Raw genomic sequence first — 57,671 nt, 5'->3', positions numbered from 1 at the left:
TGAAAAGTTTAATAGATGCCGGTCATACACGTATTGGATATTGTATTGGAAGAAGTAATAGCGTTAATAGCCAAAGACGAAAGAAGGCGTACGAAGATTCGCTTCAACAGAGTATCGTAACATCGTTAGAGACCTGGAAATTTGAGGGATGTTTTACAGTGGAAGATGGACGCAATGTAATTAGAGAATGGGCTCATATGTCAGTAAAACCGACGGCGTTCCTTGTATCTTGTAACCATATTGCAGCGGGGATGGTTACAGAAGCAAAAAAACAAGGATTTCGTATTCCAGAGGATATTACGATTATCGGGTGTGATGATCAAGAGGTGGCAGATATATTGGGTATAACGACGATTTCGCATTCTAGTAAAAACGTTGGAGTGAAAGCGTTTGAATTATTATATGAAAAGATTAATGAAGAGAAATTAGATGTGAAGCATATAGAGTTATTACCAGAGTTAGTAGATAGAGAAACGACATAATTGAGAAGGTGTGAAAATCGCTTTTCAAAATTTCGTTTGGTATAATTATGGACAATCTATGAGGGCTAAAAGGGGTTTTGATATGAGATCAAAAGTAGTAAAAGTAATTCTACTCATTACAATTGCATCTTTCTGTTTATTTGCATATGGCTTTGTTTCAGGTGTAAATGATGTATTAAATCCGAAAGCTTCAAATTTAATTAAAAAGACCGATGTAGTGGCAAAAGAGAAAAAGAAAACGGGAACGTTACAAATCGTTAGTTTAGGTGATTCATTAACGCGTGGCGTTGGTGATAAAGAAGGAATTGGCTATGTTGGGCGAATGAAAGAGGATTTACAAAAAGATTATAAGCAAAAAATTGCATTAACAAATTTAGCAGTTAGTGGTGCAAAAATGCCCGATTTATTAAAACAAATTGAAAGTAGTGGCGCTCAATATTCAATTAAGCAAGCAGATGTAATCGTGTTAACGATCGGCGGGAATGATTTGTTCCCAGGCTGGGAATCGCTCGGGAAAATAGATTTAGAGACGTATCGTCCTGATACAGAAACGTTTCAAAATGAAGCAAAGAAAATTATAGAAGAAATTCGTAAATTAAATGCAAATAGTCCGATTTTTTGGCTTGGTTTATACAATCCTTTTGAAGATGTAGAAGATTTAAAAGGGTCTTCAAACATTGTTGTGGACTGGAATGCATCTTTAGAGAAGTTAGCGCTAAACGATAAAAATGTGTATATTACACCGACATTTGATTTATTCCAAAACCGCGGGAAAGATTTATTATACTCTGATCATTTTCATCCGAATGAAGTAGGTTATACGTATATGGCAGAACGTTTAGTTCAAAATGTTGTAAGTAAATTAAAACTAGAACAAGGAGGGGTAAAATGACGACGATACTTTCCGTACGAGACTTGAAGAAGGTAATTGGAAAGAAGACTCTTGTAGAGAATATTTCCTTTGATGTAAAGCAAGGAGAAGTATTCGGGTTCCTAGGACCAAACGGTGCTGGAAAGACGACTACCATTCGAATGTTAGTCGGATTGATTAAGGCGACAGAAGGTAAGATTTCTATCGGTGGTTATTCGATTGAGGAAAATTTCAGAGAAGCGATGCGTCAAATTGGGAGTATCGTTGAAAACCCAGAGTTGTATACATATTTAACAGGATGGGAAAATTTAAAGCAATTTGCTCGTATGTTAGGTGATATATCAGATGAACGTATTATTGAAATTGCTGAAATGGTTCATTTAGATGAAAGAATTCATGACAAGGTAAAAACGTACTCACTTGGTATGAAACAACGCCTTGGAATTGCACAGGCGCTCCTTGGGAATCCTAAATTGCTTATATTAGATGAGCCAACGAATGGTTTAGATCCAGCAGGGATTAGAGAACTTAGGGAATTTATACATAAGCTTGTGAAAGAAGAAAATATGAGCGTGTTTATTTCAAGTCACTTGCTAAGTGAAGTGCAAATGATATGCGATCGCGTTGCTATTATTCATAAAGGAAAGATGATAACAGTTGCCAAGGTTGAAGAATTAATTAAAACAGCAAGTGATCGTGTAGAATGGATTGTTACACCAATTTCTAAGGCGAAAGATATGCTAGAAGCGGCCGAGGAAATAAGAGAAGTGAGTGTAAAAGGCGAGCGATTACTATGCCGCATGGATATTGCATCTATAAGTAGTTGGAATAAAAAATTTGTAGAAAATGAAATAGATGTACATAGCGTTAAGGAGCTTGTATTTACGCTAGAAGATTTATTTATTGAACTCACAAGGGGTGAGCAGCATGCGTGAATTTGCGAATCTAGTTTTAAATGAATCAGAAAAGATTTACCGTAAGAAACGTATTTTTGTTGTCATGCTTATTTTAGCAATCTTGATCCCGCTTTTTGTGTACGCGCAGTATCGTGAAATAGAAACGACACAAAAAAGACTCGGTACAACTGATTGGAAGGTTTCATTGCAACAGCAAATTGTTGATTCTCAGAACCGATTGAACAATTCTAGGTTGCCAGAAGAATGGCGTGATTGGTTAAAGGTAAGAGTTGAGCAACAACAATATTATTTAGATCATAATATTAACCCGATGGCACCGGGTGCACCGACTTTTGTCAGAGCATTTATTGAACAAGGAATTACATTGTTTATTCCGCTTCTCGTAATGATTGTCGCTATTGATATCGTTTCAGGAGAACGAAGTGATGGGACAATGAAGATGTTACTTACGCGGCCGATTCGGCGCTGGAAAATACTCCTTAGTAAATACGTGACGATGTTATTTTTCATTTCGCTCATACTGTTTCTTGTAGGTTTGTTTGCTTACATATTATCAGGGCTTGTATTCGGATACTCGGGATGGAATTTACCTGTTTTAACAGGATTCGTCATTGATAAGGAAACGTTAAATACGAACTTTGTGCATCTGATTCCGCAGTGGCAATACATCTTAATGGCGTATGGACTAGCCTGGTTTGTTGCTATCGTTGTCGGAACTATATCATTTATGGTCTCTGTTTTAATTCGTAATACACCAGCTGGTATGGGCGTTATGCTAGCTGCATTAATTGCAGGCGGTATCTTAAGCTCGTTCGCAACATCTTGGGAAGGTGCGAAATATATTTTTAGCGTGAATTTATCATTAACGGATTATTTATCAGGAAAATTACCTGCATTACAAGGCTTATCAATGGGATTTTCTTTGATGAATTTAACTGTTTGGGCAGTTGTTTCCCTTATTATTTCGTTCTTAGTATTTACAAAACAGGATATGTTGAATTAATTAGACAGGAAGTGACAGTATGGAAAATGTTTTAAAGAATGATTGGGGACCATTATTGGCACCAGAATTTGAGAAAGAGTATTATCGTACTCTATCCAGTTTTTTGACAGAAGAGTACAGCACGCATGTTGTTTATCCGAAGGTAGAAGATATTTTTAACGCTCTTCAGTATACAAGTTATGAAAATACAAAGGTTGTTATTTTAGGACAAGATCCATATCATGGACCGAATCAAGCGCATGGTTTAAGTTTTTCTGTACAACCTGATGTTAAAACACCACCATCATTGTTAAATATGTATAAAGAACTTCGAGATGAATATGGTTATGAAATCCCGAATAACGGTTATTTAGTAAAATGGGCGGAACAAGGAGTATTACTACTAAATACCGTATTAACAGTTCGTCAAGGCGAAGCAAATTCTCATAAGGGAAAAGGATGGGAGCACTTCACAGATCGTGTGATTGAACTGTTGAACGAACGTGCAAAGCCAGTTGTTTTCATATTGTGGGGGCGCCATGCGCAGGCGAAGAAGAAGTTAATTACGAATCCGAATCATCATATTATCGAATCTGTACATCCAAGCCCATTATCGGCAAGACGTGGTTTCTTTGGTAGTAAGCCATACTCTAAAGTAAATACGATTTTAGCTAATATGGGAGAAAGAGAAATTGATTGGGAAATTCCAAATTTATAAATAGAAAAGGTAGTTAACAGTCGTTAACTACCTTTTTATTATTGTTGTTCGTTCTTTAATTTTGCATCTAGTACAAAAGTACCAAATGGGATAACTGATGAAACAAATGCTCCAAGTGCCCATAAAATTGATTTACGGTGTACGATTGTTACTTGAATTACTGCAAAGATGAATAGAATAAACAGAACACCATGAGCCATGCCTGTAATTTTAACAGCTGTTGCAAATCCTGCGAAATATTTCAATGGCATTGCTACAAATAATAGTAATAGGAAAGAAATACCCTCAACTAGTCCAATTGCTCTTAATCGTCCGATTGGTGTAGATAACATAAAGTAGCCTCCTTTAACGTATGCTTGTATATAGTAAATTTGTATTCTTTTTCAAAATAAAATAGTCTATTTTGTTTCATTATATACAAAAAGAAAGTTTACACTACGAGAATAGTGCAAAGTTCAAAATATAGTCACAAAAGCATGAGAATTTAAATAAAAACCTATTTGAAGTATTTGACTTCAAATAGGTTTTGTGAATGAAAATATTAAACAAGTACATCCGTTTTTAAAACGAATTTCTCTACAACTTTTGCGACACCATCATTCATATTTGTATCTGTTACGTAGTTTGCAATTTCTTTAATATCATCAGGTGCATTGCCCATTGCAACACCAAGACCAGCAAATTCAATCATTGCTTGGTCGTTATAGCTATCGCCCATTGCGATAACTTCTTCACGCTTAATGCCAAGCTTTTGAATCAGTTTGTTTAAGCTCGTTCCTTTTGTAACACCGGCTTCAGTAAATTCTAAGAAGAATGGTTTCGAACGCATCACGCTTAATTGGCCTTCTAGTTGTTGTTGAAGTTTCTTTTCAACTTCAACAAGGCGTTCAGCTTCTTTATTCATTAATACTTTTACTACAGGCTCTTTAACTGCGGCTTTAAAGTCATCTACTACAACAATTGGCATACCAGTAATATCGCCCTCAATTTCAGTATAAGGATTATTTTCTTCCGTTACGATATCATCGCCCATATAAGTATGAATCCATACATCTTCAGTTTTACTAATTTCAAATAGGTTGTGAACGATTTCAGGAGATAGTGTACTACTAAAGATTTCTTCGTTTGTTTTACAGTTAATAATTTTTGCGCCATTAAAAGATAGAATGAAACTGCCGTATTCTTCTAAGCGAAGTTCTTTGGCTACATTGCGCATACCAAACGTTGGACGTCCAGAAGCAAGTACAACCTTTACCCCTTGCTCTTGTGCAGTCATTAACGCTTCTTTCGTACGAGGTGAAATAGTATGGTCATCACGTAATAAAGTATCATCTAAATCTAAAACAATCATTTTATAAGTCATATAGAAAATTCCTTTCTTTAATTGAAATCAAAATACATGTTCATGAAGATGTTGAGGAATAATAGTAAGACATCAAACCTCTTTGAAAAGAAGTAGATAAATCATTATGAGTGTGTTGCTCATAATATCGGTTAATAATCATTGGGGATGGATAAAGCCCCAATGATTCAAGTTTGATTTTATCGTAACAACTCTAAAGGTAGAGTGCAATAATGGAAGTTTTCCAATTTACGATATTTGTTTTGCTGTGGAACGAGAAAATAGTATTTCTAGCAAAATGGCCATTACAGATCCAAGAACGAGACCGTTACTTAAAAACGATGCTAGAAATGGTGGAAGTGTGGAATATGCTCCTGCTGGAACAAACATAACTCCGACTCCTGTGAAGATTGAAAGACCGGCTACTTTAAATAATTGTTCCTTATCCTGGACAGTTTCGTATTCTCGAAAGGCGAGGCCAATCATGCTTGCGAATACAGGATAAATAGCGGCATAACCAACTGCAACAGGGATTGCTGCAAAGAATGAAGTAATCTTTGGGAATATACTAACGACAATAATAAAGCTTGACCCTAATATAAAAGGGAGACGTTTATAAATATTAGTCGTTGCAATAAAACCTGCTGATCCAGAAATAGCGACAGGTCCAATAGCTGAAAACAGGCCGCCTAGCAATTGGTTGATTCCTGTTATAATGCCGGCTTGTTTAAAACGATCTGATGCAGCATTTTCTTCATATTTAGAGACAACCTTTTGTACAACGCGAATACTTGCTAACATATTTGTTAGAAGTAAGAGTGTAACAAATATGACCGTAATTACCATGTTCCATTCAACACGAGGCATGCCGAAAACAAATAAGGACGGAAAACGAATTATGTCTGTCACTGGTGTTATTGGATTAGATAATCCGAAGCATGCGAATAATATCCAGCCGCATATGATACTGAAAAGAACGGAATATTGTCCAATAATAGGTAGCTTCATGATGAAAAAGGATAGTAAAATAACAATGAGTGAAAGAATAAATACGTTAGGTTGTACTTCTGTATGTTTTCCATCAAGGCCAAACATTCCCTTTAAGAAGGAGCCACTGAGTTGCGCGACAAGAAGAAATAAATACGTTCCAATGACTGTCGGTGTAAAATAGCGAACGAGTTTATCAATAAGTCCAAAAACGCTAAGAATAATACAAATAATACCGCTTAATAAGAAAGCATATTGAAGAACTTTAAGTGTCTCATTGCTTGATCCAAATAATACGACGCCTAAACTTGCGTAAAGGGAGAAAATTCCCCACCAAAGGCCAGCAGGACCTTCTTGAATAGGAAGTTTATGCCCAAATATAGCTTGCAAGAGACCAGCAAAGCCTAGAACAAATAATGTTCTTTGTACGAATGCAATGGCTTCAGCGCCATCAAGACCATAACTAGTTGCGACACTAATTGGTACAATAAGGCTTCCAGCTAAAATAAATAGTGCCCATTGTAAGGCGGAAAGAAATGTCTTCATTATATCAACCTCTTTCATAGATTCCGTATCTAGTATATACGTATTTTATTTCCACTGGCAAAGATTGTAGATAGAGAAAAGAGTTGAAACACGGTATGAATGCACGTAAGCAATTATGGATAGCAGTTATATGTATGACTTTTGTTGTAATTCTAGGAACGATAGGATTTATGACAATTGAAGAGATTAGTTTGTTTCAAGCATTTTGGATGACGATGATTACTGTATTGACTGTTGGATACGGAGATGCTGTTCCTGTAACGCAAGCAGGGAAAGTATTTGCGCTCCTTATTATTCCTGTTGGTGTAGGTATTGTTACGTATGCAATTGGGGTAGTGGCAGCTATGATTATTGAAGGGAATTTATTTCATGCAGTACGGAGGAAGAAGATGGATAAACAAATAGCGCAGTTGAAAAATCATATTATAGTATGTGGTTGCGGTAGAGTGGGGCTTCAAGTTGTACATGAATTGCAAGAAAAGAACATTCCATTTGTCGTTGTTGATAAAGATGAAAGTATATTGGAGCAGGAAAAGCTTTTATTTGTACATGGAGATGCAACGGAAGATCAAGTATTACATAATGCCGGAATTTTAAAAGCAGCTGGTTTAGTTGCTATTGTTGCAAATGATGCCGAAAATGTATTTATTACATTAACAGCAAGAGGATTAAACGATACGATTAAAATTGTGGCGAGATCTGAAAAGCCAGAAACTGAAGAGAAATTAAGGCGTGCTGGTGCAAATAAGGTTATTAATCCATCTAGTATGGCAGGTATTCATATAGCAAAAGGTATTGCAAATCCATTAACCGTTCATTATATTGATACAGTGTTGTATGGAGTAGAACAGTCATTTGTCATTGAAGAAATTCTAGTTGGCAAAGATTCAATACTAGTCGGTAAATCGTTACTAGAGAGTAATGTAAGGAATCAGTTTGATGTAACGATATTAGCGATTTTAAGAAATGGGAATATTATACATAATCCAACAGGGCAGGAAAAACTACAAGAACATGATATGATAATAGTATTTGGTTCAGTAGAGAAACTGGGACAATTTGAGAAAGAATTACAAAGTACGAGGTGATAAGGAATGCAAATATCTAGTGACAAGATTTTAAATAAAATGGCGAATGAAATTGCGAAGGCAAAAAGTAGCGAAGGACAAAAGTCAAAAGAACATTTATTAGTTGTGCGTGCTTTATGCGATTTACTATTAGATGAACAGGTTGAATCTTCTACGTATAGGGAGCCGCAAATTCAATCGCAAGTAATTGGATCACAGCCTATAACAACAGTTCAACCAGTTATACCAGTTTCTGGAGAACCTGTGTATATAAAAGAAGAAGGTGCAAATGGTAATTCTTTATTTGATTTTTAAGAATTAAATCGTTTGGCTTATATGAAAAAATTGCTTATGATAAAGGTAAAAAAGGGGAATTAAGATGAAAATTTTCTTTTTACTAGGTTGTATTGCAGCGGGGCTATCTGTTGCGTTAGGGGCCTTTGGAGCACACGGTTTAGAAAATAAAATTTCTGCGAAAATGTTAGAAGTTTGGAAAACAGGCGTTACATATCAGATGTTTCATGCAGGTGGATTATTCGTAGTTGCTTTATTGATGGATAAGGTTCAATCATCACTTTTAACTACTGCTGGTTGGCTAATGGTAGCTGGGATTATTATGTTCTCAGGTAGTTTGTATGCATTAAGTACGACAGGCATTAAGTTCTTTGGCCCAATTACACCTCTTGGTGGTGTAGCGTTTATTGTGGCGTGGATTCTAGTAGGGACTGCAGTTGTAAAAGGATTATAAAAAACAAAAGCTGGCATTTGCCAGCTTTTTTTATGGTCTTGGAGTATAAGTTGCTTGTTGACTAGGTAAATACGTAATTTCTTCTGGAAATTCTACGTAATCTAAGTAGATCATTAATAGTAAATAGCGTTTTCCTGATTGCGGTTCACTAATAACGATATGGTCACGGCCGGCTGCTTCAATAATACCTGTATAAGATTGTGTACCAAGGGAACTGCCACGTTCATAAGTCATTACAACTGTAGCTTGCTTACCTTTGTTTAAACGAAGGATATTTTCAATATAGGATTGCTCTAGAGGTAACATGCCTTGAGAAATTGCATATTGAGCTTGCGCAGCTTGAGCTGTTTGTTGTTGCATTGCTTGCTGTTGTTGTTGAGTCATTTGTTGTGGTTGGACATAAGTTCCAGATGGTTGATAAAAACCTGTTCCATAGTACGGATTTTGTTGCTGTGCCATTCAAAAATCCCTCCTCATTTTCATCTCTTAATATACGCTAGGACAGTCTTCACCAGATGGTTGGAAGAAGCAGTGCTTTTTGAAGCGACCAGAGTTTTGTTGGTTATACCAAGTTGGTGGACAAGGACCTTCAGGTCTAAAGAACCATAAGGCAAAGTTAGCGGGCCAAAAACGTTGTCCTTGAATAGTTCGCCTTGCTAAGGCGATATCTTGTTCACGGGCTCTTTGATAAAAATATCCTTTTTGTGTTGCCTCAAAACCACCAGGATTTTGATACACCATTTGACGTAAATTACGAATACTTTTAAAGTCTAAACAATTTCCGCGGACACGATTTACCCCAACGTTTCCGACCATTAACATTCCTTGTTGCCCTTCTCCTTCGGCTTCAGCACGCATCAGTCTAGCTAACAACTTTACATCTGCTTCGTTATAAGCAATAACACCCATTATGTGTCACCTCTCTTTTTGTAATACCTTTTGGAAAGAGGTTTATTTCTAGATGAAGTGTGGAACAATTACTAGTTCATACGTATGAGAAAAAGGACTCAGATATGACAACCAAACGAAGTTTTACATTGAGAGAGGAAAATAAAAAAAGCTAGCGTGAGCTAGCTTTTCATCATTAAAATACTTTAGACCATAAGTTTGAGAAGAAATCTCCAATAGAGCGCATTGTTAGCACAAACCAATTTGCTTTTTCAACTTCCTCTGTTGTTTTTGCAGTAACTTTCATACTTTTACTACCGTCTAAGAAACCATATTTATCAGTTGATGCTAAAGTAATTGAGCCTACTTTAGCATCTTTCTTAACAGGAGCAACTAAATGTCCATCTTCAGCAAGAGATTTATCTAATTCAGTCCCAATTTTATAAGGATCTTTGCTACCTTTTTTCGCAATTACTGTTATTTCTTTTTCAGGTGCAACCGTTACTTGATCTTCTTTCCCTTTTACTACAGAGATTGTGTTATTTTTATCAACCTTGAGCTTTTGTTTTTCGAAGTTATTAAATCCATATTCGATTAATTCACGAGATTCTGTGAAGCGCTCGTCCATTGATTTCGTTTTAATAATAACCGAGATAAGACGTAAATCACCGCGTTTCGCAGTAATAGTAAATCCATATCCAGCTGTATCAGAACTTCCTGTTTTTAAACCATCAGTACCTTCATAAGCGAAGGCAGCTCCTGGTAACATCCAGTTCCAGTTTTCCATACGAATTGGTTTTGGATGATTGTCTGGGAAGTTTCTAAATCTTTGTTTTGTATCCTCTAGCATTTCTGGATACTTTGTAATCATTACTTTTGAAAGTATACCCATATCGCGAGCTGACATAGAGTTTTCTGCATTTGGATCAGTACCCTCGGGATGTTTCCCTTTTAAGTCAGCGTTATTTAAACCAGTAGCGTTTACAAATTTATATTTCTTTAACCCTAGTTTTTTTGCATGTTCATTTGCAAGATTTAAGAAGTTTTTCTCACTTCCTGCAAGTAGCTCTGCTAAAGCAATACTAGACCCGTTTGCAGAGAAGATAACAATAGAATGATATAATTCTTTTACAGTATATTGACGTCCTTTCTCAAATGGTACGTTAGAGAATTCATTATTACGTGAGACTTCATAAGCGTAATCGGAAATATTTACTTTCGTATCCCAAGTAATTTTTCCTTCTTTAATTGCTTCTAAAACAGCGTAAACAACAATTAATTTTGACATACTAGCAATAGCTAGCAGTTCGTCTGGGTTTTGTTCATGCAGTATTTTCCCTGTATCTGCATCAAATAGAAGTGCAGCAGCAGCTTCTATTTGTATTTTTTCTTCCGCATGGGATGTTGTTACTCCTAAGGAAGAAATTGACAATAGAAGCGCTAGTAAAATAGACAAGATTTTCTTCATATAAATTATCACCTTCGCATCGTTATTAGCATATAGCTCGTACCATTTTAGCATGAATTTGGATATAGAAAAGTTACAATTTTGTAAGGAATTTGTCGGTTTTTGTTCGAATTTGCGGGAAAAAGGAGTTTTTTGAGGAGAAATATAGAGGGAAATAAAAAAAGGAACGAATTTCGTCCCTTTTTCAATATTATATGTGTAAAAATTTCTCTACTTTTTCGTCTGGTAAGATGTTTCCAACGAAGAATGTTCCGAATTCACCATAACGAGCACTTACTTCATCAAATCGCATTTCATATATAAGTTTCTTAAATTGAAGAACATCGTCAGCGAATAATGTTACGCCCCACTCGAAATCATCGAATCCAACAGATCCTGAAATAACTTGGCGTACTTTCCCTGCGTATTGGCGACCAATCTTGCTGTGACTGTACATCATTTTTTTACGCTCTTCCATAGGAAGCATGTACCAGTTGTCATCACCTTGGCGACGCTTATCCATTGGATAGAAGCAAATATGATTTGCTTTCGGTAATTCAGGATATAAGCGAGCTAAAATTTGTGGATTTTGATATGGATCCTCATCAGCTGGAAGGTAGTTGCTTAGTTCAACAACAGATACGTAAGAATATGCAGGAACCATATATTCAGCTAATGTTGTTTTATTCAATTCTGTCTCAATTTCATTTAACTCTTCCATTGTTGGACGTAAAATCATAAGCATAATATCAGCTTTTTGACCAACAACTGTATACATTGCGTGACTACCTTTTTTCGCAGTAGCTACTTCGTTCCATTTTTCAACGACATTTAAAAATTCAGACACTGCTTGTCCGCGTTCGTCGCTAGATAATGTTTTCCATGCAGCCCAATCAATAGAACGTAAATCATGTAAACAATACCAGCCATCTAACGTTGTTGTTGCTTCACTCATTCTATTCACCTCAGTTAATGATAGTTTTACACGTTAACTATAGCATATATAGTTTTAAAATCATCTATATAAAACCTTGGCGCATAAAATTGTCACATTTAAGTGTTTAAGCGAGGTGAATTTAACGGCTGAATTTTATGAAAATATAATCATTTTTATTTTATCTATTTTTTGGGAGCTATAAGTTTAAAATATAGAAGAAAAGCAGTATTCTTAAAGATAGAGTTTTTTAACATATGTAGGAGGGTTTATTCGTGAGCAACTTATTTACAACAGTAAAAGAAAAAGTTCAAGGAAAAGGCATTTCTATCGTACTTCCTGAAGGAACTGATGAAAGAATTTTAGGCGCTGCAGAGCGTTTAGCAAAAGAAGAGTTAGTAAAACCAATCTTAGTTGGTAATAAGGAAGAAATTAGCGCAAAAGCTGCTAGCATGAATTTAACATTAGCAGGCGTTGATATTTACGACCCAGCTACATACGAAGAAATGGATGCAATGGTAGCATCTTTCGTTGAACGCCGTAAAGGTAAAGCAACTGAAGAAGACGCTCGCAAAATCCTTAAAGACGAAAACTACTTCGGTACAATGCTTGTATACATGGGCAAAGCACACGGTTTAGTAAGTGGTGCAGCTCACTCTACAGCTGATACAGTTCGTCCGGCACTTCAAATTATTAAAACAAAACCAGGCGTTACAAAAACTTCTGGCGTATTCATCATGGTACGTGAAGAAGAGAAATATGTATTCGCTGATTGCGCAATTAACATTGCACCAAACAGCCAAGATTTAGCTGAAATCGGTATCGAAAGTGCGAAAACTGCTGAGTTATTCGGCATTGATCCACGTGTTGCTATGTTAAGCTTCTCTACAAAAGGTTCTGCGAAATCTCCAGAAACAGAAAAAGTTGTAGAAGCAACTCGCATTGCAAAAGAAATGGCTCCTGAGTTAACTTTAGATGGAGAATTCCAATTCGATGCTGCATTCGTACCATCTGTAGCTGAGAAAAAAGCTCCAGGTTCTACAATTAAAGGTGATGCTAACGTATTCGTATTCCCAAGCTTAGAAGCTGGTAATATCGGCTACAAAATCGCTCAACGTTTAGGTAACTTCGAAGCAGTAGGACCAATCTTACAAGGTTTAAACATGCCTGTAAATGATCTGTCTCGTGGATGTAACGAAGAAGAAGTGTACAAGTTAGCTTTAATTACAGCAGCTCAAGCACTTTAATTCTAAAATGAATTGGTATGGAAAATGACCACCCTTAAGGTGGTCATTTTTATTTTTCTAAGCCAAGTGCTTTATTATTACGATCAATAATACGTTGTAAATTCGTCTCATATAAAGGAATCTCATCTATTGTTAATTGAGATGGTGTTAACTTTGGAGCGAATTGCTGCAATGTTTTTAAAAGACGCATCATTAAATCTTGTACTGTAATGGTTTCGCCAAGTAATTCTGAGAGTGAGGCCATCGTACTTGGTACAATTTCAGGGTACGTAAAGCGTGTTTCTTTTCCTTGAATTGCTAGGTTGTAGAAATCACGAACGAGTGCGGCACGCTCAGAGCCACTTCCGGTAGCACAGAGATAAATTTGGACAGCGACACCGCCGCGAATACGACGTTGTGAAATACCAGCGAATTTTTGATCGCGAATACTTAAGTCATAACTACCAGGACAGTAAGAGCCAACAATTTCTTTTGCCTCGATAGTAACGTTGTAATCCTTTAACATCTCCTTAATTAAATGCCACATCGTATCGTATCCAAGATCAATATCGATACCTTTTTCTGTTTCTTGGAATAAAAGTGATACGTTTAAAACACCTTCATCAAGCACGACTGCAAGCCCGCCAGAATTACGAACAATAACATTGAAGTTGTGTTGTTTTAAAAAAGAAATACCTTCTTCTAAATGCGGAAGGCGTGAATCTTGAATGCCAAGGACAATTGTATTGTGATGAACCCAAGAACGCATTGTTGCGGCTGACTTGCCATTTCCAATGCTTGTGCATAATGTGTCATCCATTGCGAATGACTGAAGTGCATGGAATGTTGGTCCCAAACTAGACTGATCTACAATGCGCCACTCTGGCTGAGATAAAATGGAACGGGAATTGCTCATATAACTAACCCCTTATCTTTAAAATGACAATCTCTATTATAGCAAAAAATGAAGAATGGAGTTTTCTCACATATAAAGGGGGAGCTTAAAGGTGAAATAATAAAAAGGATGCATTACATGCATCCTTTTTATTCTGCAATTTTTTCTAAATTACCGTTTCGGTCCATTCGGAAAGATGTTTGAGAACGTTCTTCGTCATCCATGACTGCCAATTTACGAGCTCGGTTCATAATGTTCATAAGTGTTTCGTAATCTTCTTGTACAGTATGAGATTGCTTTTCTAACTTTTCTAGTTTCTTTTCTAGTTCCTCATTCCGAAGGATTTGTGCTTTAATTTCTTGTTTCAATCTCGTATTCTCGTTTTCAAGAGCTGTCACTTTTATATTTGAAGATCCGACTGTTTGTAAAAAATAAATAACATCTTGCATTGTCATAGAGCTTCTTGCAGCAGGAGCAGTAGATTCTTGATATGGAATAGCTTCTTTATATTGTACGATTGATTCCTCTTGTACTAATTCTTCATAATCAGTTATCGAATCTGAAGCTGGTGGTGTATAAAGTAAACGTTTTTTCGCTTGTTCACCGCTTGCAGCACGCATTTTATCTTTACGATGTTTTTTTGCTAGTTGAAGAGCTTGTTCATAGCTATAGCGAACGACAGCATTCCAGCGGAAACCACAAGCAGCAGATGTACGATTTAACTGATCTCCTACTTCCTCAAATGCATTTAATTGCGTACTTCCTTCTCGAACATGACGAAGTACCGTTTCAGCAAGTAATAAATCATCCTCATCTGTCCAAGCATCTTGTCTTACTTTCATAGATTCAACTCCCTTTCTTTTTATGAACTTCCTATTTTTATAATGGGCAAAAAAATAAACTTTTATACAAAGCTTTTAAAAATATGGTAGATTTCGATGAAAGGTAAAAATTTTCCCATGAATGGTGAGCGCTTCTGTAGGAGAGCATATAAATAAGTAGCATTATGTAGAGAATAGGCTTTGTAGGGAAACTTGCAACGAGCTTCAAAGAGCGGTAAAATACCATTTAGTGTTTATTTTTAAACGAACTTGAGAAAAGTTTAAAATAGAGGAAGTGTTATATAATGGGAAACGAATTTCGCGTGTGCGATGACTGTCAGGCAACGAACGTTAAAACGTTAGTTCCGAAGTTAAAAAAAGTAGATTCATGTGCAACGATTGAAGTTGGATGTCAGTCTTACTGTGGTCCTGGTCGTAAAAAATCATTCGCATTTGTAAATAACCGTCCAGTTGCGGCTCCAACAGAAGATGAGTTAATCGTAAAAATTGAAGCAAAGTTAAATAAGTAAGAAAAAGAAGAGTGAAAAGATTACTCTTCTTTTTTTATGCCCATAAGAGGAAAGATTTATTCTGCGAAAGTACTCTTGTGTGGACGAACGTTTTCTAAAGGATGGATATAACTTTTGTATTAAAGTTCCAATTTATATAAATTTATATTTCAAAATAATGGTTGACAGTCTTTTAAAGCGATAGGTAGAATAGAAGTGTCTGATTCTGAGAATCATTATCAGGAAAATAACAATTCACCTAATTTTTTTATTACTATTTGAGAATAAATTTCATTTTAATAAATATATGTTGTTGGTTAGGATGGTTGAGGGATGGAAGCGAGCGCAAGCAGTATAGAACAGCAAGAAGAGAATGTTAAAGAGATTAAGAGCAGACCGCTCATCGCTTCTATTATTTTAGTAGCGGGTACAGTTTTGTTAGCTTTAAGCATGGCAGTTTCTATTTCTTTTGGGGCTGCAGATATTAGTTTAAAGACTGTATGGCAAGCTGTATTTCAGTTTGATGGATCTATTACGCATCATAACGTAATTCAAGAGCTTCGCATGCCTAGAGCAATAGGGGGCGTAGTTGCAGGTGCCTTTTTAGCGGTATCAGGAGCAATTATGCAAGGCATGACGCGAAATCCACTTGCTTCACCATCGTTAATGGGAATTACAGATGGGGCTGTATTTGGAATTGCAATTATGTATGCATTTTTCCCTAATTCACCTTATTTAATGTTTGTTATCGCATCTTTTATTGGAGCTGCGTTTGGTGCAAGCATTGTATATGGAATTGGGTCTTCTTCACCAGGTGGATTAACACCTGTGAAATTAGCTTTAGCAGGTGCAGCTATTAGTGCTTTATTAGGGGCAATTTCATCTGGAATCGCATTGTATTTTAATCTTGCCCAAGAGGTGAGCATGTGGAATGCAGGCGGAGTTGCTGGAGTGAAATGGCAAAGTATTAATATGTTAGTGCCAATTGGCCTTGTTTGTCTTTTTATCGCAATTATGATGTCGAGATATATTACAATTTTGAGCTTCGGTGAAGAAATTGCAATTGGACTTGGTCAAAATACGACATTAATTAAATTTATCGGAACAGTACTTGTTCTTGTTTTAACGGGTTCCGCAGTTTCCATGGCAGGATCAGTAGGGTTTGTTGGTCTTGTAATCCCGCATATGACTCGTTTCCTTGTAGGCTCGGACTATAGATGGGTTATTCCATGTTCTGCGGTCTTAGGCGGGCTGTTAATTGAATGTGCAGATATGTTATCTCGCGTTATTAACCCGCCATTTGAAACGCCAATTGGAGCAATTACAGCGCTAATTGGGGTTCCATTCTTCCTCTACTTAGCACGTAATGAAGGGAGAGGAAAGATGTGAGGACGAGTGTCTTAACAAAAAAGAACATTTCTATATTAACGATTTTAGTAGGACTAATCGTTTCTATATTTCTTATTAGTTTAAATACAGGAACTTTTAAAATACCCCCAATGGACGTATTAAAGTCATTGGTTGGACTAGGGGCTGAAGATCAGTCTGTTATTTTATTTGAATTCCGTATGCCGCGTATGGTAATTGCTATACTAGTCGGATCTGCTTTAGCTATGTCAGGTGCGATTTTACAAGGTTTATCACGAAATCCACTTGCTGATCCAGGTATTATAGGGATTAATGCTGGAGCGGGATTAACAGTTGTTATATTCGTCTACTTCTTCTTCGGGAAAGTAGGGACTGGTACATTTTTATCTGTATTCATTCTTCCATTTTTCGCACTAGTTGGAGCGATATTAGCAGCGGTAATTATTTATTTATTAGCATGGAAAGACGGCGTTTCATCGACTCGATTAATACTAGTCGGTATTGCCGTTGCAGCTGGATTTGGAGCTGTTAGTTTAATTTTCTCTATGAAGATGACATCTAACGATTTTCGTTTTGCTACGATTTGGCTGGCGGGAAGTCTATGGGGTACAGATTGGAAATTCGTATTAAGTGTACTTCCATGGATGGTTATTTTCTTACCGCTTGCTATAAGTAAAGCACACATATTAAATGTAATGAACCTAGGCGATTCTACAGCAGTTGGCCTTGGTGTAAATGTAGAAAAAGAAAGACGTAAATTATTATTTATTGCAGTTTGTTTAGCGGGTGCATCTGTTGCTGTTGCCGGTGGAATTGGCTTTATCGGTTTAATGGCCCCGCATTTAGCAAGGCGCCTTGTTGGTGGCAAACATCAAATCATGTTGCCCACAGCTGCGCTAATAGGAACGTTTTTACTTTTATTCGCAGACGTAATTTCAAGAAGTGTACTAACAACTTCAGAAATACCAGTCGGTCTTGTTATTTCTGTAATTGGTGCACCGTATTTCATTTATTTACTTATGAGGACAAAATAAAGGGAGGCTTTTCGTATGGCAACTTTAGCGGTTGATGCGGTATCTGTTGGCTATAATGAAGGTTTAATTATTGATGGATTAACAGTTGAAATTCCGGAAGGGAAAATTACAACAATTATTGGGCCAAATGGTTGTGGGAAGTCCACATTATTAAAAACGGCGTCTCGTATTTTGAAGGCAAAACAAGGTACTGTTTATCTTGACGGAAAAGCAATTGAGAAACAGCCAACGAAAGAAATTGCAAAGAAAATGGCGATTTTACCACAAACTGCAGAAGTACCAACGGGTCTTACTGTATTTGAGCTTGTGTCATACGGAAGATTCCCTCATCAAAAAGGGTTTGGCACGTTGAAAGAAGAGGATTATCGCTACATTAACTGGGCACTTGAAGTGACAGGAATGAAAGAATTTGCGAATCGTCCAGCAGAAGCGCTATCTGGTGGTCAACGTCAACGTGTTTGGATTGCAATGGCTCTTGCACAAGGAACAGAATTACTTGTATTGGATGAACCAACAACGTACTTAGATATGGCTCATCAATTAGAAGTATTAAACTTATTGAAAAAGTTAAATGAAGAAGAAGGTAGAACGATTGTTATGGTTATCCATGACTTAAACCACGCTTCTCGTTTCTCAGATCATATGATTGCATTAAAAGCAGGTAAGTTAATGAAACAAGGAACACCAGATGAAGTTATGACAAGTGAAACACTTCGTAACGTATTTGAGATTGAAGCTCAAATCGTTCCATGTCCAGTAAACTGTAAGCCAATTTGCTTAACATATGATTTAGCGATGATTAGTAATCAATTGCGTAAAAAAGCTTAAGTAGAACCCCCTCGTGAAGAGGGGGGACTTCTAATGGACGTTGAGCTTCTTATATAAGAATGGGAAGTTGAACGCCCGTTAGAATGGGGTATTAACAACAATTAATAAAAATATATTGATTAATTGTTATCTTCGTTTCTTATAGTTCATTGCAACTTATAAGATAAATACAGCTAGAAGGAGTGGGAACATGAAGAATTTTAAAATGGCACTATTAGCAATGGTATTAGTTGTGACTTCTGTACTATTTGCTGCTTGTTCTAACAAAGAAGAAGAAAAGAAAGCAGATGCAAAGACTGAAGAGCGCACTGTAAAACATGCAAAAGGGGAAATTAAAATTCCTGCAAACCCAAAGAAAATTGCTGACCTTAGTGGTTCAACAGAAGAATTATTAATTTTCGGTATGAAACCGGTTATTACTGCTAATACATCTCAAGAAAAAATTGATGCACATATTGAAAAGAAACTAAAAGACGTTAAACCAGTTGGTTCTGCTTGGGGCGATAAAATTAACATCGAAGCAGTAGCTGCTGCAAAACCAGATTTAATTCTTGTAAATAATCGTCAAGAAAAGATTTATGATCAATTATCTAAAATTGCACCAACAGTTATGTTAAACACTCCATTAGATCAATGGCGTCCAAAATTCGAAGAAGTAGGTCAAATCTTCGGTAAAGAAAAAGAAACAAAAGAATGGTTCAAAAAGTATGATGAAAAAGCAAGCAAATTACATGACAAAATCGTCGCTAAAACTGGTGAAGCAACATTCATGAAAATGGCTGCGTATCCAAATGCTTTCCGCGTATACGGTGACTACGGTTACGGTAGCGTAATCTTTAATGATTTAAAACTACCAGCAGTTAAAGGTACACCAACTGATAAACCACTAGTACAAGTACAAAAAGAAGCTTTAATCGATTACAACCCAGATTACTTATTCGTATTTACAACTGGTGACGGTTCTCAGCGCTTAAAAGAATTCCAAGAAGAATCAATTTGGAAAAACATGAACGCTGTTAAAAACAACCACGTATTCACAATTAAAAATGAAGACTTAAACAAAGGTTACTTCCCATTAGGGAAAGATATGATCTTAGACGAAGTTGCTGAATTCGTTTTAGGTAAATAATGTATAAAGGAAATCACTTTTACTTCGGTAAAGGTGATTTTTTCTTTTTATAAAGGTAATTAATACAGTCTTTCATTTCTTTCTGTTTCTCATTTCGTTTATAATATAAAGTAAGAATGTAGTAAAGAAAGGGGGATGTCGGAAAGTGGTATATTTAAACGACAAACTCAGCGAAACAAAAGTGTTTAAAGACCCAGTACATAAATATGTGCACGTGCGTGATCGTGTTATTTGGGATTTAATCGGAACGAAAGAATTTCAACGCTTGCGCCGTATTAAGCAGCTTGGAACGACATTTTTTACATTTCACGGTGCAGAGCATAGTCGCTTTACTCATTCGTTAGGTGTATACGAAATTATTCGTCGTATGATTGATGATGTGTTTGATGGCAGACCAAATTGGAATGCTGAAGATAGATTGTTATGTTTATGTGCGGCATTACTTCATGATGTCGGTCACGGCCCATTTTCTCACTCGTTTGAAAAAGTATTTTCATTAGATCATGAGAAATTTACGCAAAAGATTATTGTTGGCAATACGGAGATTAATGATGTATTAAGTCGTGTTGATAAGGAGTTTCCACAAAAGGTAGCAGATGTAATTGCAAAAACGTCTACTAATAAATTAGCAATTAGTATGATTTCGAGCCAAATTGATGCGGATCGTATGGATTATTTATTAAGAGATGCTTATTTTACAGGCGTAAAGTATGGAAACTTCGATATGGAACGTATACTGCGTGTAATGCGCCCGTATGGGGATCAAGTAGTCATTAAAAATAGTGGTATGCATGCTGTTGAGCATTACATTATGAGTCGTTATCAAATGTATTGGCAAGTATATTTCCATCCGGTAACGCGAAGTGCAGAAGTTATTTTAACGAAGATTTTACACCGTGCTAAATCATTGCACGAGAAGTATTATACATTTAAAAATCATCCTGTTCATTTCTATTCTTTATTTGAAGAAGAAGTAACAGTAGAGGATTATTTAAAGTTAGACGAGAACGTTATGTATTACTACTTCCAAGTATGGCAGGAAGAAGAAGATCCAATTTTAAGCGATCTATGCCGCCGTTTTATGAATCGAAATCTATTTAAATATGTAGAGTTTACAGATAAACATGGTTTAGATAATTGGATGGAATTAAGTAGTTTATTTAAAAAGATTGGACTTGATCCGGAGTATTATTTAGTAGTTGATTCAACATCAGACTTACCGTATGACTTTTATCGTGCAGGAGAAGAAGAAGAGCGTTTGCCAATCCTACTTCTTATGCCAAACGGAGAGCTTAGAGAGCTTTCACGTGAATCGGATATTGTTGAGGCGATTACAGGTAAGAAAAGAACGGACCAAAAGCTATTCTATCCACATGATTTAATCTATGAAGATGGAAGAAAAGGAAAATATAAAGAGAGAATTATTGAGTTGTTAGAAGGAAAGAAATAAGAAGCAGCTAGTGGCTGCTTCTTATGAAAAACTTGAAATTATTTGTCGCTTAAGCGTTTTCCGCCAACTGCATAATGATTCTTAGACATTTCTTCGATGAAAACAACGATGTTTTCTTCAGGAGCACCAGTTGTTTCGCTTACTGCTGCTGTTACTTTCTCAGCAAGGGCTTTCTTTTGTTCTTCTGTGCGTCCTTCTAGCATTTTCACTGTTACGTATGGCATGTACAATCGCTCCTTTTATGTAAGTTACACTCTTATTATAGCGGATTATGGGGAAGAACAATCGAAAAAAAAATAATTTCTTTTTTTGACATATGGAAGAGGAGATGAAGTATGGATCAGTTATTTAGATATCCATTGCACGAAATTCCGTTGGTAGCAATGGCGATTATTATTGCATTATCCGTTCATGAATTTGCACATGCATATGTTGCATATAAATTTGGGGACGATACAGCAAAGAGACAAGGGCGTTTAACGTTATCACCGATGGCTCATTTAGACCCTATAGGTTTGATTGCAGTATTAATTCTTGGATTCGGTTGGGCAAGACCGGTTCCTGTTAACCCATATAACTTTAAAAGACCGCGTCTTGCAGGCATATTAGTTTCAATTGCAGGGCCGATTAGTAACTTAATTTTAAGTGCAATTGGTTTAATTATTTTGTATAGCTTAGCAGTATTTGGAGTGTTAGATGCAGTTCCAGTTGCAGTAGCTGAAACATTAGGAAAGTTTTTTGAGCTCTTTATTATGTTAAATATTGTTTTACTTGTATTTAATTTATTACCGATCCCGCCACTTGATGGGTATCGTGTAGTGGAAGATTTAGCACCAGCAAATATTCGCGCGAAAATGACACAGTATGAAAAATATGGAGCGATTGCGTTATTAATTCTCGTTATTACACCGCTTAGTAATTACACAATTCAACCTATTTTCCAGGTAGTTATTCCGCATGTATTAATGTTTTTACAAAGTATCATTGCGCCTATTTTTGGCCTTTTATAATTTTTAAGTGAGGAGGATTTTACATATGACAGAGAAAAAGAAAAAAATCGGTTTTAATATCGTGAAAAATGATTCAACAGATGGACATGGTGGATTTGGTGTTGGGGCATTAAGCCTAGAAAACATTTCACCTGTATTTGTTGATGTACTAGAGAAAACCGCATTCGTTGATATCGGTGCGATGCATGCGCGTAGTACAGTAGAAAAAGGTATTAAGTTTTTAACAAATAAAGATGAAGTTCCAAACGGAAAACCATTTTGGCTTGTTTGGGTAACGATTGAAAGAACTGCAACTGGTGCTTATTACGCAGGTGTAACAGCTTGTGAAATGACAGTAGACCGTGAAATTCGTCGCGGATATAAATCACTTCCAGAACACGTAAACAAAATGGATAAATCAATGAAGCGTCACATTATGGTTGACCATATGGATGAATCATCTAAAAAAGTACTTGGTACGTTCTTGAAAGAACATAATGAAGCGATTTGGAACGAATCTAGTGAAGAATTGCGTCGTGCATTATTAAGTGAATAAAAAATAGCTGACGGATGCCCGTCAGCTATTTTTTTTACCAAGGAAGATATTTTTTCCACCAACTTGTTTTTTTCTTTTCTTCAGTCGTTTTTTCAAATTCTTCTTTATCATCGACGTGATCCATACAATATTCAGTCGGTTCGGTACCTTTAGCGAAATACATTTTCACAGAAATAGGACAATTTTTTGTAGCAATTTTACCGTTCTCTGGGTTGATACTAACCGCTACGACGTCACCTGGTTGTTTAAATTCTTTTTTGGGCTGTCCATCTAAGCCTTTCTCCATCGTATCAGTCCATATTTTCTTCGCATATCCTTGTTCTGCTACGTTTGAAATAGATTTAGGTTGATCATATCCGACCCATACACCTGTTACGATTTGCGGAGTAAATCCGATCATCCAACTATCCGTTTCAGTAGAACCAGATTTTCCGGCATATGTTCTTGATAATTTTGATAACATCGATTGGCCAGTTACAGCAGCATAACTGCTTAGTTTCTTATTAAACATACCGGTCATCATTTCTTCCATTACAAACGCTTTGCTCTTGTCGAGAACTTGTTTACTCTCTAAATGAGCATCGTATAATATATTTCCTTCATGATCCATAATGCGGCGAATGAAAGTAGGTTTTACTTCTTTTCCACCGTTTGCGAACATGCTATAAGCGTTAACCATTTCAATTGGTTTTACGGGTGATGTGCCGAGAGCTAGAGAAGGCACATCTTTTAATGCACTTGTAATTCCAAATTGTTTTGCTGTTTTTGCGAGTGCGTCATCTCCTAAAAATAAATTCGTTTTTACAGCATATATGTTATCAGAGACTGCGAGAGCTTGTGCCATCGTTACAAAATCATCTGCATAATAATCTTTATAGTTTTTTGGTTTATACTTTGAAACGCCGTCACCTAAAGTAAATACAGTATATTCGCTTTTTAAGCGCGTAGCAGGCGTGAATCCTCGTTCTAATGCTGCATAATATAGAAATGGCTTAAATGTAGAACCAGGCTGACGAACGGCTTGTGTAGCCCTGTTAAATTGACTCGTAGTATAATCAGTTCCGCCAACAAGAGCAGCTACTTCACCTGTCGTTGGATTCATAGAGACGAGAGCAGTTTGTATGTTTGTTGTGTCAGGTATATGATCTTTTACAGCTTGCTCTGCTACAGCTTGTAGTTTAGGGTCTAGCGTTGTATAAATTCGCAAGCCACCCCGTTGTAAAGCTTGTTCGTCTAATCCAACATCACGAAGAAGCGAAGCTTGTACAGCATCTTGGAAATATGGTGCGACCTCTGCTACTTTTTTCGTATCTAATGAGGCAAAAGTTAGTGGCTCTTTCTTCGCTAAGGCTGCTTGTTGCTTCGTAATATATCCTTGTTCGACCATTTCATCTAATATGAGAGCTTGTCGTCCTTTAGCACGATCCTCTTTCAAAAAGGGAGAATAGACACTTGGCCCTTTCGGGATACCTGCGAGCATACTAGCTTCTGCTAATGTTAAATCTTTTGCTGTTTTATCGAAATATAGACGGGACGCAGCTTCGATTCCATAAGCGCCATGTCCGTAATAAATTGTATTTAAATATCCTTCTAAAATATGATTTTTATTATAGTTTACTTCAAGGCGGACAGTGTACATTGCCTCTAATAATTTCCGTTTCCACGTTTTATCATGATCTAAATACAGATTACGCGCGTATTGTTGTGTAATTGTACTAGCTCCTTGTACCTTTGCCATCGCTTTTAAATCAGCAACAATTGCACCCGCAATCCGTTTCACATCGAAGCCGTGATGTTTGTAGAATCGTTGGTCTTCGATAGATAGTGTCGCCTCTTTTACATAAGGAGAAATTTCATTGAGAGATACATTGTAACGTTTTTGAATTTCATTACTTTGTCCAATAACAGTATCATCGTTTGCGTAAAAGACGCTTGTTTGCGGGACCGCAACAGGAGGAGGTCCCATAATTTTTGCGACTATAATAATAACAAAAAAAGAAAAAACGAAGAAAAGGACGCAAGAAAACATTGCGGTGAAGAAAAGACGTTTATATTTTTTAAGTTTTGGATTCATAGTCTGATCCATCTTTTTTCAGCCCCTCATTAATACAAGCGTTATTGTATTAGTATTGAGGGTTTTCATTTATTTTAAACAATGAAATTTCGAAAATAAAAAGCTCCTTCCATTAAGAAAGGAGCTCAAAGGCACGTGCTGGCCAATCGGTAATGATGACATCTACACCATAATCAATCATAGTTTGTAAATCTTTGTATTCGTTAATTGTATATGGACGGAAAACATATCCTTGCTCTTGTGCTAATTGCACAAATTCTTTCGTTAATAGCTGGAAGTTTGGATGTAATCCACTTGCTTTTCTCTGTTTTGCTTCGGCAATTGGATCAGCAATCGGTGTATCATATAAAATTGCTCTTGGGATTTCAGGAGCAATTTCTGCTAATAATGAAACAGAGTCATGGTTAAATGATGAAAATACAATTTGATTAGAAAGATGATATTCGCGCACAAGTGCAACAGCTTTTTCCTCAATATTTGGGTAATGAATAACATCTGTCTTTAATTCAATATTTAGTTGTAAGTTCGTTGTGGAAAGCCAAATGAAAATCTCACGCAACGTTGGGATTTTTGCTTCATGGAAAGAAGGGTCTTTATAGCTACCAGCGTCCAATGATTGTAGTTCCTCTACCGTTTTTTCCGAAACAAGTCCAACGCCATTTGTTGTACGATCGACGGTTTCATCGTGAATTACGACAAGTTCACCATCTTTTGATAAGTGGACATCGAGTTCAATTCCGTGAGCGCCAATGCGTTCTGCTTCTTGGAAGGCAATCATCGTATTTTCGGGATGTGTACCTTTTACTCCGCGGTGAGCGAAAATAAGTGGTTTACTCATGTGAAATTCTCCTTATTATCTCTTTTCTTTCATTATGAAACTGCTTTAGGGAAAATACAATTGAATATGATAAACATTTACAAAAGTCTAACAGTTGCAGAAAAGTTAACGTTAACGTAAAATGTAATAATCAAGTGAAGGGAGGAATAAACATGTATAAAATTGATGAAGTAACAAAGCAAGTCGGTTTAACAAAACGTACACTTCGTTATTATGAGGAAATTGGTTTAATTCATCCCCCAGAACGTAGTGAGGGGAATATTCGTCTGTATACGGATGAGGATATTGCCAGAATTAAAAGAATTGTAGAAGCGAAAGAAGTGCTAGGAATCACACTTCAAGAAATGCAGCATTTCTTATCACTAAAAGAAAGAATGGAGCAAAGAAGAAATAGCGAGAACCCTCGTGATCGTGAAGTGATTCAAGAAATTAAAGATATGCTTGAAAAACAAGTGCAAACGTTAGACGAAAAAATGGAGCAAATGCAACGTGTAAAGGCAGAACTTGAAGATAGTTTACATCGTGCAGTAACATTTTTAGAGAGCACAAAAGGAGAGTAATCAAAATGGAGAGCAAACAAAAACTAGGGAGATTGATTACAGTGGTGGCTACCTTCCTTGCCTTTTCGGGTATAGGAGTAGTCGACCCAATTTTGCCGATTATTGCAGAGAAAATTGGTGCAACGCATTGGCAAGTTGAAATGTTATTTACTGCTTATATTTTAACGATGGCAATCATGATGTTACCAGCTGGTATATTTGCATCAAGATTTGGTGATAAACGGATGATGACAATCGGTCTTGCGATTGTGACTGTATTTGCGTTTATATGTGGTATATCGCAAACGATTGCTCAATTATCTCTTTTCCGTGCTGGATGGGGATTAGGAAATGCGATGTTTTTTGCTACAGCAATGACGCTGTTAATAGCATTAAGTAAAGAAGTTCATGAAGCAGTAGGATTATACGAAGCAGCGATTGGCTTAGGTATGGCTGGGGGGCCGTTATTGGGTGGAATATTAGGTGGACATTCTTGGCGTTATCCATTTTTCGCGACGAGTATTTTAATTTTCTTAGCATTTATTTTAGTATTCTTTTTTGTAAAAGAACCGGAGCGAAAAGTGAAGCGTAAGGCTGCTGGCGTAGGAGAATTACTTAACCTGGTGAAGTATAAACCGTTTATGCAAGGTGCGATTTCAGGAATGTTATACTACTACGGATTTTTCGTTGTGTTAGCATATTCACCACTTATTATGCATTTATCAGCTATTCAATTAGGCTTTGTATTTTGCGGATGGGGATTAGCGTTAGCTTACGGTTCTGCAATTTTAGCACATAAGCTAGAAGGGAAATATGAACCAAAAACATTATTGAAGGGTAGTTTACTTGTATTTGCGATTTTCTTAATTGCACTATTCTTTGTGAAAATTATGTGGTTACAAATTACTCTTATCGTTTTATCAGGATTAGCATCTGGCTTAAACAATGCATTATATACAAGTTATGTAATGGATATTTCACCTTATGAAAGATCTGTTACGTCAGGTGTTTATAACTTTGTTCGTTGGTTAGGGGGCGCAATTGCTCCGATTTTATCAGGAATTATCGGTCATACTGTTTCACCACAAAGCCCGTTTTTAGTAGGTGGAATTGTGGTGTTAGTTGGTTGTATTATGATCCTAATTCCAATTCGTAAACCAGTAGAAATAGAGACAAAAGCCCTTTCTTAAGAAAGGGTTTTCTTTATACATATATGTTAGAACCCTCTGACTAAAATATATTTTCGGTATTTTTGTACTTTTAACTATACATTTTGGATGTTTTGTTTTATTTTTGTTAGGGGACATTAATGATGTCCCTATTATAAATTTGCATTGAAAGGCGTGATTGTACGATGGAACTATGGTTCACTGAAAAACAAACAAAACATTTTGGGATTACGGCGCGTATTAACCGCACATTACATACGGAGCAAACAGAATTCCAAAAACTTGATATGGTTGAAACGGAAGAGTTCGGAAACATGCTTATTTTAGATGGCATGGTTATGACAACAGAAAAAGATGAGTTCGTTTATCATGAAATGGTAGCGCACGTACCTTTATTTACACATCCTAACCCTGAAAACGTATTAGTTGTTGGTGGCGGTGATGGTGGTGTTATTCGTGAAGTGTTAAAACACCCAAGTGTAAAGAAAGCAACTCTTGTTGAAATCGATGGAAAAGTAATTGAGTACTCTAAACAATACTTACCATCAATTGCAGGCGCATTAGATAATGAGCGTGTAGAAGTAAAAGTAGGAGACGGTTTCCTACATATCGCAGAAAGCGAAAATGAATACGATGTAATTATGGTAGATTCTACTGAGCCAGTAGGACCAGCAGTAAACCTATTTACAAAAGGCTTCTACGCTGGAATTTCAAAAGCGTTAAAAGAAGATGGTATTTTCGTTGCACAAACGGACAACCCTTGGTTCACACCAGAGTTAATTACGACTGTGTTTAAAGATGTAAAAGAAATTTTCCCAATTACTCGTTTATACACAGCTAATATTCCAACATACCCAAGTGGTCTTTGGACGTTCACAATTGGATCTAAAAAACATGATCCATTAGAAGTAAGTGAAGAGCGTTTCCACGAAATCGAAACGAAATACTACACAAAAGAATTACACAACGCAGCATTCGCATTACCGAAATTTGTTGGCGATTTAATTAAGTAAGAAAATCGAGCTTGAACAAATAAAGTGTGAGTAGCTCATTTAAGGTGTTTGTCCAGAAGACTTGAACATGCTAGCTACTTACACTTCTGTAGAGAAAATCGTCTTCTTGTTGTTAAAAAGAAGACCCGGTAAATCGAGAAAGAGGAGCAATTCGCTCCAAATTTGAGAAATAGTGAAAGGTTGGGATACCTTAAGTTCCACATAAGGAGGAAAAGAATATGCGTTTTGATGAAGCTTATTCAGGTAAAGTATTTATTAAAAGTCATCCAAGTTTTGAAGAGTCAAAGGTAGTTATTTATGGGATGCCTATGGATTGGACAGTAAGTTACCGTCCAGGATCTCGTTTTGGCCCTGCACGTATTCGTGAAGTATCAATCGGTCTTGAAGAATATAGTCCGTATTTAGATCGTGAATTAGAAGAGGTAAAATATTTTGATGCGGGTGATATCCCATTACCATTCGGAAACGCACAACGCAGCTTAGACATGATTGAAGAGTATGTATCAAAACTTTTAGATGCCGATAAGTTTCCACTAGGTCTCGGCGGTGAGCACCTAGTGTCTTGGCCAATTTTTAAGGCAATGGCAAAAAAATATCCGGATTTAGCAATCATCCACATGGATGCTCATACTGATTTACGTGAATCGTATGAAGGGGAGCCTTTATCCCACTCTACACCAATTCGTAAAGTGTGTGATTTAATTGGTCCGGAAAACGTATATTCTTTCGGAATTCGTTCTGGAATGAAGGAAGAATTTGAATGGGCGAAAGAAGTAGGTATGAACTTATATAAATTTGACGTATTAGAACCGTTAAAAGAAGTATTACCGAAACTTGCTGGACGCCCAGTCTATGTCACAATCGACATTGATGTATTAGACCCAGCTCACGCTCCAGGAACAGGAACGTTAGAAGCTGGCGGTATCACATCTAAAGAATTATTAGATTCCATCGTAGCAATTGCAAATTCAAATATAAATGTAGTTGGAGCAGACTTAGTAGAAGTAGCCCCAGTCTACGACCATAGTGATCAAACACCAGTCGCAGCAAGCAAATTCGTGCGGGAAATGCTGCTCGGTTGGGTAAAATAAAAGTGAAGCCGACTGTTTAGACCCGGTGACTAAGGTTCTTTCCTGCAAAAGGTGCTTTTTACCTTTTGGCAGGGAAGGTTCTTAGACGCAAGGGTCTAGGAGGCGTAACTGGATAGAAATAAAAGCGGAAGCGGCTCGCTCAGAATGTGAGGGGGATGGAGCTTCAGACGTAGAGGCTCTTTTTGCCTCAAAGGAAGAAGCGAAGCCACCGATCATTCTAGCCGCTGCAGCTAGATAAAGTAAGAGCCCTCTATATGATTAGAGGGCTCTTACTTTGTCGTTATGTGTCGGTAAGTCGATATATTTAAAAAATCGCCGATATAATTTCATTTACCGTTACGCAACACAAAAAAAGCTATTCTCAAACGATGGGAATAGCTCTTTTTCTTATGCAACCTTCTCTTCCGAAGTAACTCCACGAATTTCATCAGCAGAGCGGATCGGATATTTACGGAACACAATAGACCCGATGTATCCGACAATAGTGGTAACGATTCCACATAGTACAGCAGCAATCGTTACTTTTATAACGTCATTAAATCCGAATAGGACAAGAAGACCTGGAATTGGTGATGCTGTTCCTGGTGCATTATTAACAAGCTGGAATAGCGATGTAATAATACCGGCAAGTGCACCGCCAACGAAGTTTGTTGCATAAATTGGAATTGGATTTGCTGAAACAACATCTGCTTGTGTTAAAGGCTCGATTGCTACAGCGATTGTGTCTTTCTTTGAGCAAATTTTTAGTCGCTTAAAGAAAATAAAGTTCATCGGGGCTGAGGCTGCTACGGCAAGACTACCAATTGCCATTGGTAAACCTGTTAATCCAAGCATTGCAGTTAGTGCCATAGAACTCAGTGGAGAGGTAGAAATAACTGTTATTAATCCACCAAGCATAATACCCATAATGATAGGACTTTCTGTAGTTGCAACTGATATCATAGAACCGATTTTACCAAGTGTTGCGTTAACGAGCGGATCCATAAGCATTGCCATTCCACGTGAGATTGGTGCAGCGATAAATAGGATTGCTAAAAATTCCACACCAGCCGGTAATTTCTTTTCGAGAAATTTCACGACGAAGGCACAAACGTATCCGGCGAAAAATCCTGGTAAAATACCGAATCCACTAGTAGCGATACCAATTAAAACAGCGTATACGGGGGAAACACCGATTGCTAATGCGACTAAAATCGCTGCTGCGACACCGCTCATACTACCAGAAGCTTCTCCTACTGATTGTAAAAAGTCATTATGAAACATTTCTCCACCTATATAACGGTGAAATGCTTCAATAAGAAAACTTGCGATTGCTGCATTAGCTAAAGCGCCCATCGCCTTCATTCCGTAAGGCGCACGGTAACTGAAAAGTGTAAATAGACAAAGTACAACAAGTAATAGTGCTAAACCTTGCAAGATAGCCATTTGAAAACTGTCTCCTTTGATTTTTGTAATAAAAATTCGTATCATTCAATAATAATATAAAAGTGTATGAAACGGAAAAATTTTTTCTTGGGAACTTGCTTTAAGAAAAAATCCCTTACAATAATGTAAGGAAAGTGTAAGACTTTTAGATAGAGTATAGTATGCTCTTTTCCGTATAATACAAGTATAGATATAATACTAGTGAGAAAGAAGTGCAAACAGGAGGCGCATGTATGAAATTGGTAATTAAAGTTTTAGCTGTATTCGCCATCATTTTAGGGGGAACAGCATATTATTTAAACACAAAAACAGAAGGTGTACATGCTTTTGTAGACAACTTCTTTTCAAATAAAGAAATACAAGATTATTATGCGGTTGTAGATAAAGGTGAGAAAAAAGACGGTGAATATTTGTATACATTTAAAGGGTATACAGAGGACGGAAAGCAACAAATTATTAAAAGAATGGTAAATCGTGAATTGCATGCAGGTGCTTTTATAAAAATTTATGCAAAAGGTATGCAAGGAAAAGGATGGGCTGAAATAACGAAAGAGTCAATCCCGCAAAAAGCATTGCAAAAAATAGAAAAATCATAAAAGGAGCGAATCGTTCGCTCCTTTTTTAGTGCGTTAAAATAGTGATAGATGTATTTTCTTTGTTAGAAATGATTTTGGCACGTCCACCAATTGGAAAAGTAAAAATTGGAGTTGTATGTCCAAAATTTGCATTTGCAATGATAGGAATATGTGCAAGTTCAGGTTTTGAAGAAATCATTTCTTGAATGTCCGCTATCGTACATTCTGCTTCTTTTTGCATTCTTCCTATTACAATACCTGTTATATGTTCAAAATCAGGTTGCTGCATAAGGGAATGTAGATAGCGATCAAAAGTTTTAAGCGTTGATTTTCCTGTTAAACTGTCTTCTTCAAGGAATAAAATTTTGCCCTTTAAGTTTGGCATATATGGTGTGCCTTGTAGTAAATTAAGTGTGCTCATATTGCCACCGATAATTTCTCCTGTCGCTTCCCCCTCTTGAATTGGAACATACCCTTCATTTTTTATAAATTCTCGATTTTCCTGATCCATATACCAAGAATCATCGCTCCACGTTTCCGCCGGAATGATTTCAATAGGCTCATTAGTGGTTAAGCATTGTAAAAAGTAATCGTTTGTATACTCGAGCCCTTTCTCCATTCCAAATGAAGAGAAGTGGGGACCCGAATATGTAACAAGCCCTGTTTTTGTGTAAATTGCATTATTTAAGGCAGTAATATCAGAATAACCACAGAAAAATTTCGGGTTTTTACGAATTAGATCATAATCGAGATGTTTCAATAAACCATTGGAGTTGTATCCGCCAAGTGTCGTCAAAATAGCTTTTACATTAGGGTCTCCAAATGCTTCATGGAGGTCTTGAATGCGGGAAGAAATAGAAGAGGAAGCAAATTGATCTATCTCATCGGCATATTTTGAGAATGTAACTTGAAAGCCCATGTCAGTTAATCTTTTTGTAGCAAGTTTTCTATTTTCATTTGAAACAATACTTAAACTACAGGATGGTGAAATCACGCGTATTTCATCACCCTTTTTTAACTTTGTTGGTATCACTGAATTCACCTCTATAATTAAAAGAATATTTAGATTTAAAAAATATTTTATCACATGAAATAAAGTAGAAGTGAATTATTTTTTGAAATGGAGTTTTCCTGATTTTTCAGCAGACAGACAGCGTCTTTTTTTGATATGATAGGAAAAGTGATTTATTATAAGTAGTATTTAATATCTATAACATTTGAAAGGTGTGCAAGACGTGAAGAAACAACTTGCAGGCTTGCCGGTACACGTTCATTTCGTAACAGAAATCCGTGAAGGGGCGAGGAAGGAAACCGTTGCTTTTGAAGCAAATGGTCAATACTATGTAAAAGGTCAAGGTACATATGTAACATTCCAGGAGCCGAACGAACAAGGCGAAGTGAAAACAATTATTAAAATTCAAGATGAACAAGTTCTCATTATGCGTTCAGGTGCTATTTCTATGCGTCAGACGCATGTGAAAGGTGAATGGACAACGGGTACGTATACGAGTGAACTTGGTACGTTTGCACTGCAAACGAAAACTGATAACGTTCTTTTTAAATGGTCGGATGAAAAGAAAAAAGGACAACTCTTTTTAACGTACGCATTGCTTCTAAGTGAACAAGAAGCTGGCAGATATACAATTACAATTAATTTGAAGGAGGCAAAATAATGAATTCCTTAGAACAGGTAAAAGGATTGATTAAAGAAGAAATTCAAGCTGCTGTATTAAAGGCAGAATTAGCGACAGAAGAACAGATTCCAAACGTTGTATTAGAATCTCCAAAAGATAAAACAAATGGTGACTTCTCTACAAATATGGCAATGCAACTTGCACGCGTTGCGAAAAAAGCACCTCGTATGATTGCAGAAGAACTAGTTGCAAACTTCGATAAAGCAAAAGCTTCTATTGAAAAAATCGAAATCGCTGGTCCTGGTTTTATTAACTTCTATATGGATAATAGCTACTTAACAGATTTAATTCCAACAATCGTAAACGCTGGTGAAGCTTACGGTGAAACGAACACTGGTAAAGGTGAAAAAGTACAAGTTGAGTTCGTATCTGCGAATCCAACAGGTGACCTTCACTTAGGACATGCACGTGGTGCGGCAGTAGGTGACACTTTATGTAACGTATTAGCAAAAGCAGGATACGATGTATCTCGTGAGTACTATATTAATGATGCTGGTAACCAAATTCATAACTTAGCTCTTTCTGTTGAAGCTCGTTACATGCAAGCATTAGGTTTAGAGAAAGAAATGCCAGAAGACGGTTACCATGGTGCGGATATCATTGGAATCGGTAAACGTTTAGCTGAAGAGTTTGGTGATCGTTACGCAAAAGCTGATGAAAAAGAAAGCTATGAATTCTACCGTGAATATGGTTTGAAATATGAGTTAGCAAAACTTCAAAAAGACTTAGAGAGCTTCCGTGTTAAATTTGATGTATGGTTCTCAGAAACATCATTATACAAAAACGGAAAAATTGATGCTGCACTTGCTGTATTAAAAGAGCGTGATGAAATCTTTGAAGAAGGCGGAGCAACTTGGTTCCGTTCAATGACTTACGGTGACGACAAAAACCGTGTATTAATTAAAAATGATGGTTCTTACACATACTTAACGCCAGATATCGCTTATCACCGTGATAAATTAGAGCGTGGTTTCGATAAGTTAATCAACATTTGGGGTGCTGACCACCACGGTTACATTCCTCGTATGAAAGCTGCTATTCAAGCGCTAGGTTACGATAAAGAAACACTTGAAGTAGAAATCATCCAAATGGTACAACTGTACCAAAATGGTGAAAAAATGAAAATGAGTAAGCGTACAGGTAAAGCAGTTACACTTCGTGAGCTTATGGAAGAAGTAGGCGTGGACGCAATGAGATACTTCTTCGCGATGCGTAGCGGTGATTCTCATTTAGACTTCGATATGGACTTAGCTGTATCAAAATCTAATGAAAACCCAGTATACTATGCACAATATGCTCATGCTCGTGTATGCAGTATCCTTCGTCAAGGTGAAGAGTTAGGATTAGCTGCAGATGGAGACGTGAATTACAAACTTGTTACTTCTGAGAAAGAAGTAGAGTTACTGAAAAAACTTGGTGAATTCCCAGCTGTAGTTGCGGATGCAGCACAAAAACGTCTGCCACACCGCATTACAAGCTATGCATTTGAATTAGCAGCAGCATTACACAGCTTCTACAATGCAGAAAAAGTATTGAACCAAGATAACTTAGAATTAAGTAAAGCTCGTTACGAGTTAATGAAAGCAGTACGCACTACACTTCAAAATGCATTAGCAATCGTAGGAGTATCTGCACCAGAAAAAATGTAATTAAGAAAAGCGAAAGCGGCTCGTTTAGAATAGGAGGGGGATGGAGCTCCTGACAGAGAGGCGTACTTTGCCTCGGAGGAAGGCACGAAGCCACCGAGTATTCTAGCAAAGCGGAGCCGATTTTTCGCTTTCAGTAAAAGGCAATCACACGATGTTGTGATTGCCTTTTTGTATGGAGATAATAAAAAAATAAAATTTTATCAAACAAAAGGATAATTTGCGTCGTCTTATATAAATGACAGGAGGCTTATGATGGAAGAAAAGGTAGAAGAATTAATTGATATATATAAGCAGCAAATATATTCCTTATGCTATAAGTTAGCGAAAACGAAAGAAGATGCGGAAGATATTTTTCAAGAGACGTGGATAAAGGTTTTTTCATCAAGGCACCAACTTTCTTATGTGGATAATTATAAAAAGTGGATTACTACAATTTGTGTTCGTACGTTTTATGATTTTTATCGTAAGAAAAAAAGGTGGAAAGATCGAATATTGGATTTGTTTCATAAAGAAGATGGTGGAGAAATAGATTTCGCAGATGAAGTGAATATATCAGAAGAATTTATTCAAAAAGTGGAAGCGGAAATGATACGGGAAGTAATACAGTTATTAAATGAAAAATATAAAACGGTACTCGTACTCTATTACTATGAACAATATTCTTACAAGGAAATGAGTGAAATATTAAATATACCGATTGGTACGGTAATGGTGAAAGATGGTTTTGTAAAAGTGAATTGGGAAGCAAAATAAAGGGCCCTTGAGAAAGGCCCTTTATTTTATTGGATTGTATAAGTAACAGAAAAACTAACAGGACTATAGTAAACGTAAGGTGCATGAAATTGAACGTACATATTTCCATCTGTTTTTGCAGTGAAAATTCGGCCGTAACCATCAGAATAACGTCCAATAAGGTTATGATTTGAGTCATAAACACTGTAACTAGGAGTTTTGCTGTTAGGTTGAATTGTTAACTCTTGTCCCTTTTGAAGGAAAACAGGTTCTTGTTCAGAACTACCTCCAGTTTGCAAAGAATAAAATTTTGTAAAGCTTTGTTCTTGAGCGGCAGCAGCGACTTTTGTTTCAGGAATAAACGCGGTAGCGCCGGTAATTCCTGCTAAAGTTAACGCACCTGCTAAAATCATTTTTTTCATAATAGAAAAAGCCTCCTTATAAGTTGTAATCGATATTGTTACAGTTAATATTGTATACGATAATGAGGAGGATAAAATATGCTTTTATGCATATATATTTTTTCTCAATAAAAGACCACTGATAAAAATCAGTGGTCTTTTATTGATTAAGCAGCTTTCTGTTCAGTTTGAGTAACAGGTTTTTGAAGCGAGTTATAAACCCCTGTTCCGATAACGTCTAATGCTATTTTCATTCGTTCAGGTGAAATATTTTCTAATACGTTATCTTGAGGTGTATGGTATACCTTTTCAATATGATAGATTAATGGATTCCAACTATCGACACCCATCCAAATAAATAGAGCAGCAGGAATACCAGCTTCAGCAAATGGAACATGATCACTAGAACCGAATTTACCTTGTAGGACGAGGTCATTATTTAGTTGTTTACCTGCTTGCAAGGTAGCATCTGTTACAAAGTTTGTAGAGCCATCAGGTGTCATAGCGTATAAATTCTTTGCTTTATCATAATTTGTTGCAACCATGTCTGCGTTAAAGACACCTAAAATTCGATTGCGTTCTTTTTGGGATAGACTATTAACGTAATAATCGGAGCCAAGTAAGCCAGTCTCTTCAGAACCAAAGGTAATAAAACGAATTTCCTTATCAGTTTCTACATTTTGAAAAGCACGAGCTAGTTCTAATACTAATCCAGTTCCAGAAGCATTATCATTTGCGCCAGGTGCTCCGACAACACTATCATAGTGCGAACTTACAACGACTGCTTTTTCATTACCGGTACTCTTTTTTGGTTTCTTTTTGGCGATAACATTTAGAGATGTTAATTTAGATTCATGTCTCGCTTTTAGGGAAAGAATTGTTGTCCCTTTTTTAGCGATTTCTTCTTTAAATGCATTTCCTTGCGCATAAGCAAGACCAAAGACAGGGATAGATTGCTTTTTCGTTAGGCGGGGATTGAAGGTTTGTCCATAATTTCCGCGTCCGCCAATTAAACTGTATAAAAGAACACCTTTTGCACCTTTGCTAACAGCATTTTCAACTTGTTTATTATAGTCTGTAATTGTCGTTCCTCTTTCAAATAAAACAATTTTACCGTTTACTTCATTTGGAATATCTTCTAATTTTGTCCCACCTTGAACAAAGATAAGGGGAGCTGTAACAGCTTCTGTAGAAATTAGTGAATTAGGAGCAGCACCAGCTTGCCAATTACGTTTTATTGACAGTGGTGATTCAATGAATCCAACGTACTGATCGGGAACCTGAAATGGCTGATATTCTACTTCATAGCCCATCGATTTAAGCTGCATACCAATGTAACGAGAAGCCCATTCTTCGGATTTTGTTCCACCGGGTCGAGGACCAATTGTTTCAGATAAGAAACGAACATGTTCAATTGCGCGGTTTGGATCAATCTGTTTTGTAATAGATGGAGTTTGTGTAACCTCTGACGTGGAATCCGCTTTTGCTTGCCCAATTGGAGCTAAGCTAACAGCGAGTGATACAGCAAGCAAAGAGCTTACTATTTTTTGTTTCAATGATTTTCTCATTTTTTCCTCTCCTATTCTTCTATTCTCTGTGACTGACAAAAGAAGACGGATAATGACTTTATTTTACCTTCGCGTCTTTTGTTTTTCAATATTCTGACATTGAGAAATAAAAACAATATATGCATATTTGCATATTTTTGAGGAAGATATGTATGCTATCATTTTAAACGAAGGTTCGCTTTCTACTCTGAAAGCTCCTACATTGCATGAATCTAGTGTACCCAAACTTTAGATTATGTAGAGAAATGGAACCACTGTAGGGTTTCATTTCTCATGTTTGAATCAGTTGATGGTAATTATGTTTCCGCATTTCATAATTATTATCAGTGATATATGTAAGGCATCCATATGAAAATAAGAGGCTGTTCAAAGGTTTTCCGTACTTTTGGGCAGCCTCACCCCGTTAAAAGGACGATACTTTATGTATCGTCCTTTTTGTATAAAAAAACATCCAATCAATTGAGAGATTGATTGGATGTAAAAACATTATTAATAATGTTTTTTGCGTTTTGTAGCTAAAATACTTAATAATCCAGCTAGTAGAAGGACGATACCTACTGTTTGTGTAGGGTCTTCTTTATGACCTGTATTTGGAAGGTGTTTATCCGTATTTCGATCATCTTGCTGTTTGTTATCTGTTTCATTTGATGTTTCTTCGGAAGTTCCGTTTTTGTGTTTCTCAGATGTTTCATTGCCTTTGTTTTCTTCTTTATTTGGAGGAGTAACTGGCTTGTCATCTCCACCTGACGAAGATTCAATCTTTTTATTTGAAACTGTAATTTGTAGTGGTGTAGCTTGGGCTTTATCAATTGTAAAGTTTATTGGTGATGCATCTAATTGATAGCCTTTAGGAGCCTGTGTTTCTACTAATTGATAATTACCAGGTTTCAAATCATTTACGATTACTTTTCCGTGTTGGTCTGTTTTTAAACCTTCTCGGATGATTTTTCCATCTTGGTCTAAAATATTGAAAATGGCACCTTCAAGTGTTCCATGGTGATCAATATCAACTTTAGTTAACTCAATTGAACCTGTTGTTAAACTATTTAAAGCTGTAACAGAGGTAATCTGAGATTGTCCTTTCGTAATTGTGAAAGGAATTGGTTTAATGTTTAAATCATAGCCAGTTGGAGCTTTCGTTTCAATGAACTGATAATCTCCTGGACGTAAATCAGAAACAGAAATCTTACCATCTTTATCAGTAGTTAAATCAGAATGAACATCCTTACCGTTCATATCTACAATTTTAAAGATAGCCTCTGCAAGAGTAGTACCATCGATGTCATCAACTTTAGTTAATTCAACTGCGCCTTTAGTTAAGCTGTTAGTAGCAGTAACAGAAGCTTTAGCAGTTTGACTCTTTTCAACAGTAAACTTGATAGGATTTTGGTTTAAGTCATAATGCTTAGGAGCTTTCGTTTCAATAAACTGATAATCTCCCGGACGTAAATCAGAAACAGAAATCTTCCCATCTTTATCAGTAGTTAAATCAGAACGAACATCCTTGCCGTTCATATCTACAATTTTAAAGATTGCTCCTTCAAGAGTAGTACCATCGATGTCATCAACTTTAGTTAATTCAACTGCGCCTTTAGTTAAGCTATTCGTAGCAGTAACAGAGGCAATTTTTTCTTGGCCTTTTTTAACTGTGAACTTAATAGGTGTTTTGTTTAAGTCATAGTGTTCAGGAGCTTTTGTTTCGATAAACTCATAGTCTCCTGGCGGTAATTCATCCACAACTAAACGGCCGTTTTTATCAGTAGTTAAATCGGTACGAACATCGTGTCCATCCTTATTAACAATTTTAAATACTGCACCTTCAAGTGTTGTGTTTTGCTTGGCATCATCAACTTTAATTAACTCAACACTACCTTTCGTTAAGCTATTAATAGCTGTAACGAAGACATGCTTTGTTTGACTTCTTTCGATTGTAAACTTAATTGGTTCTTCATTTAAGTCGTAATGTTTAGGAGCTTTTGTTTCAATAAATTGATAGTCTCCTGGTTGTAAGTCTTTAGCGATGATTTTTCCGTCTTTATTGGTAACTAAATTCGTACGAATGTCGTTACCGTTCAGATCAGTAATTTTAAATACCGCACCTTCTAGCATTTCTTTCTTATCTATAGAGTCAACTTTCGTTAATTCCACGCCACCTTTTGTTAGGCCATTCTTAGCAGTAACAGAAGCGTGAGTTAGTTGACTTCTTTCGATAGTGAAGCTAATAGGTGTTTTATTTAAATCGTAATGCTTAGGAGCTTTCGTTTCAATGAATTGATAGTCTCCTGGGCGTAAGTTCGTAGCAGTAATCTTACCATCTTTATCAGTAGTTAAATCAGTGCGAACAATTTTACCTTTCGCATCGATGATGTTAAACACTGCATCAGAAAGTTTTGTATCTGGATTTATATCATCCACTTTTATTAATTCTACAGCACCCTCAGTTAAGCTATTTGTAGTAGTAACTTGGAGCTTTTCTTTTTGGCTTTTCTTAATTGTAAACTTAATAGGTGTACTATCTAATTTATAGTGTTCAGGAGCTTTCGTTTCAACAAACTGATAGTCCCCAGGACGTAAATCAGAAACAGAAATTTTTCCATGTACATCTGTTGTAAGCTCAGTACGAATCTCGTTACCATTCAGATCAGTAATTTTAAATACCGCATCTTTAAGAGCAGTACCATCTACATCATCCACTTTAGAAAGTTCCACAGCGCCTTTCGTTAAGCTATTTGTAGCTGTAACGGAGATAGGATCAGCTTGGCTCTTTGTAATTGTGAATGGAATTGGCTCTTTGTTTAAATCGTAGTGTTTCGGAGCCGTTGTCTCGATGAATTGATAATCACCAGGACGTAGGTCAGAAACGCTAATTTTACCTTGTTGATTCGTAACAAGATTTTTGCGAATTACAGTACCATTCATATCCACAATTTTAAATACTGCGCCTTCAAGAGTAGTGCCATCGACGTCATCCACTTTAGAAAGTTCCACGCCGCCTTTTGTTAAACTATTTTTCATAGTAACGGTAGCAATATCTTTTTGGCTTTTTTCAATTGTAAATATAATTGGTTTTTTGTCTAAATCATAGTGTTCAGGAGCCGTTATTTCAACGAATTGATACGTACCAGGACGTAAGTTTTCGATAACGATTTTACCTTCACTGTTTGTTTTTAAATCTGTTTTAAGTACTTTGCCATCTTGATCCAGTAAATTAAATACCGCATCAGCAAGTTTTGTTTGAGTGTTTAAATCATCAACTTTAAGTAATTCGATACTACCTTGTTTTAAGCTATTTGTAGCAGTTAAAGAAATAGCTTTCTTCTGTCCTTTTTCAATAGTGAATTTGATTGGTGTTTCATCTAAAACGTAATGCTTAGGAGCTTTCGTTTCGATAAATTGGTAATCACCAGGACGTAGGTCATTAATTTCGATTATTCCTTGTTCATTTGTAACAAGGTCTTTATGAACTACATCACCGTTCATATTAACAATTTTAAATACTGCATCTTTAAGAACAGTGCCATCAACATCGTCTACTTTAGAAAGTTTAACTGCACCCTTTGTTAAAGCATTTGTAGCAGTGATATGAAGAGTTTCAGTTTGGCTCTTTTTAATTGTAAATACGATAGGTTTTTTATCTAAATCGTAATGTTCAGGAGCAATTGTTTCAACGAATTGATACGTACCAGGACGTAGGTTTTCAACAACAATTTTACCTTCATCATTTGTTTTTAAGCCTTCTTTAACTAGCTCTCCGTCTGCATCTAATAAATTAAATACGGCGTTAGCAAGTTTTGTAGTTATATCAATATCGTCAATCTTTGTTAGTTCAACGCTACCGTTTTTCAAAGCATTTTTGCCTGTAACATTGATCTCTTTCGTTTGACTTCTTTCAATTGTAAATGGAATCGTTGTTTCATCTAATACATAGTGCTCAGGAGCTTTTGTTTCAATGAACTGATAGTCTCCAGGGCGTAAATCAGAAACAGAAATTTTACCGTTTTTATCTGTAACAAGATTCGTATGAACTTCCTTACCATTCATATCCACAATCTTAAAGATTGCACCTTCGAGCATCGTACGATCGATGTCATCAATTTTTGTTAATGTTACTGCACCTTTCTTTAAACTGTTAGTAGCAGTAACAGTAATATTCTCTTTTTGACTTTTTTCGATAGTGAATGGAATAGGGTCTTTGCTTAAGGTATAGTCTTTTGGAGCTTTTACTTCAATAAATTGATAGTCTCCAGGACGTAAATCAGAAGCAGAAATTTTACCGTTTTTATCAGTTGTTAAACCTTTGCGAATTACCTTTTTAGTATCATGAGCGTCAACGATTATAAATTCTGCACCTTCAAGAGTAGTGCCATCAACATCATCAACTTTTGTTAAAGTGACGCCACCTGTAAGTAAACTATTTTTTACAGTAACAGGGATAGGAAGATCTTCCTTACTACCTTTTTTAATTGTGAACTTAATAGGTGTTTTGTCTAATTTATAATGTTCAGGTGCTTTTGTTTCGATAAATTGATAATCCCCTGGTGCTAAATCAGGAATAACTAACACTCCGTAATCATCTGTTGTTAAATCTTTCATAATTTCTTTGCCAGTTGCATCTTGCAATGTGAATACAGCGCCGGCAAGAGCTTTACTACTTTCCACATCATCTTCTTTAATAAGTTTAACTTTTCCTTTCGTTAAACTATTTTTAAATGTAAGTGGAAGGAGTTTTTGTTGTCCTTTTTCGATTGTAAATTCAATTGGTTCTACATTTACATCGTAATAAGTTGGAGCCTTTGTTTCGATAAGCTTATAGTTACCAGGACGTAAGTCATCTACAACTAGCATTCCTTTACTATTCGTAACAAGGTCCGTACGAACATCTTCATTAGTATCTCTATTAACGATTTTAAATACTGCACCTTCAAGTGTTTCCTTTTCATCTGCAGCATTCACTTTTGTTAACTCAATACCGCCTTTTGTTAAGCTGTTTTTAGCGGTAACAGTAGCCTGAGTTGTTTGACTTTCTGTAATCGTAAATTTAATTGGTTTTGTATTTTTGTCGTAATACTTCGGTGCTGTTACTTCGATAAATTTATAATCGCCAGGGCGTAAGCCAGTAGCGATAGCTTTACCATCCGCACCAGTTTTTACATTTTCGCGAATAACTTTCTTTTCATCATTTGCATCAACAATTTTAAATACAGCACCTTCAAGAGCTGTACCATCGATATCATCAACTTTTGTTAATTCAACATCTCCTGGTTTTAAAGCATTTTCAGCTTTCACAAGTAGAGTTTCTTTCTGACTTCTATCGATTGTAAATTCAATAGGTTCTGCTCGTAAAACGTAATGTTCAGGAGCAGCTATTTCAATAAATTTATACGTACCAGGACGTAGGTTACTAACTTTAACTTTACCGTGTTTATCAGTAGTTAAGTTAGTGTGAGGGGAAACGTCATTATTATTTGTATCGACAAGTTTGAATACAGCACCTTCTAGTGGTTTTTTCTCACCAAACTCATCAACTTTTAATAATTCAACCTCGCCCGTTTTTAAGCTGTTATTTGCCGTAACAGTAGCAAGAGCTTGTTGGCTTTTATCAATTGTAAACTCGATAGGGTTTGTACTTAACGTATAATCCTTAGGAGCTTCTGTTTCGATAAATTTATAAGCACCAGGCTCTAAATCTTTAACGGTAACTTTTCCATCTGAACCTGTTTTTATATTTTCACGAATTACTTGTTTCTCGTCATTCGCATCGACAATTTTAAATACAGCACCTTCAAGGGCAGTGCCATCGACATCATCGACTTTCGTTAAAGTGACACCACCTTTAATGAGGTGATTTGTCGCTGTAACAGTAAGTGCTTTCTGTTGGCTCTTTTCAACTGTAAATTTAAGCGGTTTTTTATCTATTTCATAATGTTCAGGTGCTTTTTCTTCAACAAATTGGTACTCTCCAGGAAGTAAATTTTTCGCTTCGATTTGTCCGTTACCATTTGTCGTTAATTTGGTATAACCAGGAATTCTTTTGTTATTTCGGTCCCGTACACTAAATACTGCACCTTCTAAAGTATTACCCTCTTTATCAACTTTTGTTAGGATAACTGAGCCTCTAATCAAGTTGTTTTGGGCCTCTTTATTAATTACTGTTGTTTGATCTTCCTCGATTGTAAATTCAATAAGTCGATCATCTAATTGATAATGCTCAGGAGCCTTTATTTCTTTTAAGTAGTAAGTTCCTGGTTTTAAATTATCTACAGTAATTTGTCCTTTATCATTTGTTATTAATTCTTTATGTTCAGGAATGACATTATGGTTTTGATCAAGCAGAGAGAAAACTGCATTTTTAAGCTTTTCTTTGTTATGAGCATCAGTCTTTGTAAGTACTACTTTTCCAACAAATTTCTCGTTTTTAAGAGTATATGTTGTAGTTTCTTCTGCACCAAGCTTAACAAGTTTACCTGCTTTTAATTCTTTACTAATGACATAGCCATCAAGAGTTTTCATTTCTCTAAGCAGATATTCATCGCGTTTTAAGTTGTTAAACTGAGCGATACCATTGTCGTCTGTTGTAATTGTTCGAATAGCAGTTGTACCTGTGCGATCGAATAAAGTAAATACTACGCCAGATAAAATTTTATTTGGATCTGCATTATCTACTTTTTTAATTTGAAGGTTTCCGCGTCCCTTAGTAGCAGAACCGCCTCCAGATCCAGAAGATACTTTAACTACTATTTCTTCAATTTTTTCAGTTTCTGTTAATTTCAAACTATTACCAGTAATCTTCGCTTTATTGCTTACCTTTTCATTATTGTCTGCATTAATGAGTGAACGGTATTCTAAAATATAAGCTCGATCAATAGTATGAAGAAATTCAATTGTAAATTGTTGTTTCCCCGTATTGTTGTCTGTTGTTATTTTGAGTTTATAGTCTTTTCCTTCTTTTAATTCGTTTGTTGTATCTTTCGTTAAAGTGCCATCCACGGCTACTGTTGTCCCATATAGGTGGAATGACTTTTCATCGAGAATTTGATTGTCTGTCGGATCGTCTGTTACGACAGCATTTTCAATCGTTGATTGACTTGCATTAATAGAAACGCTCCAATCAATGTACTTGTCATTTTGTTTTGCTTTTTTCGTAACGCCGCTACCACCATTTTTGATCTCGAATGCACCATGAATATTGGCGATAGTTTCCGATCCATCTTTTAATTTGGCGTAATTATCATAGCGCTTATTAATTTCTTCACCTGCAAGTGAAGTTTTAAAGCTGATATGGTACGCTGTTTTAATTTCATTTTTAAAATGAATCGTTAATGTATTTTTATTATCTTTCGTTGCATTTTCTACCGTATATTCGTCAGGGGAAACAAGTGCCCCTAATTTATAACCGTCTGCACCACCAGTTAATTCCATATGATGAATCTCAATGGAGTCTGGTATAAGTTTTTGATTGTTTTCTAGTACGTCAACGATAGAAGGGTCTTTAATAGTCCTGTTATTATAGTTAAACCCTATGTCCCATTTGATTTCTTTCGTTTGGGCATTGTAAGAACCGTATTTAAATCCGTTTCCTTTTGTATAGCCGTCAGGATTGAATCTATCATGAGATTTACTATTTTTATCGTTCCCATTTATATCTTTCCATGATAACTCAGCTGTATTTTTGAATGATTTATTATCATCCTTTTTAGATAGAGTCTCGTAATTAAAGTCTGTTGTGTACGTGATGGTTAAAGTTTTATCCATATTAGACTTATAACTACCAGCTAGTGTTACTTTGAATCCGTCAGCTGTTACATCAAGTGTGTAATCAGAGTCTAATTTCAGTTCAGTTGATCCATCAGTAATTTTGAAACTATCTTTTTGTAATGTAAGTCCACTATAGTCAAACGTATCAGTGATAACAGCATCATTTAACACGTAATTGTTATCATTTACAATAATTGTCCATTTCGTTGTTTTCTTATTGTAATCTGTATCGTTTGCATTTTTATTATGTTTCTTTATGATGTTTTGTTGTTGTAATGTAACTTTGTTTGTTTTACTCCATTTTCCATCTGCAATAATTGTATTTTCGATTTCGCCATCTTGTATAACATCATTCTTGGCTTTCGATGTATAAGTAATCACATAGGCACTATTAATATCTTCATTAAATTGTAAATCAAATCCCTCATCGGTTTCTTTTACAGTAAAGTTTGTGGCGTTGTCACCTGTAACAAGTTTTCCGTTATTATCATAAGAAGCATTTTTAACCACGATAGAACTTGCATCAACTTTATGAGATTTGTCCAAGATGTCTTTTAAAAGCGCATCAGATTGTTTAATATCTCTTTGGTCACCGTTGAAAGTAATTGTCCATTCAATTGTTTGTGTTTTTGGATTATATTTACTAGTTTTCTCTAGATGTGTACCGCGTGAAACAGTTACAGTTGCATTTGCGGATACATCTCCTTGATTCTTGCTGGATACTTTTGCTTCATTTTTGAAACTAGTAACACTTTCGTCAGTAATTTTTGTCGCATATTCAATTTGATATGCTTTTTTCGTTTCATTTTTAAAAGCGATATTTAATTTATCGGAGGATGAAGTGAGTGTATATTCTTCTTTACTAACTTCGGCTCCACGAGTCGTTTTCCCGTTAATATCTACTTCTAACTCATAAACCTTAATAGAATCTTCATTGAGACTGGCTCCATTTGGAATATTGTCTTGGAAGACAGCGTTTGTAAGAATGTCTTTTGTTTTGTTCATTTCGACTGTCCAATTGATTTGATTCGTATTAATCGGTCTATCAGGTATACCTTTTTTATTCATAGATTTCTTTACATTAGGTTTGAAATCAAGCTCGATAATAACATCTTGTTCTTTAATTGGGAAAGGAATTTTTTGTTCCGTAGTCCCTTTAATTTTTGTTTTATTGAATTCCGTACCAACTTTTAAATGACCATCTATATTAGGATTGTCTTCAACGTACTCGTTAAAAGTCATAGTTACTTTTCCGTTTAAGTCAACAACGAACGTCCCAATTTCATGTCCTGTTCCATCAACTAAAGGCTGTGTAATGGTGTTGTGGACGATAAAATATTCCGGAAGTTGGAAAATATAGTAATCTCCCTTTTTTACTTTTAATGATTCTAAAACTTCCCATGTAAAATCGATATTGGCAGCAGAATCAGGATTTGGACGATTATCTGTATCATTAAATGGTTTTCCGTCTTTATCTGTTAATTTTACGCTTGTTAAAATATTTTCTTTAATTTGCTTAGGTGATGGGTCTGGATTTTCAACAGGTTGCCCTGTTGTGTTATCACCAGGGTTCTCAGTAGGTTGCTGTGTCCCGCCATCTTTTGGCTGTTCAGTAGGCTGCTGAGGATTCCCGTCTTTCGGCTGTTCCGCAGGTTGCTGAGTGTTCCCGTCTTTTGGTTGTTCCGCAGGTTTCTGCTGTGTCTCACCATCTTTTGACTGTTTCGCAGGCTGCTGAGGATTCCCGTCTTTTGGTTGTTCCGCAGGTTTCTGCTGTGTTTCACCATCTTTTGGCTGTTCAGTAGGTTGCTGTGCGTCACCGTTCTTTTGCTCTTCGGTAGTCTGCTTAGCATCATCACTATTAATAGTAGGTGAAGTAGGATTATCTACTTGAACAGGAACTGAGATAGTCTTAGCTACTGTACCTAGAGGGAAAGTGAGTGGGACGGCTTTTATGCCAGGTTTTAAATCTGGATTGAATACAGTGTCAAATTTAATTTTTCCCTTAACACCTTTTGAATCTTTTACTGAATCGTTAAAGACTATTTTCATTTTGTTATCGTTTGCTGTAACAAAATATTGACCAATAATTTGTTGATCTGCCATTAAGTTTCCTTGTTGGTCATTTTTTACTTTTAATGCATTAGGTATTTGAAGAACTGTTGCATCTTTTTCTTGTGCAATTTGATGATCTTTTATTGACCAAGCATATTCTAGGTGAATGATTGATCCTATCTTTATTAAGTTTTTAGGATTTAATGCTTCGTCAATAATATGATTCGTTGCATCTTTCATTTCAACAGTGTCAAATAAGGAATCTCCTGTTAAGGTTTCCGCTTTTACTTGATTGTATGGAAAACTAGCAAGTTGCGAAAATAGTACGAATACAATTAAACATACATTGAAAAGTTTTTTCATTTTTCCTCCTCTGAACATTCATTTGTCCATTGGGGACTTATTCCACATGAACAAATGGAATATTAAAAGTATTTGTTATAAGCTATTTATTTTTGCTATCCCTCCGTTTCTATACGCGTTCTCAGACAAGTAGGATTATGTTCAAAGTAAAATTGTTTAACGTAAAACACAATGTATATTTACACAGTTCTATGGAAATATACACAATTCGACAAAAAATGTCGAAAAAAATACTGATATAAAGAATGATATCAGACCTTTATATGTGAGATAGTTTTCATGTATATCTAGTAAAAAAGAATGGTTATAAAGGTAAGTTTTACGATACATACTAACCAATGTAGTGTATCCCTTTGTGAAGGCTTATTTTTGCCTTAAAGTTATGTGGAGATAAAAAGCTAGATAGGGTTGGTTTTGGTCAGAATGAAGACAATATGTACTTTGAAAATAGTCATTTATTTTGTCTAAAGAGAGTTGTGCGATTAGTGGACCGAAGTTGAAAGATGATAGTTTCTTACATTGTTAGAGGAATATAAGAATTACAGAATATTCGACTAACACGTTACTACGGTCATTTTTGAGACTGTTTAAACAATAAGAAAGAAGGTGTTTTACTCCTTAGTTACAATATCTTTTTAGTAAAGATAAGCTTAAGTAACCTCCGCTAAAGATTATATACTTAAATGATAAAGAGTTCAACAGTATTTCACATATTTTCCCAAAAATAAAAACGGCTGTTTTATGTGGAATAAATCTACAAAACAGCCGTTTTTGGTATTAGATTTCTGTTAAAATTATTGGTTCGCCGCGCGTTACGACAACGGTATGTTCACATTGTGCAACAAGACTTTTATCAGGTGTAACGAATGTCCAGCCGTCGTCACCACGTTCAATAATATGATCAGCTTTCATAGAGATGAACGGTTCTACAGCGATAACAAGACCGTCTTTTAGAAGCGCATTATCCATTGGATCATAGTAACTTAAAATGTGATTTGGTGCTTCATGTAAGCTAAGACCAATGCCGTGACCAGTTAAGTTTTGAATAACATTGTATCCACTTTTATGTGCAAAGTTTGAAACAGCACGACCAATTTGATTTTGTTTTGAGCCAGCTCTAACCTTTTTCATTGCTGCCCAAAATGCATCAACCGCTGCTTGGCACAGCTTTTCTTTTGCTTCGTCTTCTCCAAGAACAAATGAGATACCTGTATCTGCATAATAGCCATCAAGTGCAGCAGATACATCGACGTTTACTAAGTCGCCTTCTTTTAATACGCGATCTCCTGGAATACCATGAGCAACTTCCTCATTTACACTAATGCAAGTTACACCTGGGAAATCATATTCTTTTTCAGGTGCAGAAATAGCACCATGCTCATCTAATACTTTTTTACCGATCAAATCAAGCTCTTTCGTTGTCATACCTGGCTTCGCTTCTTTTTTCATTTCTTCACGTGCAAGCGCAACGATGCGGCCGATTTTTCGTAAGCCTTCTAAATCTTGTTCATTACGAATAATCATGAAAACCACTGTCCTTCCTCGAATATATATCTTAACCGATTGTATCATGTTTATTTTCGTCCTGCTACTCGCTTGCGGTATGCAGCTTGATTCCTCTCATAAAGAATACATGACAATTGTCATATCGATGTCATGACGCATCATACTGTTTCCTAAGTTTTCCAAGTAATACAATGTAAATATAAGAAACAGCGGGGGTGGAGAGATGGAAAAGATTATTGAAGTAAATGGTGTTTCTAAAACATTTAAACATAAAAACGCAGTAAATAATGTTTCATTTCATGTAAATAAAGGGGAAATAGTAGCGTTACTTGGTCCGAATGGTGCGGGGAAAACAACGACGATGTCGATGATGCTTGGATTAAAGGACCCAACAGAAGGTAAGGTCTTTATATTTGGAAAGAGTCCAAAGCATAGAGATGTTCGTAATAGCCTCGGTGCGATGCTGCAAGAAGTAAGTGTCATTGATAGTATTACAGTCGAAGAGGCAATTGAGTTGTTCCGTAGTTATTATACGAATCCGGTAGAGAAAGCAACGTTATTACAGCTATCAAATTTAGAATCGGAGCGAAAGCAAAGATGTGAGAAGTTATCAGGTGGGCAAAAAAGAAGGTTGAATTTTGCGCTTGCACTTGCGGGAAATCCAGATTTGTTATTTTTAGATGAGCCGACAGTCGGAATGGATATTACGTCTCGAAGAATGTTTTGGGAAACGATTCGAAAGTTAGCAAGTGAAGGGAAAACAATTATTTTAACGACGCATTATTTAGAAGAAGCAGATGCTTTAGCAAATCGTATCTTATTATTTGCGAACGGAAAGATTATCGCAGATGGTACACCAGACGAAATGAAAGCGACGATTTCGCGAAAAACAATCACATTTTACTCGAAGGAAAGCATTCCTACAAAATTACTAAAGGAATTACCAAATGTAACAGAAGTTAAGTCAAACGAAGGACGCTTCATTTTAACAACAGAGGATACGGATGCAACTTTAAAAGCCATTTATCAAAGGAGTTTACCTGTAACAGATGTTTCAGTTGAACGTGGAAGCCTTGATGAAGCATTTGAACAGTTCGTCGCAAATCAGAAGGGGGAAATCGCATGAGAGCGTTATGGATGCAGTGTAAAATAGAAATTTTACGTACATTTCGCAATAAATTATTTATCTTTTTCTCATTATTAATGCCTGTTATGTTTTACTACATTTTCACAAATGTTGTTCAAGTACCACAAAACGGAGATGCGTGGAAAGCACACTATTTAATTTCGATGGCAACTTTCAGTATTGTAGGGACTGCACTCTTTAGTTTCGGTGTGAGACTTTCTCAGGAAAGAGGGCAAGGATGGACACATCTTTTGAAAATCACACCACTTCCAGAGGGTGCGTATATAACTGCTAAAATTATTGCCCAAACAGTGGTGAATGCTTTTTCAATCTTAGTTATTTTTATAGCAGGGATATTGATTAATCATGTTGAGTTAACAGTAGAGCAATGGATTGGTGCGGGGTTATGGTTATTGTTAGGGGTAACACCATTTTTAGCATTAGGAACAGTAATAGGTTCCATTAAGAAGGCGGACGCAGCTGCTGGCTTAGCAAATATCTTAAATATGAGTTTAGCTATAGTTGGCGGGTTATGGATGCCGATTGAAGTATTCCCCAAAATATTAAGAACGATTGGTGAATGGACACCGACATACCATTTCGGAAGTGGTGCGTGGGATATTGTAGCTGGAAAATCAATTGGATGGGAAAATATCGCGGTATTAGGAGGTTATTTCCTTATATTTGTTGTAGTATCAATATATATAAGAAAAAGACAGGAAGCGGTATAAATGATAGAGAAGAAGAGGATTGAGATTTTTCCGAAACATATGGGATTCTTCCCGTATATGTGGTTTGTTTATCTATTATTTCCAATTTATCACTTAGCGCAGGCATCAGGATGGAAGCTTGTAATAGGAAGCGGTATGTTGATAATTTTTATCGTCACATACCGTCAGCTTTATTTTGTTCAGAGGACGTTTGTTTTTTGGGCGTGTATTCAAATGGTACTCATCTTTTTATTTGCTTTATTTTATAATCCTTTTATGATATTTTTTGGCTTTTTCACAGCAAGTGCGATGGGATTTGCGCCAAATAAGAAAGTATTTCGAGTGCTGTTATGTTCGTTAGTTATCATGCTTGGAGCATTTTTATTTGTAAATATGAATCAACTAACAACTACAAGTTTAGTAAATATCGTTCCGATGTTTATTTTAATGCTTCTTACGCCATTTGGTATGCGCAATTTTAATCAGAAAAAGATGTTAAAGAACCAACTGAATGAAGCAAACGAGCAAATTAAAGACTTAGTAAAACGTGAAGAACGGCAGCGGATTGCAAGAGATCTTCATGACACATTAGGACATACGTTATCTCTTATTACTTTGAAAAGCCAGCTTGTAGAGAAGTTAATTGTGAAAAATCCGGAGCGTGCAAGTGTGGAAGCGAAGGAAATTACACAAACGTCTCGTACAGCCTTAAAACAGCTGAGAGAATTAATTTCTGATATGCGTATGATTACGGTAGAAGAAGAGCTAGAGCAAATAAAAGCGATCTTACAAGCAGCTAATATTGAATTAGAAGTGAGGCAAGAAGCCAGCTCGAGTTCGTTATCACCAATTGAACAAAATATTGTCGGGATGTGTTTACGTGAGGCTGTTACGAATGTTGTAAAACATAGCAAGGCAACGCGGTGCACAGTTTCTGTATTAGAATCGCAAGGTGAGCTGATTTTGAAAGTAAAAGATAACGGAATCGGTTTAACAGATCAAAATCATGATGGAAATGGTATCCGCGGCATGAAAGAACGAATTGCTCTTATTGATGGATTTGTTGAACTAGGTACAATCAATCCAGGGACGTTGTTAACAGTAAAAGTTCCAGTTGTAATTAGAACAGGAAAAGATGAGGTGAGGGCATGATTCGAATTATTCTTGCAGAAGATCAACGGATGCTTCGTGGTGCATTAGGGGCCCTACTTGATCTAGAAGATGATATCGAAGTAATTGGGCAAGCGGCAAACGGGGAAGAGGCGCTAAAATTAATTAAATCGTCAAAACCGGATGTAAGTATTATGGATATTGAAATGCCGATTCAAAGTGGATTAGATGTTGCTGAAGCGTTAAAGAAAGAAAAATCATTATGTAAAGTAATGATTTTAACAACATTTGCAAGGCCAGGATATTTTGAAAGGGCAATGAAAGCTGGTGTGCACGGTTATTTATTAAAGGATAGCCCAAGTGAAGATTTAGCGGCAGCAATTCGTAATGTAATGAAGGGAAAGCGAGAGATCTCCCAAGATTTAATGTTCGGCCTATGGCAGGAGCAAAATCCGTTGTCAGATCGCGAAAAGGAAGTATTGTTGCTTGCGAAAGAAGGAAAGACGGCAAACGAAATTGCGAAGGCACTTTATCTTTCACCGGGTACAGTACGTAATTATATTTCTGAAGTATTAACGAAGCTCGACGCGAAAAATAGAATTGAGGCAATTACAATTGCGGAAGAAAAGGGTTGGATGTAAAAAGAAGGTTACCTATGAGAGGTGACCTTCTTTTTATACTTATTTTACTTCTATTACTTGATTTACTTTTTGTAATGACTTGTAACCATGTGCTTCAAATGCCTTTGCAAATTCATTTGATACGGCAGTGCCATATAGATCTTTTGCAGCTTGTACGATGTGAGATTGAAGTGATTCAAAGTCTTCAGCGGAAGTTGCGTAATTTTGCAATGCACGCATAACAACTTTACTTACTTTTTCATTACCTTGTTTTTGAACAGCAACACCGTTATATGTTTTACCTTCAGCTAATTGATATAATACGTGACTAATAATACCAGAATTTACGTGTGATTCTTGATTATTACCATCGTTATAGAAATCTTGTAAATTTGTATATAGTTTATGGCCGCCGTCACCAATTTCCCTTGGGATATCACGAATTGTTAGGCCACCTAATGTATCGCCCATAATCCAGTTTCCTTTATCTTTCTTTACGTAATATTCGATTTGTGTACCCCAGAAATCTGCTAATCCCTCGTTTAGTGCAGATGTTTCAGCGCTTGGATATCTCACGACTTTATTTTTCGTCGTGCCACTGAATACAGCATGTCCAAATTCATGAGCTGTTACATCAAGAGCTGATGTTAGTTTTCCGTCTAAACCATCACCAAATACCATTTGGTTCCAAGCAGGATGCCAAAATGCATTTACATAGTCTTCTTTTAAACCATCACTAACTTCAGTAGAATCAAAACCGTGTACACTAGCAACAACTTTTGAATCTTTATTGTCGTAACTTTTTAGATTATGTTCTTTCTTAAAGTAATCATAAATATCACTCATGTTCTTCATAGCGCCCGCGGCTTCTTTATCTGCAAAATTAGGAGTACTACTTGAAATTAGTGTCCCTGGATAACCAGCTTGACTATATCCCCCGAGGGAATCGGCGTAGTTTGCATTATAAATATAAATACCATTTCCGCGTGATAAATCGGCTAAATAAAATTTTCCATCAGTTCCTTTGGCAATATTGAAAGAGATGTTTTCTTGAAGTGCATTTTTCCCAGTTCCTTGCTCACTTGCAGGGGATAATCTAGGTGATGTTATTTGATTTATAGTCTTGTTCTCTTTGTTTTTTATGAATTTTTCTTGGAAAAGTACTTCGCCAGTTTTTAGATCAACGATAGCATTGCCGTTTATAATTTGTTCATTGTTTTCATAAGTAAATGTAATAACAGTTGCGAATGTATAATAGCCATCTTTTTTCTTATAAACAACGGTTTCGCTAGAGAATTCCGTCTCAGCTGCATCACTTGGAATTTGAACTATATCGCGTAATTTAGATTTCACTTCATTTTTCGACAAAAAATTTGTTATAGTAAGATTAGGTTGTTGATTTAAATTTTGAACAACTTTACCACTAACAGTTGTGATCACTCCATTTTTATCTACTTTTACAATGAGATCTTGGCCATATACTTTATAGTTTTTATATGTTTGTGCAAGGCGAACTTCGGTTTGATTTTCTTTGGTTTCTTTATTTGTAGGTTGGAAATCTACATTTTTTTCAGTAGTGACTTGTTCTTGTTGAGCTTTAGCCCCATTTACCTCACCTTTTAAATATTTTTTAGCAATATTTTCTTTCGTATCATTTTGAGGTTGTGTTAATTTCCCGATTGTTAAACCAGGCTGAGCGATTTCAACTTTTACTTCACTTTTGTCCAATTTTTGAGCATGAATAGCTTCTGTTGATAAAGGATAAAGAAGACCGAATGTAACGAAAGCACTGGCAAGTTTTCTATAATTCATCTATAACACTCCTAATCTATTATTATATGTGAGATGAATTGTATGAAAAATTTGCCGAATTTTATATATATTATGCATTATTTCATATCAAAAATTGTCGAATTCACATTATTGTAGTGGTATGACAACTTAAAAAATTAGATTGTTATAATGGGATGGTGAGTAAGTATGCAAGCAGAGAAATTAGGAAGTGAAATTAAGAAAATTAGAGTGTTGAGAGGATTAACACAAAAACAGTTATCCGAGAACATATGTCATCAATCGGAAGTAAGCAGAATTGAATCGGGTGCAGTATACCCAAGTATGGATATATTGCAAGGTATTGCAGCAAAATTACAAATTCCCATTATTCATTTTTATGAGGTACTCATTTATTCGGATATTGAAAGAAAAAAACAGTTTAAAGATCAAGTCATTATGCTTTGTAAGCAAAAAAGATATAAAGAAATTTATAATAAAGTATGGAATGAGCTGAAAAAGGAAGAATATCATCCTGAATTCCAGCAATTTCTTCAATGGCAATATTATGTAGCTGCTTACGTATTGAAAAAAGTCGATTACGAATATTGTATTTTAGAATTAAAGAAATTGCTCAATCAACAATTGACAGGAATAGATGTATATCAGAATCTTTATATTGAAAACGCAATTGCAAACATTTATGCTGAAAATGGCTATTTGAAGAAGGGTATTGATTTATTTGAACAAATATTAAAACAATTAGAGGCATTGCATGATAATGAAGAATTTGACGTAAAGGTAAGGTATAATCATGCAAAAGCATTATACTTAGATAATCGATATGAAGAATCACTTTATCAAGTAAATAAAGCGATTGAAATATCATGCCGAATTAATAGTATGGCATTAATTGGACAGCTATATTATCAAAGAGGTGAATGCCTAAGGAAGTTGGAGTATGAAGAGGCAGAGATTGAAGATGCATATAAGAAGGCAAGTTTCTTTTTTGATATATTAGAAATGCATGCATATAAAGAAGCGCTTGTAAATAAAATCAGCAGATAAACAACCTAAAAAGTGGATATGCATAATTGCATACAATGTGAATAAATTTTCATGATATATTAAAAGTAAAAAATGTGGGTGATGGAATATGAAGAAATTACTTATTGGTAGTTTATTAACGTTAGCAATGGCATGGGGTATTTCATTAGGTGATACAGCATTAGAGAAAAGTCAAATAATTTCTCATAATGATCAAGAGGTACAAGTAGCTGCAGATTTACCTTTTGAGTTTTAAAAAACAACCGCCTTATTTAGACGGTTGTTTTTTTATGGAGTAACATCCAAACGTCTTTACTAGAAACAGGTTTGCTAATAAAGAATCCTTGAATGTGATCACAATTTTGTTTATGTAAAAATTCCCATTCTTCTTCTGTTTCTACACCTTCTGCAATCACTTCTAAATTTAATTCTTTTGATAGTGTAATAATGGAAGAGACAATTGCTTCTTCTAAAGGACTAGTTGTAATTCCACAAATAAACTCTCGAGCAATTTTTAATGTGTTGATTGGATATTTTGTTAAATAAGCTAAAGAACTATAACCAGTTCCAAAGTCATCGATTGAAATTTGAATACCGAGATTTTGAAGTTGTTCTAGTTTTGCAACTACAGATTGATTTTGATTAATTGCGATGCTTTCCGTAATTTCAATATCTAGTGCTTCTGGTTTCAGTTCTGTTTCTTCCAACACCTTTGAAATAGTTGGGATTAAATCTGCATGGTTAAATTGAACAACAGATAAATTCACACCAACTTTTAAGTGAGAAAAACCTTGATTATGCCATCTTTTTGCCTCTAAACAGGCAGTACGTAAAATCCAATTACCAAGTTCAATAATAAAACCAGTTTCCTCTGCTAGGGGGATAAATTGGGCCGGAGATACGATACCGAGTTTTGGATGCTTCCAACGTATTAATGCTTCAAAACCGATAATTTGTTTTGTTTTTGTGCTTACTTGTGGCTGGTATTCAAGGAAAAATTCATTTTGTTGTAATGCTTTTGAAAGTTCACCTTCTAAGAATTGAATTTCATTTTGAGCGATACTCATTTCTTTTGAGAAGAAAACAAATCTGTTTTTTCCATTTGCTTTCGCACGGTACATAGCCATATCAGCATTTTTCATTAACTCATTTACATCAGTTCCATAATCAGGGTACATCGCAATTCCGATACTTGGTGTAATAGAGAGTTCTTCGCCTTGAATGAAGAATGGTTTGTTTAAAATAGTTAAAATCTGTTCAGCTATAAAAATTGCACTTTTTTCTGAGTACATTTCTGGTAATAGAATTGTAAACTCATCTCCACCTTGGCGAGCGACGACATCTTTTGAACGCAAGCAACCGCGTAATCTTTTTGCTACTTCAATTAATAATAAATCTCCGACGTCATGACCAAGTCTATCGTTAATTTTTTTAAATCGATCTAAATCAAGAAATATGACGGCGACATCATTGGCGTTAGTTTGAGCTGTATTTAAAGTGGCTTTTAAATCTTTTTCGAACTTTCGGCGATTTGGTAATCCAGTAAGTGCGTCGTGAAAGGCTAAATGTTCTACTTGTTTTTGTTTTTCATATAAAGTGGTGATATCACGAGCTATCCCAAACATTCCGACCACTTCTTTGTTTATAAAAGTAGGGATAAGTGTAATATGGAGATAATAATAATAGCCTTCTTGTTCTTTTGTACGAACTTCTAACGTTTGTGGCCTACCTTCCTTTGTAATTTGTAAAGCCTTCTTTAGTAGTTCGTGGTCTTTTGAATCAATGAAGTGTACCAGAGAATAGCTTGCCACTTCGCAATAATAGGCAGTAAATAAGCTTTCGCATGCCTTATTAGATTGTTGAAAAATGCCATTCATATTTAAAGAGAAAACGGCATCGGGATGGTCCTCGAATAAAGATTTATAACGTTGTTCACTTTTTGATAATGCAAATGCACCTTCTTCAACTTCATCCTCTAGTTGTGTAGTCAACTGTTCATATGTATGGATTAGTGCTTGATTATCTTTCCACATGTAAAGTTGCCGCAAGAATAACAAAATAAGTGATAATACGAGACCGATTAACATGAACTTATCATCCCAAGGTTGAA

The 57,671-nt window shown here is 36.0% G+C and carries 51 protein-coding genes (2 of these 51 only partly in view); 31 read left to right on the top strand and 20 right to left on the bottom strand.

The window, feature by feature from the left end; genetic code table 11:
- The 5 genes in view from AC1Q51_RS17640 to AC1Q51_RS17620 are tightly spaced (at most 19 nt apart) and all read left to right on the top strand, a layout consistent with a single transcriptional unit that may run on beyond the window.
- Nucleotides 1-482, top strand: the end of a protein-coding gene (locus AC1Q51_RS17640; RefSeq protein ID WP_053563286.1) for a LacI family DNA-binding transcriptional regulator. Its footprint begins 496 nt before the window's first position; only the last 482 of its 978 coding nucleotides appear in the window; its start codon lies beyond the left edge, outside the window; its stop codon occupies nucleotides 480-482.
- 10 nt (nucleotides 483-492) lie between these two features.
- The gene (locus tag AC1Q51_RS17635) at nucleotides 493-1,374 is read left to right on the top strand and encodes an SGNH/GDSL hydrolase family protein (RefSeq protein ID WP_015055217.1); all 882 of its coding nucleotides are present in this window, start codon (nucleotides 493-495) and stop codon (nucleotides 1,372-1,374) included.
- Complete coding sequence (locus AC1Q51_RS17630) at nucleotides 1,371-2,288, top strand: ABC transporter ATP-binding protein (RefSeq protein ID WP_090978321.1); 918 nt, start codon at nucleotides 1,371-1,373, stop codon at nucleotides 2,286-2,288. Before AC1Q51_RS17635 ends, AC1Q51_RS17630 begins: the two co-directional genes overlap by 4 nt.
- Nucleotides 2,281-3,273, top strand: coding sequence for a DUF2705 family protein (locus tag AC1Q51_RS17625; RefSeq protein ID WP_090978319.1), 993 nt, complete (start codon nucleotides 2,281-2,283; stop codon nucleotides 3,271-3,273). The genes AC1Q51_RS17630 and AC1Q51_RS17625 overlap by 8 nt, the downstream gene beginning before the upstream one ends.
- A 19-nt stretch (nucleotides 3,274-3,292) precedes the next feature.
- Nucleotides 3,293-3,970, top strand: coding sequence for a uracil-DNA glycosylase (locus AC1Q51_RS17620; protein WP_000432541.1), 678 nt, complete (start codon nucleotides 3,293-3,295; stop codon nucleotides 3,968-3,970).
- 38 nt (nucleotides 3,971-4,008) lie between these two features.
- Here AC1Q51_RS17620 and AC1Q51_RS17615 read toward each other — a convergent pair whose 3' ends face one another.
- The 3 genes from AC1Q51_RS17615 to AC1Q51_RS17605 form a co-directional block, all read right to left on the bottom strand.
- Entirely contained in the window at nucleotides 4,009-4,302 is a 294-nt protein-coding gene (locus tag AC1Q51_RS17615; protein WP_000953396.1) for a DUF3817 domain-containing protein, read from the bottom strand.
- Nucleotides 4,303-4,511: 209 nt separating this feature from the next.
- Nucleotides 4,512-5,333 carry a Cof-type HAD-IIB family hydrolase gene (locus tag AC1Q51_RS17610; RefSeq protein ID WP_000221387.1) on the bottom strand — a complete coding sequence of 274 codons (822 nt, stop codon included), beginning with the start codon at nucleotides 5,331-5,333 and terminating at the stop codon, nucleotides 4,512-4,514.
- Nucleotides 5,334-5,561: 228 nt separating this feature from the next.
- A complete protein-coding gene (locus AC1Q51_RS17605) occupies nucleotides 5,562-6,845 on the bottom strand; it encodes a purine/pyrimidine permease (RefSeq protein WP_000847031.1) in 1,284 nt (427 codons plus the stop codon).
- Between the two features lie 95 nt (nucleotides 6,846-6,940).
- Between AC1Q51_RS17605 and AC1Q51_RS17600 the strand changes: the two genes are divergently transcribed.
- The 3 genes from AC1Q51_RS17600 (at nucleotide 6,941) to AC1Q51_RS17590 (ending at nucleotide 8,660) form a co-directional block, all read left to right on the top strand.
- The gene (locus AC1Q51_RS17600) at nucleotides 6,941-7,933 is read left to right on the top strand and encodes a potassium channel family protein (protein WP_139213328.1); all 993 of its coding nucleotides are present in this window, start codon (nucleotides 6,941-6,943) and stop codon (nucleotides 7,931-7,933) included.
- A 6-nt stretch (nucleotides 7,934-7,939) separates the two neighbouring features.
- Nucleotides 7,940-8,227, top strand: a complete 288-nt coding sequence (locus AC1Q51_RS17595; RefSeq protein WP_001167346.1) for a YwdI family protein — start codon at nucleotides 7,940-7,942, stop codon at nucleotides 8,225-8,227.
- A 64-nt stretch (nucleotides 8,228-8,291) separates the two neighbouring features.
- The gene (locus AC1Q51_RS17590; protein WP_000688315.1) at nucleotides 8,292-8,660 is read left to right on the top strand and encodes a DUF423 domain-containing protein; all 369 of its coding nucleotides are present in this window, start codon (nucleotides 8,292-8,294) and stop codon (nucleotides 8,658-8,660) included.
- Between the two features lie 30 nt (nucleotides 8,661-8,690).
- Here the strand turns inward: AC1Q51_RS17590 and gerQ are convergent, their stop codons facing one another.
- The 4 genes from gerQ to hemQ form a co-directional block, all read right to left on the bottom strand.
- Nucleotides 8,691-9,119: a spore coat protein GerQ gene (gene gerQ, locus AC1Q51_RS17585; RefSeq protein ID WP_000068652.1), complete on the bottom strand. Its 429-nt coding sequence runs from the start codon at nucleotides 9,117-9,119 to the stop codon at nucleotides 8,691-8,693.
- A 27-nt stretch (nucleotides 9,120-9,146) separates the two neighbouring features.
- Nucleotides 9,147-9,569: a cell wall hydrolase CwlJ gene (gene cwlJ / locus AC1Q51_RS17580; RefSeq protein ID WP_000538155.1), complete on the bottom strand. Its 423-nt coding sequence runs from the start codon at nucleotides 9,567-9,569 to the stop codon at nucleotides 9,147-9,149.
- Nucleotides 9,570-9,744: 175 nt separating this feature from the next.
- Nucleotides 9,745-11,016 (bottom strand): serine hydrolase, encoded by a 1,272-nt coding sequence (locus AC1Q51_RS17575; protein ID WP_000722847.1) that lies wholly within the window; start codon nucleotides 11,014-11,016, stop codon nucleotides 9,745-9,747.
- 190 nt (nucleotides 11,017-11,206) lie between these two features.
- Nucleotides 11,207-11,950, bottom strand: coding sequence for a hydrogen peroxide-dependent heme synthase (gene hemQ / locus AC1Q51_RS17570; protein WP_001287595.1), 744 nt, complete (start codon nucleotides 11,948-11,950; stop codon nucleotides 11,207-11,209).
- A gap of 254 nt (nucleotides 11,951-12,204) precedes the next feature.
- Here hemQ and pta point away from each other — a divergent pair, with 254 nt between their 5' ends.
- Nucleotides 12,205-13,176, top strand: a complete 972-nt coding sequence (pta, locus tag AC1Q51_RS17565) for a phosphate acetyltransferase (RefSeq protein ID WP_000067215.1) — start codon at nucleotides 12,205-12,207, stop codon at nucleotides 13,174-13,176.
- A 49-nt stretch (nucleotides 13,177-13,225) separates the two neighbouring features.
- On the opposite strand, the gene lipL is transcribed toward pta, so the two are convergent.
- Both lipL and AC1Q51_RS17555 read right to left on the bottom strand, forming a co-directional pair.
- Nucleotides 13,226-14,071, bottom strand: coding sequence for an octanoyl-[GcvH]:protein N-octanoyltransferase (gene lipL / locus AC1Q51_RS17560; RefSeq protein ID WP_000071945.1), 846 nt, complete (start codon nucleotides 14,069-14,071; stop codon nucleotides 13,226-13,228).
- 128 nt (nucleotides 14,072-14,199) lie between these two features.
- A complete protein-coding gene (locus tag AC1Q51_RS17555; RefSeq protein WP_000868358.1) occupies nucleotides 14,200-14,892 on the bottom strand; it encodes an RsfA family transcriptional regulator in 693 nt (230 codons plus the stop codon).
- 284 nt (nucleotides 14,893-15,176) lie between these two features.
- On the opposite strand from AC1Q51_RS17555, the gene AC1Q51_RS17550 reads away from it, so the two are divergent.
- The 6 genes from AC1Q51_RS17550 to AC1Q51_RS17525 all read left to right on the top strand — a co-directional run bounded on the left by AC1Q51_RS17550 (nucleotide 15,177) and on the right by AC1Q51_RS17525 (nucleotide 21,189).
- Entirely contained in the window at nucleotides 15,177-15,401 is a 225-nt protein-coding gene (locus AC1Q51_RS17550; RefSeq protein ID WP_000526079.1) for a YuzB family protein, read from the top strand.
- Nucleotides 15,402-15,713: 312 nt separating this feature from the next.
- Entirely contained in the window at nucleotides 15,714-16,769 is a 1,056-nt protein-coding gene (locus AC1Q51_RS17545; RefSeq protein ID WP_000388296.1) for a FecCD family ABC transporter permease, read from the top strand.
- Nucleotides 16,766-17,782 (top strand): FecCD family ABC transporter permease, encoded by a 1,017-nt coding sequence (locus AC1Q51_RS17540; protein ID WP_001260757.1) that lies wholly within the window; start codon nucleotides 16,766-16,768, stop codon nucleotides 17,780-17,782. The genes AC1Q51_RS17545 and AC1Q51_RS17540 overlap by 4 nt, the downstream gene beginning before the upstream one ends.
- A gap of 15 nt (nucleotides 17,783-17,797) precedes the next feature.
- Entirely contained in the window at nucleotides 17,798-18,610 is an 813-nt protein-coding gene (locus tag AC1Q51_RS17535) for an ABC transporter ATP-binding protein (RefSeq protein WP_000212068.1), read from the top strand.
- Between the two features lie 190 nt (nucleotides 18,611-18,800).
- On the top strand, nucleotides 18,801-19,739 hold the full coding sequence (locus AC1Q51_RS17530) for an ABC transporter substrate-binding protein (protein ID WP_000787724.1): 939 nt from the start codon (nucleotides 18,801-18,803) through the stop codon (nucleotides 19,737-19,739).
- Between the two features lie 145 nt (nucleotides 19,740-19,884).
- The gene (locus AC1Q51_RS17525; protein WP_000262741.1) at nucleotides 19,885-21,189 is read left to right on the top strand and encodes an HD domain-containing protein; all 1,305 of its coding nucleotides are present in this window, start codon (nucleotides 19,885-19,887) and stop codon (nucleotides 21,187-21,189) included.
- Nucleotides 21,190-21,227: 38 nt separating this feature from the next.
- Here the strand turns inward: AC1Q51_RS17525 and thmT are convergent, their stop codons facing one another.
- A complete protein-coding gene (gene thmT, locus AC1Q51_RS17520; protein WP_001147171.1) occupies nucleotides 21,228-21,413 on the bottom strand; it encodes a 2-hydroxymuconate tautomerase in 186 nt (61 codons plus the stop codon).
- A 111-nt stretch (nucleotides 21,414-21,524) separates the two neighbouring features.
- Between thmT and AC1Q51_RS17515 the strand changes: the two genes are divergently transcribed.
- Complete coding sequence (locus tag AC1Q51_RS17515) at nucleotides 21,525-22,199, top strand: site-2 protease family protein (RefSeq protein WP_000372443.1); 675 nt, start codon at nucleotides 21,525-21,527, stop codon at nucleotides 22,197-22,199.
- 25 nt (nucleotides 22,200-22,224) lie between these two features.
- Nucleotides 22,225-22,734 carry a YwhD family protein gene (locus AC1Q51_RS17510; RefSeq protein WP_000136683.1) on the top strand — a complete coding sequence of 170 codons (510 nt, stop codon included), beginning with the start codon at nucleotides 22,225-22,227 and terminating at the stop codon, nucleotides 22,732-22,734.
- A gap of 34 nt (nucleotides 22,735-22,768) precedes the next feature.
- Here AC1Q51_RS17510 and AC1Q51_RS17505 read toward each other — a convergent pair whose 3' ends face one another.
- Both AC1Q51_RS17505 and AC1Q51_RS17500 read right to left on the bottom strand, forming a co-directional pair.
- Nucleotides 22,769-24,820 (bottom strand): transglycosylase domain-containing protein, encoded by a 2,052-nt coding sequence (locus AC1Q51_RS17505; protein WP_088022134.1) that lies wholly within the window; start codon nucleotides 24,818-24,820, stop codon nucleotides 22,769-22,771.
- 100 nt (nucleotides 24,821-24,920) lie between these two features.
- Nucleotides 24,921-25,646: a glycerophosphodiester phosphodiesterase gene (locus AC1Q51_RS17500; protein ID WP_000042783.1), complete on the bottom strand. Its 726-nt coding sequence runs from the start codon at nucleotides 25,644-25,646 to the stop codon at nucleotides 24,921-24,923.
- Nucleotides 25,647-25,798: 152 nt separating this feature from the next.
- Here AC1Q51_RS17500 and AC1Q51_RS17495 point away from each other — a divergent pair, with 152 nt between their 5' ends.
- The 4 genes from AC1Q51_RS17495 (at nucleotide 25,799) to speB (ending at nucleotide 29,458) form a co-directional block, all read left to right on the top strand.
- Complete coding sequence (locus AC1Q51_RS17495) at nucleotides 25,799-26,206, top strand: MerR family transcriptional regulator (protein ID WP_000276560.1); 408 nt, start codon at nucleotides 25,799-25,801, stop codon at nucleotides 26,204-26,206.
- 5 nt (nucleotides 26,207-26,211) lie between these two features.
- Nucleotides 26,212-27,375: an MFS transporter gene (locus AC1Q51_RS17490; RefSeq protein WP_000444233.1), complete on the top strand. Its 1,164-nt coding sequence runs from the start codon at nucleotides 26,212-26,214 to the stop codon at nucleotides 27,373-27,375.
- Between the two features lie 164 nt (nucleotides 27,376-27,539).
- Complete coding sequence (speE, locus tag AC1Q51_RS17485; RefSeq protein WP_000424696.1) at nucleotides 27,540-28,367, top strand: polyamine aminopropyltransferase; 828 nt, start codon at nucleotides 27,540-27,542, stop codon at nucleotides 28,365-28,367.
- Nucleotides 28,368-28,585: 218 nt separating this feature from the next.
- Entirely contained in the window at nucleotides 28,586-29,458 is an 873-nt protein-coding gene (gene speB, locus AC1Q51_RS17480; RefSeq protein WP_001209831.1) for an agmatinase, read from the top strand.
- 387 nt (nucleotides 29,459-29,845) lie between these two features.
- On the opposite strand, the gene AC1Q51_RS17475 is transcribed toward speB, so the two are convergent.
- On the bottom strand, nucleotides 29,846-30,883 hold the full coding sequence (locus tag AC1Q51_RS17475) for a PTS sugar transporter subunit IIC (RefSeq protein WP_000996313.1): 1,038 nt from the start codon (nucleotides 30,881-30,883) through the stop codon (nucleotides 29,846-29,848).
- Nucleotides 30,884-31,116: 233 nt separating this feature from the next.
- On the opposite strand from AC1Q51_RS17475, the gene AC1Q51_RS17470 reads away from it, so the two are divergent.
- Nucleotides 31,117-31,479: a YxeA family protein gene (locus AC1Q51_RS17470; protein ID WP_000779932.1), complete on the top strand. Its 363-nt coding sequence runs from the start codon at nucleotides 31,117-31,119 to the stop codon at nucleotides 31,477-31,479.
- Between the two features lie 25 nt (nucleotides 31,480-31,504).
- Here AC1Q51_RS17470 and AC1Q51_RS17465 read toward each other — a convergent pair whose 3' ends face one another.
- Nucleotides 31,505-32,491: a S66 family peptidase gene (locus AC1Q51_RS17465; RefSeq protein ID WP_097924447.1), complete on the bottom strand. Its 987-nt coding sequence runs from the start codon at nucleotides 32,489-32,491 to the stop codon at nucleotides 31,505-31,507.
- Between the two features lie 202 nt (nucleotides 32,492-32,693).
- Between AC1Q51_RS17465 and AC1Q51_RS17460 the strand changes: the two genes are divergently transcribed.
- From AC1Q51_RS17460 to AC1Q51_RS17450, 3 genes are all read left to right on the top strand, one after another.
- Nucleotides 32,694-33,131 (top strand): YwiB family protein, encoded by a 438-nt coding sequence (locus AC1Q51_RS17460; protein ID WP_000744343.1) that lies wholly within the window; start codon nucleotides 32,694-32,696, stop codon nucleotides 33,129-33,131.
- Nucleotides 33,131-34,801: an arginine--tRNA ligase gene (gene argS, locus AC1Q51_RS17455; protein WP_001086464.1), complete on the top strand. Its 1,671-nt coding sequence runs from the start codon at nucleotides 33,131-33,133 to the stop codon at nucleotides 34,799-34,801. The genes AC1Q51_RS17460 and argS overlap by 1 nt, the downstream gene beginning before the upstream one ends.
- Nucleotides 34,802-35,053: 252 nt before the next feature.
- On the top strand, nucleotides 35,054-35,554 hold the full coding sequence (locus AC1Q51_RS17450) for an RNA polymerase sigma factor (protein WP_139213327.1): 501 nt from the start codon (nucleotides 35,054-35,056) through the stop codon (nucleotides 35,552-35,554).
- Nucleotides 35,555-35,580: 26 nt separating this feature from the next.
- On the opposite strand, the gene AC1Q51_RS17445 is transcribed toward AC1Q51_RS17450, so the two are convergent.
- The 4 genes from AC1Q51_RS17445 to map all read right to left on the bottom strand — a co-directional run bounded on the left by AC1Q51_RS17445 (nucleotide 35,581) and on the right by map (nucleotide 49,244).
- On the bottom strand, nucleotides 35,581-35,955 hold the full coding sequence (locus tag AC1Q51_RS17445; protein ID WP_000738223.1) for a hypothetical protein: 375 nt from the start codon (nucleotides 35,953-35,955) through the stop codon (nucleotides 35,581-35,583).
- A gap of 146 nt (nucleotides 35,956-36,101) precedes the next feature.
- On the bottom strand, nucleotides 36,102-37,502 hold the full coding sequence (locus tag AC1Q51_RS17440) for a M28 family metallopeptidase (protein ID WP_090978307.1): 1,401 nt from the start codon (nucleotides 37,500-37,502) through the stop codon (nucleotides 36,102-36,104).
- Between the two features lie 489 nt (nucleotides 37,503-37,991).
- Nucleotides 37,992-47,672 (bottom strand): SpaA isopeptide-forming pilin-related protein, encoded by a 9,681-nt coding sequence (locus AC1Q51_RS17435; RefSeq protein ID WP_151527114.1) that lies wholly within the window; start codon nucleotides 47,670-47,672, stop codon nucleotides 37,992-37,994.
- Nucleotides 47,673-48,449: 777 nt separating this feature from the next.
- Nucleotides 48,450-49,244 carry a type I methionyl aminopeptidase gene (gene map, locus AC1Q51_RS17430; protein ID WP_100910518.1) on the bottom strand — a complete coding sequence of 265 codons (795 nt, stop codon included), beginning with the start codon at nucleotides 49,242-49,244 and terminating at the stop codon, nucleotides 48,450-48,452.
- A gap of 157 nt (nucleotides 49,245-49,401) precedes the next feature.
- Between map and AC1Q51_RS17425 the strand changes: the two genes are divergently transcribed.
- The 4 genes from AC1Q51_RS17425 to AC1Q51_RS17410 are packed head-to-tail and all read left to right on the top strand — an operon-like array spanning nucleotide 49,402 to nucleotide 52,765.
- Nucleotides 49,402-50,304 (top strand): ABC transporter ATP-binding protein, encoded by a 903-nt coding sequence (locus tag AC1Q51_RS17425; protein ID WP_090978303.1) that lies wholly within the window; start codon nucleotides 49,402-49,404, stop codon nucleotides 50,302-50,304.
- Nucleotides 50,301-51,035 (top strand): ABC transporter permease, encoded by a 735-nt coding sequence (locus AC1Q51_RS17420; protein WP_090978301.1) that lies wholly within the window; start codon nucleotides 50,301-50,303, stop codon nucleotides 51,033-51,035. The genes AC1Q51_RS17425 and AC1Q51_RS17420 overlap by 4 nt, the downstream gene beginning before the upstream one ends.
- The gene (locus AC1Q51_RS17415) at nucleotides 51,036-52,166 is read left to right on the top strand and encodes a sensor histidine kinase (RefSeq protein WP_090978299.1); all 1,131 of its coding nucleotides are present in this window, start codon (nucleotides 51,036-51,038) and stop codon (nucleotides 52,164-52,166) included.
- Nucleotides 52,163-52,765: a response regulator transcription factor gene (locus AC1Q51_RS17410; protein WP_492331620.1), complete on the top strand. Its 603-nt coding sequence runs from the start codon at nucleotides 52,163-52,165 to the stop codon at nucleotides 52,763-52,765. Before AC1Q51_RS17415 ends, AC1Q51_RS17410 begins: the two co-directional genes overlap by 4 nt.
- A gap of 39 nt (nucleotides 52,766-52,804) precedes the next feature.
- Here the strand turns inward: AC1Q51_RS17410 and AC1Q51_RS17405 are convergent, their stop codons facing one another.
- A complete protein-coding gene (locus tag AC1Q51_RS17405) occupies nucleotides 52,805-54,556 on the bottom strand; it encodes a M4 family metallopeptidase (protein ID WP_090978295.1) in 1,752 nt (583 codons plus the stop codon).
- Nucleotides 54,557-54,724: 168 nt separating this feature from the next.
- On the opposite strand from AC1Q51_RS17405, the gene AC1Q51_RS17400 reads away from it, so the two are divergent.
- Entirely contained in the window at nucleotides 54,725-55,582 is an 858-nt protein-coding gene (locus tag AC1Q51_RS17400; RefSeq protein ID WP_090978293.1) for a helix-turn-helix domain-containing protein, read from the top strand.
- An 88-nt stretch (nucleotides 55,583-55,670) separates the two neighbouring features.
- Nucleotides 55,671-55,817, top strand: coding sequence for a quorum-sensing peptide PapR (locus tag AC1Q51_RS17395; protein WP_016079631.1), 147 nt, complete (start codon nucleotides 55,671-55,673; stop codon nucleotides 55,815-55,817).
- Between the two features lie 16 nt (nucleotides 55,818-55,833).
- Here the strand turns inward: AC1Q51_RS17395 and AC1Q51_RS17390 are convergent, their stop codons facing one another.
- On the bottom strand, nucleotides 55,834-57,671 hold the 3' portion of the coding sequence (locus AC1Q51_RS17390) for a DUF4084 domain-containing protein (protein WP_090978291.1). The gene runs 841 nt beyond the window's last position; the window shows 1,838 of its 2,679 coding nt (coding positions 842-2,679); its start codon lies off the right edge, out of view; its stop codon occupies nucleotides 55,834-55,836.

It is taken from the genome of Bacillus sp. MT94, from assembly GCF_058792475.1.
Note: the sequence above shows the minus strand (reverse complement) of the source record. Positions and strands in the feature narration are given on the sequence as shown.

Bases quoted from the DNA above. Each gene is read 5' to 3' on its own strand.
- AC1Q51_RS17620 (WP_000432541.1), top strand. From the start codon at position 3,293: ATGGAAAATGTTTTAAAGAATGATTGGGGACCATTATTGGCACCAGAA.
- AC1Q51_RS17425 (WP_090978303.1), top strand. From the start codon at position 49,402: ATGGAAAAGATTATTGAAGTAAATGGTGTTTCTAAAACATTTAAACAT.
- AC1Q51_RS17445 (WP_000738223.1), bottom strand. From the start codon at position 35,955: ATGAAAAAAATGATTTTAGCAGGTGCGTTAACTTTAGCAGGAATTACC.
- AC1Q51_RS17545 (WP_000388296.1), top strand. From the start codon at position 15,714: ATGGAAGCGAGCGCAAGCAGTATAGAACAGCAAGAAGAGAATGTTAAA.
- AC1Q51_RS17410 (WP_492331620.1), top strand. From the start codon at position 52,163: ATGATTCGAATTATTCTTGCAGAAGATCAACGGATGCTTCGTGGTGCA.
- AC1Q51_RS17600 (WP_139213328.1), top strand. From the start codon at position 6,941: ATGAATGCACGTAAGCAATTATGGATAGCAGTTATATGTATGACTTTT.
- AC1Q51_RS17505 (WP_088022134.1), bottom strand. From the start codon at position 24,820: ATGGATCAGACTATGAATCCAAAACTTAAAAAATATAAACGTCTTTTC.
- AC1Q51_RS17475 (WP_000996313.1), bottom strand. From the start codon at position 30,883: ATGGCTATCTTGCAAGGTTTAGCACTATTACTTGTTGTACTTTGTCTA.
- lipL (WP_000071945.1), bottom strand. From the start codon at position 14,071: ATGAGCAATTCCCGTTCCATTTTATCTCAGCCAGAGTGGCGCATTGTA.
- AC1Q51_RS17450 (WP_139213327.1), top strand. From the start codon at position 35,054: ATGGAAGAAAAGGTAGAAGAATTAATTGATATATATAAGCAGCAAATA.
- AC1Q51_RS17435 (WP_151527114.1), bottom strand. From the start codon at position 47,672: ATGAAAAAACTTTTCAATGTATGTTTAATTGTATTCGTACTATTTTCG.
- AC1Q51_RS17400 (WP_090978293.1), top strand. From the start codon at position 54,725: ATGCAAGCAGAGAAATTAGGAAGTGAAATTAAGAAAATTAGAGTGTTG.
- cwlJ (WP_000538155.1), bottom strand. From the start codon at position 9,569: ATGGGTGTTATTGCTTATAACGAAGCAGATGTAAAGTTGTTAGCTAGA.
- AC1Q51_RS17610 (WP_000221387.1), bottom strand. From the start codon at position 5,333: ATGACTTATAAAATGATTGTTTTAGATTTAGATGATACTTTATTACGT.
- AC1Q51_RS17535 (WP_000212068.1), top strand. From the start codon at position 17,798: ATGGCAACTTTAGCGGTTGATGCGGTATCTGTTGGCTATAATGAAGGT.
- hemQ (WP_001287595.1), bottom strand. From the start codon at position 11,950: ATGAGTGAAGCAACAACAACGTTAGATGGCTGGTATTGTTTACATGAT.
- AC1Q51_RS17470 (WP_000779932.1), top strand. From the start codon at position 31,117: ATGAAATTGGTAATTAAAGTTTTAGCTGTATTCGCCATCATTTTAGGG.
- AC1Q51_RS17605 (WP_000847031.1), bottom strand. From the start codon at position 6,845: ATGAAGACATTTCTTTCCGCCTTACAATGGGCACTATTTATTTTAGCT.
- AC1Q51_RS17515 (WP_000372443.1), top strand. From the start codon at position 21,525: ATGGATCAGTTATTTAGATATCCATTGCACGAAATTCCGTTGGTAGCA.
- AC1Q51_RS17510 (WP_000136683.1), top strand. From the start codon at position 22,225: ATGACAGAGAAAAAGAAAAAAATCGGTTTTAATATCGTGAAAAATGAT.
- AC1Q51_RS17595 (WP_001167346.1), top strand. From the start codon at position 7,940: ATGCAAATATCTAGTGACAAGATTTTAAATAAAATGGCGAATGAAATT.
- AC1Q51_RS17500 (WP_000042783.1), bottom strand. From the start codon at position 25,646: ATGAGTAAACCACTTATTTTCGCTCACCGCGGAGTAAAAGGTACACAT.
- AC1Q51_RS17550 (WP_000526079.1), top strand. From the start codon at position 15,177: ATGGGAAACGAATTTCGCGTGTGCGATGACTGTCAGGCAACGAACGTT.
- AC1Q51_RS17575 (WP_000722847.1), bottom strand. From the start codon at position 11,016: ATGAAGAAAATCTTGTCTATTTTACTAGCGCTTCTATTGTCAATTTCT.
- AC1Q51_RS17405 (WP_090978295.1), bottom strand. From the start codon at position 54,556: ATGAATTATAGAAAACTTGCCAGTGCTTTCGTTACATTCGGTCTTCTT.
- AC1Q51_RS17530 (WP_000787724.1), top strand. From the start codon at position 18,801: ATGAAGAATTTTAAAATGGCACTATTAGCAATGGTATTAGTTGTGACT.
- AC1Q51_RS17630 (WP_090978321.1), top strand. From the start codon at position 1,371: ATGACGACGATACTTTCCGTACGAGACTTGAAGAAGGTAATTGGAAAG.
- speE (WP_000424696.1), top strand. From the start codon at position 27,540: ATGGAACTATGGTTCACTGAAAAACAAACAAAACATTTTGGGATTACG.
- AC1Q51_RS17495 (WP_000276560.1), top strand. From the start codon at position 25,799: ATGTATAAAATTGATGAAGTAACAAAGCAAGTCGGTTTAACAAAACGT.
- AC1Q51_RS17555 (WP_000868358.1), bottom strand. From the start codon at position 14,892: ATGAAAGTAAGACAAGATGCTTGGACAGATGAGGATGATTTATTACTT.
- gerQ (WP_000068652.1), bottom strand. From the start codon at position 9,119: ATGGCACAGCAACAAAATCCGTACTATGGAACAGGTTTTTATCAACCA.
- map (WP_100910518.1), bottom strand. From the start codon at position 49,244: ATGATACAATCGGTTAAGATATATATTCGAGGAAGGACAGTGGTTTTC.
- AC1Q51_RS17415 (WP_090978299.1), top strand. From the start codon at position 51,036: ATGATAGAGAAGAAGAGGATTGAGATTTTTCCGAAACATATGGGATTC.
- speB (WP_001209831.1), top strand. From the start codon at position 28,586: ATGCGTTTTGATGAAGCTTATTCAGGTAAAGTATTTATTAAAAGTCAT.
- argS (WP_001086464.1), top strand. From the start codon at position 33,131: ATGAATTCCTTAGAACAGGTAAAAGGATTGATTAAAGAAGAAATTCAA.
- AC1Q51_RS17490 (WP_000444233.1), top strand. From the start codon at position 26,212: ATGGAGAGCAAACAAAAACTAGGGAGATTGATTACAGTGGTGGCTACC.
- AC1Q51_RS17420 (WP_090978301.1), top strand. From the start codon at position 50,301: ATGAGAGCGTTATGGATGCAGTGTAAAATAGAAATTTTACGTACATTT.
- AC1Q51_RS17395 (WP_016079631.1), top strand. From the start codon at position 55,671: ATGAAGAAATTACTTATTGGTAGTTTATTAACGTTAGCAATGGCATGG.
- thmT (WP_001147171.1), bottom strand. From the start codon at position 21,413: ATGCCATACGTAACAGTGAAAATGCTAGAAGGACGCACAGAAGAACAA.
- AC1Q51_RS17625 (WP_090978319.1), top strand. From the start codon at position 2,281: ATGCGTGAATTTGCGAATCTAGTTTTAAATGAATCAGAAAAGATTTAC.
- AC1Q51_RS17615 (WP_000953396.1), bottom strand. From the start codon at position 4,302: ATGTTATCTACACCAATCGGACGATTAAGAGCAATTGGACTAGTTGAG.
- AC1Q51_RS17590 (WP_000688315.1), top strand. From the start codon at position 8,292: ATGAAAATTTTCTTTTTACTAGGTTGTATTGCAGCGGGGCTATCTGTT.
- AC1Q51_RS17440 (WP_090978307.1), bottom strand. From the start codon at position 37,502: ATGAGAAAATCATTGAAACAAAAAATAGTAAGCTCTTTGCTTGCTGTA.